We start from the raw sequence: 56746 nt of genomic DNA on the forward strand, positions 1-56746 counted from the left end.
TGGCTCCTCGACCTGGGCTCGAACCAGGGACCTACGGATTAACAGTCCGGCGCTCTACCGACTGAGCTATCGAGGAACAAGACTTAGATTATATACATAAAAAATGGGCTCCAGCCGCTTCGCGGATGTGCCCGACGATTTGCACGGTGCCCCGGCCGGGAGTGCGGGGCGCATGCCTGGCTTTCGATGCTGCCCATTCGCTCACTGCGGCTCGGGCCTGCGCCACAGCCAGGCCAGCACGCACGCCATGCAGGTGATGGCGAGCACGGCGATCCAGGTGCGCGTGCCCGTCGCAAACAGCACGATCCCACTCAGCGCCATGAGGCACGTGGCGCTCCATTTGGCGCGCCGGCTCACGCAGCCTCCCTGGGCCCAGTTGCGCAAGAGCGGGCCGAACAGGCGGTGGTTCCAGAGCCAGCGGTACAGCCGGGGCGAACTGCGGGCCGCAGCCCATGCCGCCATGAGAATGAACACCGTGGTGGGCAGCCCGGGAACGATGACGCCGATGATGCCCATCACCAGGCACGCCACGGCAAAGACCAGCAGCAGCCAGCGGGCGGGCCATGGCAAGGGGCGCAGGGGCGGGGCCGTGTCGGTGGAGGCCGGGTCTGGAGGAGAGTCCATGCCGGTATTGTGAATGGGCGCGCCGCTGCGCGGCGCGCCGACACGCGCTATGCTGCCGCAGGCTGGCGCGCGCCAGCCGCTTTCGCAGAAATTTCACACCGATGACCATCCACACCATCCTGAAGATGGGCGATCCGCGCCTGCTGCGCGTTGCCCAGCCCGTGACTGCATTCGATACAGACGATCTTCATCTTCTGGTGCGGGACATGTTCGACACCATGCGCTCCGTCAATGGGGCGGGGCTTGCCGCGCCGCAGATTGGCGTGGATCTGCAACTCGTGATCTTTGGCTCCGGCGAACGCAATCCGCGCTACCCCGAGCGTCCGGTGATTCTTCCCACCGTCCTGCTCAATCCCGTCATCACGCCGCTGGGCGATGAAGAAGAGGAGGACTGGGAAGGCTGCCTTTCCGTGCCGGGGCTGCGCGGCAAGGTCCCCCGGTGGGCGCGCATCCGCTACACGGGGTTCGATCCTTACGGCGACCGCATAGACCGCACGGTGGACGGCTTTCATGCCCGTGTGGTGCAGCACGAGTGCGACCACCTCGTTGGCAAGCTGTACCCGATGCGGGTGCGCGATTTCACGCAGTTCGGCTTCACGGAAGTGCTCTTCCCCGACATTAGCGCCGCCGAGGACGACTGACGGGCGGAACCAGCGCCCGCTTTGGGGTCAACGGTGCACGAGCACCGGGATCTTGCTGTGCGTGAGGACCTTGAGGGTCTCGCTTCCCAGCAGGATGCCCTGGAGGCCGCGGCGGCCATGCGAGGCCATCAGGATCAGGTCGCAGCCCTGCGCGTGCGCGGCGTCGATGATGGCTTCGTAAGGATGGTCGCTGATGCTGGTCAGGGTGTCGCAGGGCACGCTGTACTGTGCCGCGGTCTCCCGGATGTAGTTCAGGACCTCCTCGGCCCTCGCCCGGGCCTGGTCTTCCTGGCTCTTGCGCGTGTGTTCCAGCATGGCGGTGTGGTACGCAAGTGCATGGAATTCGGGCAAGGCATAAAAGCCGGTGACCTTGGCGTGGGCTTCGCGGGCAAAGCGCATGCCGCGCAGGATGGCCGCTTCCGACAGCGCCGTACCGTCGGAGGGCATCAGGATGTGCTTGTACATGCTGGCTCCTTGGGGGCTGCGTGGGCAGTCCCGGCAGGGCGCCGGGTCGCCTGCCCGGGTGCGGTGGCGCAACGCGGCTGGCAGGCACCGTGGGCGCCATGAACGCGCCACATGCATGTGGCTGTTATAGGCTCAAGATGGGCGCAAGGCAAGTGCCAGCCCTGGCGCACTTCAGCATTCGGCAACAGGGGAAAATGCGCCCTGGCGCTTGCTTGGCATGCGATGGATGCTATCAATGGGATAGCATCTTGGCGCGCAGCCTTCTCGTGAGGATCCACCGCCTGCCCGGAGGCCGGAGACGGGATGCGGTAGGCCGCTAGTCAGTCAGCCAGCTCGCGCAGCAGTTCGGTTTCGATCTCGATCTGGCGTGCATTGTTCTGCAGTTCGGGGCCCTGGACCAGGAAGGTGTCTTCGACACGTTCGCCCAGGGTGCTGACCTTGGCCAACTGCACGCTCAGATGGTGCTGCGCCAGGATGCGCGCCACCAGGTACAGCAGGCCCGCACGGTCGCTGGCGGAGATGGCCAGCAGCCAGCGCTGCGCCTTTTCGTCGGGGCGCAGCGTGACGCGCGGGGCGACCGGAAAGCTCTTCACGCGGCGCGACACCCGCCGGCGCGTGGGTTCGGGCAGCGGCCCGCCCGCCTCGATCACGCGCACCAGGTCGCTTTCGACCATATGGGTCAGTTCGCGGTAGTGCCCCGCCTGCGACGAGGCCACCACCTGGAAGGTGTCGAGCGCATAGCCGTTGTTCGCGGTGTGCACGCGCGCATCCAGGATGCTGAAGCCCGCGCGGTCGAAGTAGCCGCAGATGCGCGCGAACAGGTCCGCCTGGTCGGCGGCATACACCATCACCTGCAGGCCATCGCCCGCCAGCGACTGGCGCGCGCGCACCACGGGCCTGGCCGTGCCCACATGGCGCGACAGGTGGCGCGTGTGCCAGGCGATGTCCGCCGCTTCGTGGCGCATGAAGTAGCTCACATCCAGCGTGGCCCACAGGGCCTTGTGGGCCTCGAAGGGCAGGGCGCTCAGGGCCAGCAGCACCAGCGCCTCGCGCTTGCGCGCTTCGATCTCGGCGGCGGCATCCGGCGCCCGGCCACCCAGGGTGCGCAGCGTGGCGCGGTACAGGTCTTCGAGGAGCTTGCCCTTCCAGGCGTTCCACACCTTGGGGCTGGTGCCACGGATGTCTGCCACGGTGAGCAGGTACAGCGCGGTCAGGTAGCGTTCGTTGCCCACGCGCTGCGCGAATGCCGCGATCACGTCCGGGTCGGAGAGGTCTTCCTTCTGGGCGATCCGGCTCATCGACAGGTGTTCGCTGACCAGGAACTCGATGAGCCTGGCGTCTTCGCGGTCCACGCCATGCTGGCGGCAGAAGCGCCGCACCTCGACGGCGCCGATCTGCGAATGGTCGCCGCCGCGGCCCTTGCCGATGTCGTGGAACAGCGCCGCGACGTACAGGATCCACGGCTTGTCCCACCCGCCCGCGAGCTGTGAGCAGAACGGGTATTCGTGCGCGTGCTCGGCCATGAAGAAACGGCGCACGTTGCGCAGCACCATGAGGATGTGCTGGTCGACCGTGTACACATGGAACAGGTCGTGCTGCATCTGCCCCACGATGCCCCGGAAGACCCACAGGTAGCGCCCGAGCACCGAGGTCTGGTTCATGAGGCGCATGGCATGCGTGATGCCCGAGGGCTGCTGCAGGATGCGCATGAAGTTGGCGCGATTGACCGGGTCGCGGCGGAACGCGCCGTCCATCACCCCGCGTGCGTTGTACAGCGCGCGCAGGGTGCGCGCCGACAGGTCCTTGAGCCCCACGGTGGTCTGGTAGAGCAGGAAGGTTTCCAGGATGGCGTGCGGGTCGCGCTCGTACAGGTCGTCTCTGGCCACCTCGATCAGGCCGGCCTTCTCGAAGAAGCGCTCGTTGATGGGGCGCGGCTCGTGGGTCGAGGGGTTCAGGCGTTCCTCGATGTTCAGCAGCAGGATCTGGCTGAGCTGCGACACGGCCTTGGCCGCCCAGTAGTAGCGCCGCATCAGGCTTTCGCTGGCGCGCATGGGCAGGCGCGAGCCGTCGGGCGCCTGCGAGCGGTAGCCGAAGGACTCGGCCACGGCGGTCTGCAGGTCGAACACCAGGCGGTCCTCATGCCGCCCGGCGGCTGCATGCAGGCGCGCGCGGATGAGGCAGAGCACGGCCTCGTTGCGCTCGATCTGGCGCACCTCGAAGGCGGTGGCCATGCCGCTGGCGGCCAGTTCCTTCCAGTTGCGGCCCAGGCCCGCGGCCTGCGCCACCCACAGGATCATCTGCAGGTCGCGCAGCCCGCCGGGCGACTCCTTGCAGTTGGGCTCCAGCGAGTAGGGCGTGTTCTCGTACTTGTTGTGGCGCTGGCGCATCTCCAGCGTCTTGGCCACCAGGAAGGCCTGCGGGTTCATCTGCAGGCGGTACTGGCGCTGGAATTCGGCGAACAGCGCCGTGTTGCCGCACACCAGGCGCGATTCGAGCAACGAGGTCTGCACGGTGACATCGCCCGCGCTTTCGGCCAGGCATTCGGCCACGGTGCGTACGCTGGAGCCGATCTCCAGGCCCGCATCCCAGCAGCTGCCGATGAAGCCCTCCAGCCGCGTGCGCAGCTCGCTGCCGGCCTCGGGGGCGCTTCCATCGGGCATCAGCAGCAGGACGTCGACATCCGAATAGGGGAAAAGCTGGTCGCGCCCGAAGCCGCCCACGGCCACCAGCGCCATGTCCGCTGGGAGCTGCGCCCGCTGCCACAGCGTGTGCAGCAGGGCGCCGGCCAGCGTGGAGAGCTTGCGCAGCAGCACGCGGATGCCACGCGTGGAGGCGCCCGTGGCCTGCAGGGCGGCGAGCAGGGCGGCTTTGTCGCTGCGGTAGGCGTCCCGCAGGGCATGGAGTTCGGTCATGGTCGTGGTGCGCGCAGATAAGGTGCCATGAAAAAAGCCATGCAAGAGTTGTGCGAGCCAGTGTGAATGCCGGTCGCGCAGGCGTTGCCGGTGCGGCCGTCAGGTGGCCGTGGCCGTCACGAAGGCGGGCAGCGCGGGCGAGCCGGCCGACAGGGTCATCACCTCATAGCCCGTCTCGGTCACCAGCACGGTGTGTTCCCACTGCGCCGACAGGCTGTGGTCCTTGGTCACGATGGTCCAGCCGTCGTTGCCGAACTCCTTCACCTCGCGGCGGCCGGCGTTGATCATGGGCTCGATCGTGAAGACCATGCCGGGCACCAGTTCTTCCAGCGTGCCGGGGCGGCCGTAGTGCAGCACCTGGGGTTCTTCGTGGAACTTCTGGCCGATGCCGTGGCCGCAGAACTCGCGCACGATGGAGAAACCCTGGCCTTCGGCGAATTTCTGGATGGCGTGGCCCACGTCGCCCAGGTGGGCGCCAGGCTTCACCTGCAGGATGCCGTGCCACATGGCGTCGAAGGTGATCGCACACAGGCGCTTGGCGGCAATGGAGCACTCGCCGATCTGGTACATGCGGCTGTTGTCGCCGTACCAGCCGTCCTTGGTGATCACGGTCACGTCCACGTTGACGATGTCGCCCTTCTTGAGCGGCTTGTCGTTGGGGATGCCGTGGCACACCACATGGTTGACCGAGGTGCACAGCGAGGCGGGGTAGGGCGGGTAGCCGGGCGGCTGGTAGCCCACGGTGGCCGAGATGGTGCCCTGCTGGGCCATGCATTCGGCACCCAGGCGGTCGATTTCCTTGGTGGTGATGCCGGGCTTGATGTGGGGGGCGATGTAGTCCAGCACTTCGGAGGCCAGGCGGCACGCGAGGCGCATGCCGGCAATGTCTTCTGCGCTTTTGATGGTGATGCTCATGGCGTAATTATCCCATCGCCCCCCGCCGGCTGCTTGGAGGCGGGCGGCGGCCCTGGTCCGCCCGGTAAAATGCCGGGCTGTCCACCCACATGCCCAGGCCAGAGCCCGGGCCCGGGTCGGCGCCTCGACCGTACCCCTCACACCCAACAGGCCGCTACCGTGACCTTGCACATGACCACGCTGGCGGGCGGCAACGCCCTCAGCACCTTCCGCGCCCAGCAACTCCAACCCGCCCTGGAGGCCATTCACCCCAAGATCAGCGGCATTGCAGCGCGCTTCGTGCACCTTGTCGCCACCGACGCGGCCCCCACGCCCGCCGACCATGAGCGCCTGGCCGCCCTGCTGACCTATGGCGACCCCTATGCGGGCCCCGCCGAGGGCACCGCCATCATCGTCACGCCCCGCCTGGGCACGCTGTCGCCCTGGGCGTCCAAGGCGACCGACATCGCCCGCAACTGCGGCATCGCCATCCGCCGCGTGGAGCGCATCACCGAATACCGCATCAGCCTCAAGGCCGGCCTGCTGGGCAAGGCGCCCGAGCTGACGGCCGAGCAACTGGCCCAGGTGGCCGCCCTGCTGCATGACCGCATGACCGAGTCCGTGGTGGCCGACCGCGCCGCAGCAGCAGCGCTGTTCACCGAGCTGCAGCCTGCGCCCATGGAGCACGTCAACGTGCTCGGCGGCGGCCGCGCCGCGCTGGAGGCCGCCAACACCCGTTTCGGCCTGGCCCTGGCCGACGACGAGATCGACTACCTGGTCAACGCCTTCACGGGCCTGGCGCGCAACCCCACCGACGTGGAGCTGATGATGTTCGCGCAGGCCAACAGCGAGCACTGCCGCCACAAGATCTTCAACGCCCAGTTCACCATCGACGGCGTGGCGCAGGACAAATCGCTGTTCGGCATGATCCGCAACACCCACCAGCTGGCGCCCCAGCACACGGTGATCGCGTATTCGGACAACGCCTCGGTCATGGAAGGCGGCGAGGTCGAGCGGTTTGTGGCCAAAATGGCCTCTACCGCTGATTCAGCGGGCGCTACCAGCTATCAAAAAAGTAGCGCCACCCAGCACGTGCTGATGAAGGTGGAAACGCACAACCACCCCACCGCCATCTCTCCCTTCCCGGGCGCATCCACCGGCGCGGGCGGCGAGATCCGCGACGAAGGCGCCACCGGGCGGGGCTCCAAGCCCAAGGCCGGCCTCACGGGGTTCACCGTGTCCAAGCTCTGGGGCAGCACGGTCGGCAAGCCCGAGCACATCGCCAGCCCGCTGCAGATCATGGTGGAAGGGCCCCTGGGTGGCGCGGCGTTCAACAACGAATTCGGCCGTCCCAACCTGGCGGGCTACTTCCGCGAGTACGAGCAGGAAGTCGCTGGCGTGCAGCGCGGCTACCACAAGCCCATCATGATCGCCGGCGGCGTGGGCGTGATCGACGCGGGCCTGACGACAAAGATCGAGTTCCCCGCTGGCTCGCTGCTCATCCAGCTGGGCGGCCCCGGCATGCGCATCGGCATGGGCGGCAGCGCCGCCAGCTCCATGGCCAGTGGCGCCAACGCCGCCGAACTGGACTTCGACTCCGTGCAGCGCGGCAACCCCGAGATCGAGCGCCGCGCCCAGGAGGTCATCAACCACTGCTGGGCGCAGGGCGCCGCCAACCCCATCCTCGCCATCCACGACGTGGGTGCCGGCGGCCTCTCGAACGCCTTCCCCGAGCTCACGAACGACGCCGGCCGTGGCGCTCGCTTCGACCTGCGCGCCGTGCCGCTCGAAGAATCGGGCATGGCGCCCAAGGAAATCTGGAGCAACGAAAGCCAGGAGCGCTACGTGCTGGCCATCGCGCCCGAGTCGCTGCCGCTGTTCAAGGCGTTCTGCGAGCGCGAGCGCTGCCCCTTCGCCGTGATCGGCACGGCCACCGAGGAACGCCAGCTGGTGCTGCAGGACACCGCCGTGGAGGCGGGCGACCAGAAGCTGCCGGTGGACATGCCCATGAACGTGCTGCTGGGCAAGCCGCCCAAGATGCACCGCGACGTGGCCACGGTGCAGCGCCAGTTCGCGCCCATCGACCTGACCGGCGTGCCGCTGCAAAAGGCCGTGATCGACGTGCTGGCCCATCCCACGGTGGCGTCCAAGCGTTTTCTCATCACCATCGGCGACCGCACCGTGGGCGGCCTGTCGCACCGCGACCAGATGGTCGGCCCCTGGCAGGTGCCGGTGGCGGACTGCGCGGTGACGCTGGCCGACTACAAGGGCTTTGCGGGCGAGGCGATGAGCATGGGCGAGCGCACGCCGCTGGCCGCGATCAACGCACCCGCATCGGGCCGCATGGCCGTGGCCGAGGCCATCACCAACCTGCTGGCTGCGCCCATCGAGCTGCCGCGTGTGAAGCTGTCCGCCAACTGGATGGCCGCGTGTGGCGAGCCCGGCGAAGACGCTGCCTTGTACGAGACCGTGAAGGCCGTGGGCATGGAGCTGTGCCCGGCGCTGGGCGTCTCCATCCCCGTGGGCAAGGACAGCCTGTCGATGCGCACGCAGTGGAACGACGGCAGCGACAAGAAAAAGGTCACGTCCCCCGTGAGCCTGATCGTGAGCGCGTTCGCGTCGCTCTCCGACGTGCGCGGCACGCTCACACCCCAGCTCGATGCCACCGAGGATGACACCACCCTGGTGCTGATCGATCTGGGCAAGGGCCAGAACCGCATGGGCGGCAGCATCCTGGGCCAGACGCTGGAACAAAGCGGCGACGTGGTGCCCGACGTGGACGATCCGCAGGACCTGGTGAACCTGGTCAACGCCGTGAACGCGCTGCGCGCCAAGGGCCATGTCCTGGCCTACCACGACCGCAGCGACGGCGGCCTGCTGGCGGCGGCGGCCGAGATGGCCTTTGCGGGCCATGTGGGCGTGGCGCTCAATGTGGACATGCTCGTGACCGAAGGCGACGGCATCAGCGACAGCCGCATGGAGACCGGGGATGCCAAGAACTGGGCGCAGCAGGTCAGCGCGCGCCGCGAGGAGCTCACGCTCAAGGCCCTGTTCAACGAAGAACTGGGCGTGCTGCTGCAGGTGCGCACCGCAGAGCGCAACGATGTGATGCAGGTGCTGCGCGAGCACGGCCTGTCCAGATTCAGCCACTTTGTCGGCAAGACGCGTCCGCAATCGTCGGGCATCGACGCCGGCAAGGGCGAGCTGCAGGTCTGGCGCGATGCCAAGGCCGTGTTCAGCGCCAAGCTCACCGACCTGCACCAGGTGTGGGATGCCGTGAGCTGGAAAATCTGCCAGCAGCGCGACAACCCCGCGACCGCGGACTCCGAGCACGCCACCGCGGGCGCGGCCGCCGACCCCGGGATGCACGTGCACCTCACGTTCGACGCGGCCGACAACGTGGCGGCGCCGTTCCTGAACCTGGCCAAACCCCGGGTCGCGATCCTGCGCGAGCAGGGCGTCAATTCGCACATCGAGATGGCCTACACCTTCACCGAGGCCGGCTTCGAGGCCTACGACGTGCACATGACCGACCTGCAGACCGGCCGCGTCAAGCTCGAAGACTTCAAGGGCGTGGTCGCCTGCGGCGGCTTCAGCTACGGCGACACGCTGGGGGCCGGCATCGGCTGGGCGCGCAGCATCACCTTCAACCCCGTGCTGGCCGAGCAGTTCCAGGGCTTCTTCGGCCGCACCGACACCTTTGGCCTCGGGGTGTGCAACGGATGCCAGATGTTTGCCGAACTGGCGGACATCATCCCGGGTGCGCAGGACTGGCCACGCTTCACCACCAACCAGAGCGAGCGCTTCGAGGCCCGCCTGTCGATGGTGGAGGTGCTGGAGTCTCCCAGCCTGTTTTTCGCGGGCATGGCGGGCAGCCGCCTGCCGATCGCCGTGGCGCACGGCGAGGGCTATGCCAACTTCAAGTACCGCGGCAACGCCGGCGCGGCCATCGCCGCGATGCGTTTCGTGGACAACCACGGCGCGCCCACCGAGCAATACCCGTTCAACCCGAACGGCAGCACGGGTGGCATGACCGGCGTGACCACGGCGGACGGCCGTTTCACGGCCATCATGCCGCACCCCGAGCGCGTGTTCCGCAACGTGCAGATGAGCTGGACCTCGGGCGACCGCAGCGAACTCAGTCCCTGGATGCGCATCTGGCGCAATGCCCGCAAGTGGGTGGGGTGACGTAGCACATCCTGCGGAGTCGCTTCGCGCCTTCCCCCTTCTCTCAATGGCTTGCCATGCGGGAAGGGGGCAGCCGGTGCACGCCCGCAAAGTGCCGCATACGCAGCTTGGCGGCCCTTGCACGGCTGCACGGGCGTTTGGGCTGCGCGGGCCCGGCGGGCTGCTGGCGGCGCTGTCGCGCCGGGCTGCCCGGCAAGTCCTGCTCAGGCCACTGCAGGGGCGCGCTGATACACCAGCAGCCGCCCTTTGTACGCCGGAACATCGGCCAGCGCGGGGTGGTCCAGGCGCTCTTCCACCACGTCAAAACGCAGCGCGGCCATCTGCTTGCTGAAGGCGGAGCGGTTGCCGCGGTTGGGGTCCACGATCCAGATCTGCGCGCTTTCGGCCGCATGGCGGTCGAGGAAGTTGGCCAGGCTGCCTCGTGCGTCGCGCTCGTACAGGACGTCGCTGCCCATGATGAGGTCGAACCGGCCTTGCACATCGGCGCAGGTGTCGGTCAAGTCGGCTCCCCATTGCCCGGTGCGGTACTTGAGCGGCGACATGCCGTTGAGCCGCACGTTCTCCAGCAGGAAGGCCGATGCCAGGGGGTGGCAGTCGCTGGCGGTCACGTCCACGCCGCGCCGGTGGCACACCAGGCTGGCCAGGGCCAGGCCGCAGCCGATCTCCAGCACGCGCTCGCCGCTTCGCAGGGGGCGGCTGGCCATGCGGTGCGCCAGCTGGGCCCCCGATGGCCACAGCAGGCCGAACAGCGGCCAGGCGGCGGAAGAGATGCCCAGCGCTTCGGCGGCACCCTCCGGGTCGGAAAACTGCTGCTTGTCCAGGAGCGAGCGGATGATCAGGTCTGCCGCGCCGGTGATGGCGATGTCTTCTTGCTTGGTCAGGTAGCCGGGCATGGCATGGGCGTGAAGCCCGTGCAGGGGGACAAGCCCCGGGGACCCCAAAGTGGTGGGTGAGGGCGCGAGTATGCGCCTTGCGCGCCGCAGCCCCCGTGGCGGGCCGCGAGGAGGGCACGGCGACGGCCTGCGCAAAAGGCTCCCGGGGCCGGGGGGCGGGCGCAAACGAAGACCGTGCGTTGCTATAGTCCAGCCCACGCGCGGCGGCACGCATGCCGCCTTTTCCATTGCTATCTCAAGGACTTCCCATGGCCTCTGGCAGCCTGCTTGCCCTGTTGGACGACATCGCCACCATCCTCGACGACGTGGCCCTGATGACCAAGGTGGCCGCCAAGAAGAGCGCGGCCATGGCGGACGACGTCTCGGTCATGACGAAGGTGGCCGCCCAGAAGACGGCCGGCGTGCTGGGCGACGACCTGGCCCTCAATGCCCAGCAGGTCACGGGGGTGCGCGCCGAGCGCGAGATTCCGGTGGTGTGGGCCGTGGCCAAGGGGTCGTTCATCAACAAGGTGATCCTGGTGCCCGCGGCCTTGCTGATCAGCGCGTTCGCGCCCTGGGCCGTGACGCCGCTGCTCATGATTGGCGGTGCCTTCCTGTGCTTTGAAGGCTTTGAAAAAGTCGCCCACAAGCTGCTGCACGCCCCCCACGAAGACGCCGCCGAGCATGAAAGCCATGTGCTGGCCAATGCCAACCCCGCGGTGGACCTGGTGGCGTTCGAGAAGGACAAGATCAAGGGCGCGGTGCGCACCGACTTCATCCTGTCGGCAGAGATCATCGCCATCACGCTGGGGACCGTGGCGTCGGCGCCGTTTGTGCAGCAGGTCACCGTGCTGTCGGGCATCGCGGTCATCATGACCATCGGCGTATATGGCCTGGTGGCCGGCATCGTCAAGCTCGACGACCTGGGCCTGTGGCTGAACGGCAAGGCCAGCGCCGTGGCCAGGGCGGTGGGCTCGGGCATCCTGCGGGCCGCGCCGTGGCTCATGAAGGGCCTGTCCGTGGCGGGCACCGCCGCCATGTTCCTCGTGGGCGGCGGCATTCTGGTGCATGGCGTGCCCGCGCTGCACCATGCGGTGGATGCCGCTGGCGAGGCCGCCGCGCAATGGCCGGTGGGCGCCCTCTGGCATGTGCTGGTGCCCAACCTGCTCAACGCGGTGGTCGGCATCGTGGCGGGAGGCTTGGTGCTCGCAGCCGTCACGCTGGTGCAGCGCCTGCGCGGGAAATCCGCCGCGCATTGACAAGGGCAGGCCGTTTTTCTTGATGTATGTCTAAGGGTTAATACGAGGGGCTTGAGATAGGGCAAGGCCGGTCGAGGGGCATGGCGGTTCAATGGATGCACGGGGGTCGTCCCCGTCCAACCGATGTGAAATCACCATGAAAAAGAACCTGCTGGCAGTAGCCGCCCTCTGCGCCCTGGCTTCCGGCGCCGCCCTGGCGCAACAGGCTGAAGGACCCTGGATGGTCCGCGCGCGCGCCGTGCACCTGGACAGTGCCAACAAGGACAGCACGCCCCTGGGCCTGACCATCAACGACAAGACCATCCCCGAAGTCGATGTCACGTACTTCTTCAACAAAAACATCGCGGCCGAACTGATCCTGACCGTGCCGCAAAAGCACACGCTGAGCGCCTCCGGCACGGCCATCGGCTCGCTCAAGCACCTGCCGCCCACGCTGCTGCTGCAATACCACTTCGATGCACCCGGCTTCAAGCCCTATGTGGGCGCGGGCCTGAACTACACGCGCTTTTCCGGCGTGAAGCTGCCCGCCGGCGTGGACATTGACCGCAACAGCTTCGGCCCCGCGCTGCAGGTGGGCGTGGACATTCCGCTGCAGAAGAATCTGTACCTCAACTTCGACCTGAAGAAGGTCTTCATCAAGACCGACGTGACGGCAGGCGGCGCCAAGCTGGGCACCTTCAAGGCAGACCCCGTGCTGGTGGGCGTGGGCCTGGGCTGGAGGTTCTAGCCAGGCTCCCCCTGAGGCGCTTCGCGCCTTCCCCCTGAGGGGGACGCCTGCGGTGGACCGGCAAAGCCGGATCCACGGTGGCGCTTGCGTTGACGGTGCGCCAGTTTTCATCGGCTATGACGGATCTACGTCCGTCGGTAGAAGGCCAGCGATCCGGCCAGGGCCAGCAGCGCGCCGCCGCAGCAGCGGTCCAGCCACAGCACCGCGCGGCGGTGCAGCAGCTTGACGGCGCGCGCCCCGATGGCGGCGTAGGCCAGCATCACGGCGAAGTCCAGGCCCGCGAACACGGCTGCAATGGCGGCGTACTGCGGCCATTGTGGTGCGCTGGCATCGATGAATTGCGGCATCAGAGCCGAGCAGAACAGGTATCCCTTGGGGTTGGTCACCGCGACCAGGAAAGAGCGCGTGAAGATGCCGCGCGGCGTGGCCGCAGGCCCGGCGGCCGCGCCGTCCGCTGCGGCCAGGTCCAGCCCACCCTGCGAGCGCAGCAGCCGCAAACCCAGCCAGGCCAGGTAGGCCGCGCCCAGCCACTTCACCACCGAAAACCAGAACTCGGACGCCGCCAGCAGCGCGCCCAGGCCCAGCGCCACGGCACCGACCAGCACAAAATCCGACGCCACGGCGCCCAGCATGCCGGGCAGCGACCGGCGCACGCCATAGCGCGATCCGTTGGCCAGCGCCAGCAGCACCGTGGGGCCGGGCGTGGCGATGGCCACCAGGGCCACCAGCGAGAAGACCAGCAGGGTGGCGAGCGTCATGCCATCACCCCGCAGCCCTGGGGCTTGAGCACCCGCTCGGTGGATGCGGGGTATTTCGCCAGCCTGGAGGCGGGCCGGCGCGGGCGCTGCACGAGGTCGCCCCCGCAGTTGGGGCACACGTGGCCCAGCCGGGCGCCGGCGCAGTCGCTGCAGAACGTGCACTCGAAGGTGCAGATGCGCGCGTTGGTGGCATCGGGCGGCAGGTCCTTGTCGCAGCATTCGCAGTTGGGGCGCATCTGAAGCATGGCAGGGTCCTTGTGAGAAGTCCGTGGGAAGGGCGAGCGTATGCCGGGCGCGCGCCGTTCACAAGGTACAGATGGACCCGTACCGGGCAGTACACCCCGCCCGCGGCGGCTCCTGGCGGCTGCGCCGCCGGCTTCCGCACCCGAAGGCCCGCCCGCGCCATGGGGATTTGGCCTACACACGGCGCCATCGGCTCGGCTCACAATGGCGGATGCGGTGGGGCTTCGCGCCCTTGCCTGGGTACGTGGCAGCCTGGCGGGCATTGGGCTCCCGGGACGGCCCCGTCGGACAGAACCAGCGGCATTGCCGCGCAAGACGTTTCAAGACCCATGCCTTTGCCCAGCCCCAACGACGACATCACACGTGGCCTGAACCAGCGGCCCGCGAGCATTTCCCCCAAGTATTTCTACGACCAGCACGGCTCGCAGCTGTTCGAGGAAATCACCCGCCTGCCCGAGTACTACCCCACGCGCACCGAAACCGCCCTCATGCAGCAGCATGCGGCCGACATCGCGCAGGCCGTGGGCACGGGGCGCACGCTGGTGGAGCTGGGGGCTGGCAACTGCCAGAAGGCGCGCACGCTGTGCCGGCTGGTGCAGCCCGCGTGCTTCGTCGGCGTGGATATCTCGGCGGACTTCCTGCAGGCGGCGGTGCGGGGCCTGCGCGACGATTTTCCGGGGCTGGACGCGCGGGCCGTGGGCGGCGACATGACCCAGGGCGTGGCCCTGCCCGAGGACATTCCGCGCACGGGACGGCTGGTGTTCTACCCGGGCTCGTCCATCGGCAACTTCGACCCGCCGCACGCGCTGGATTTGCTGGCCCACATGCGCGAGCTGATCGACGATGACGGCGGCCTGCTCATCGGCATCGACCTGCCCAAGGACGTGGAGGTGCTGGAAGCGGCCTACGACGACGCCGCCGGCGTGACCGCCGCCTTCAACCGCAATGTGCTGCGGCATGTGAATCGATTGATCGGCAGCGATTTCGATGTGGACCAGTGGCGGCACCGGGCGTTCTTCAACCCGGGCGAGTCGCGCATCGAGATGCACCTGGAAGCGATGGCTGACTCCGAGGTGCGCTGGCCCGGTGGCGGGCGCAGGTTCGACCAGGGCGAACGCATCCACACCGAAAACAGCTACAAGTACCCGCTGCACGTGTTCACCGACATGCTGGCGCGCGCAGGCTTCTCGCAGGCCCAGGCGTGGACGGACGACCGTGGCTGGTTTGCCGTGGTGCACGCCAGACCCTGAGGGCCCGTATGACCAATATGGATTTTTGCTCCCCGCTCGCCGTGCTGCTGTCGCGCTACGGCGCTGTGCGGGATCACACCGTGGCCTTGGTGGCACCGCTGTCGGCCGAGGACTGCGGCGCGCAGTCCATGCCCGATGCCAGCCCGGCCAAATGGCACCTGGCGCACACCACCTGGTTCTTCGAGACCTTTGTGCTCGAGCCGAACGAGCCGGGCTTCGCGCCCTTCGAGCCCGCGTTCCGCGTGCTGTTCAATTCCTACTACAACGGCGTGGGCGCCAAGCACCCGCGCCCGCAGCGGGGGCTGCTGACGCGCCCGCCGCTGGACGAGGTGCTGGCCTACCGCGCCGATGTGGACCGGCGGATGGCGCGCCTGGTGCCCGCCGTGCTGCAGAACGCCGCGCTGTGTGCGCTGATCGAGCTGGGCCTGCAGCACGAGCAGCAGCACCAGGAACTGCTGGTGACGGACATCAAGCACCTGCTGTCGTGCAACCCTGTGCATCCCGCCTATGGCGCCGCCGTGGTGCCCGCCGGCGACCAGGCGCTCGTACCGGCGGCCAGGCCCCTGGGCTGGCGGCATCTGGAAGGCGGGCTGGTGGAGGTGGGCCATGGCGGAGACGGCTTCGCCTTCGACAACGAAAGCCCTCGCCACCGCGCCTACCTGGCGCCGTACGCACTGGCCTCGCGGCTGGTGACCAACGCGGAATGGATGGCTTTCGTGGAAGGTGGGGGCTACGACAACCCCGCCCACTGGCTGGCCGAAGGCTGGGACTGGCGCGTGGCCCAGGGGCTTCGGCAGCCCTTGTACTGGCACCGGCGGGACGACGGCGCCTGGCACGAGTTCACCCTGGCGGGCCTGCGGCCCGTGCAGAGCGCGATGCCGGTTGTGCACCTGTCGTACTACGAAGCGGACGCCTATGCGCGCTGGGTGGGTGCACGCCTGCCCACGGAAGCCGAATGGGAGCATGCCGCGCAGACCGCAGGGACAACTGGCGCGCATGGCCTGGAGCAGCTGTTCGGCGCGGCCTGGCAATGGACGCAGTCGAGCTACGCCGCCTACCCAGGCTTTCGCACGGCCGACGGCGCCGTGGGCGAGTACAACGGCAAGTTCATGGTCAACCAGTACGTGCTGCGCGGCAGCTCCTGCGCCACGCCGCCCGGGCATGCGCGCAGCACCTACCGCAACTTCTTCCCGGCCACGGCCCGCTGGCAGTACACGGGTGTGCGGCTGGCTCGTGACGCATGAGCGGCTTTGCGGCGGTATCTGGCGCGCTCAGGGTTCCATGCGGAAGGTGTGCTGCAGCACCAGGCGGGCGGGCTCCCCATTGCGCAGCAGCGGCGCAAATTTCCAGCGGCGCACCGCATCGATCGCCGGCTTGTGCAGCGCATCCTCCCCCGTTCCTGACAGCACGCGCGCGGTGCCGACCAGCCCGCTGGGCATGATCTCGAACGACACCGTCACATCGCCGCGCGCTTTGAGCGAGGTGTCATTCAGGAGGAAGGACGGGTAGCGCGGCAGCGGTGCCTCCAGCAGCGTCAAAGGCGCATCCAGCGGAGGCGAAACCTGCTTTTGCAGCAGTTGCTCGTCCTCCTTCTTGCGGAAGCTGGTGACGTGGGATTCGGTCACATCCACTCCGCGCGGCGGGATGGATGATGTGGAGCTGCAGCCGGCCAGAATCAGCAGGCCGAGAGTGACCGGGGCAAGAGGGGATAGGCGGGACATGGCGATCTTGAATCAGGGAGCGCCCCGCGATTCGCGGGGCAGGTCCTCCAGTATCCCGCAACTGGCGTCGGCTGTTGCCGTACGCTCAGACAGCCTCGAGTGCCTGCACCAGGTCGGCCTGCAGATCATCGACGTGCTCGATGCCCACCGACAGCCGCACCATGCTCTCGCTCACCCCCGCCTTGGCCAGCTCTTCGGGGTTGAGCTGGCGGTGCGTGGTCGATGCGGGGTGCGTGGCCAGCGATTTCGCGTCGCCGATGTTCACCAGGCGGGTGAAGAGCTGCAGCGCGTCGAGGAAGCGTGCACCGGCAGCCCGCGGGTCCGCATCGGTGCTCTTGAGCCCGAAGCTCAGGATGCCGGATGCCTTGCCGCCGGATTGCCGCTGCACCAGCGCGTGGTCCGGGTGGTCTGGCAGGCCCGCGTAGCGCACCCATTCCACCTTGGGGTGGCTTTGCAGGTACTTCGCCAGCGCCAGCGTGTTCTCGCAGATGCGGTCCATGCGCAGGGCCAGGGTCTCGATGCCTTGCAGGATCAGGAAGGCGCTTTGCGGCGACAGCGCCGCGCCCGTGTTGCGCAGCGGCACCACACGCGCGCGGCCGATGAAGGCGGCGGGGCCCAGGGCTTCGGTGTAGACCACGCCGTGGTAGCTCACATCGGGCTCGTTCAGGCGCGGGAAGCGGGCCTTGTGCTCGGCCCACGGGAACTTGCCGCTGTCCACAATCGCGCCGCCCACGCTGTTGCCGTGGCCGCCCAGGTACTTGGTGAGCGAATGCACCACGATGTCGGCGCCGTGCTCGATGGGGCGCAGCAGGTAGGGGCTGGGCACGGTGTTGTCCACGATCAGCGGCACGCCGTGGTCATGCGCCACCTTGGCGATGGCTGCGATGTCGGTCACGTTGCCCAGCGGGTTGCCGATGGACTCGATGAAGATCGCCTTGGTGCGCGCGTCGATGTGCTGCGCGAAGCTGGCCGGGTCGCGCGGGTCGGCAAAGCGGGTGGTGATGCCCTGCTGCGGCAGGGTGTGGGCAAACAGGTTGTAGGTGCCGCCATAGAGCGTGCTGGCCGACACGATGTTGTCGCCCGCCTCGGCAATGGTCTGGATGGCATAGGTGATGGCCGCCATGCCCGAGGCCACGGCCAGCGCCGCGATGCCGCCTTCAAGTGCCGCGACGCGCTTTTCGAGCACGTCGGTGGTGGGGTTCATGATGCGGGTGTAGATGTTGCCCGGCACCTTCAGGTCGAACAAATCTGCGCCATGCTGGGCGCTGTCAAATGCGTACGCCACCGTCTGGTAGATGGGCACGGCCACGGCCTTGGTGGTGGGGTCGGGGCTGTAGCCAGCGTGTACGGCCAGGGTCTCGATTCTCATGAAGGCTGTCTCTTTCGTTGAAGGGAAGGGAGTGGCACCACCGGGCTCCACGCATGGCTGGGCGTTGCCGATGTGCCGATGGCGCGGGCCATTCTGGCACTGCTGGCCCGTGGCGTCATCGAATCGTTGGCTATGTGCTTATGACGTTCTTGTGCGCCGTGGGCTCTTTCAGTCAGAAGGCTCGTCCATGGCGCTGTCCATGGGCTCTGGGGTAGTGCGCCGCGCCTGCTGGCTGCGGCGCCAGGCCTTCTCGATTTCCACCACTACCAGCACCACCAGCGCGGCGCCAATGCACAGCGCCAGCTCGCCCAGGCTCAGCGGCTCGGTGCGGAAGATGGGGTTGAGCCAGGGCACGTAGATGGTGGCCATCTGCAGCGCAAAGGTGAGCAGCACGGCGTAGAGCAGCGGGCGGTTGCTCAGCAGGCCCAGGTGCCAGATGGGTTCGGATTCGGAGCGGATGGCGATGACATGCGCCATCTGCGCGAGCGTGAGCACCGTGAACACCATGGTCTGCCAGTGCGCGTGGCCGGTGTGCAGGGCCCAGGCCTGCACCGCCAGGCACAGCCCGCCGATGAGCAGGCCCACGCCCAATATGTGCTGCCACATGCCATGGGCAAACAGGCTTTCGCGCGGCGCGCGGGGCGGGCGCTGCATGATGCCGCGCTCGGCCGGTTCGGCCGCCAGCGCCAGGCCGGGCAGGCCGTCTGTGACCAGGTTGACCCACAGGATGTGGATGGGCAGCAGCGGAATGGGCAGCAGCAACAGCGGCGCGAGGAAGATGGTCCAGATCTCGCCCGAGTTGCCCGTCATCGCGTAGCGCACGAACTTGCGGATGTTGTCGTAGATGCGGCGGCCCTCGCGCACCGCCGCAACGATGGTGGCGAAGTTGTCGTCCAGCAGCACCAGGCTCGACGCCTCGCGCGCCACATCCGTTCCGCCCTGGCCCATGGCCACGCCGATGTCGGCGCGCTTGAGCGCCGGGGCGTCGTTCACGCCATCGCCGGTCATGGCGACGAAGTGGCCCTGGGCCTGGAGTGCCTCGACGATGCGGATCTTCTGCGCCGGGTCCACGCGGGCGTACACCTGCACCTGCTCCACCTTCGCCCGCAGCGCGGCGTCGTCGAGCGTGGCCAGGTCGGCGCCGGTAAGCACCGGGGCATCGCTACGCTTCACAATGCCCAGGCGGTGCGCAATGGCGCGCGCAGTGGCGGGGTGGTCGCCCGTGATCATCACCGGCGTGATGCCCGCGCTGATGCAGTCGCGGACCGCGACCTGGGCCTCGGGGCGCGGCGGGTCGATGAGGGCGATCAGGCCCAGCAGCTCCAGCTGGTTTTCCACCGCGTCGATGTCGTTGGTGTCGGGCAGGCGGGCGTGGCTGCGGCGCGCCAGGGCCAGCACCCGCAGGCCCTGTGCGGCAAGCTGCTGGGCGGTGGCGAGGACCTTGGCGGTGTCCAGTGCAGCAGCGCCGTCGGGCGTCCAGTGGGCGGTGCACCGGGGCAAGACCGACTCAGGCGCACCCTTGGTGTAGGCCACAAAACCGTGCGCATCGCGGTGGAAGGTGGTCATACGTTTGCGGTCGGAGTCAAACGGTTGCTCCTGCACGCGGGGGCTGGTGGCGTCGAGCCGGGCCTTGTCCAGCCCACCCGCGTGGGCAGCCAGCACCAGCGCGGTCTCGGTGGGGTCGCCCTGCCAGTGGATGCCCGACGGGCCTTCTTCGTTGTGTACCTGCAGCGTGGCGTCGTTGCACAGCGCGGCGGCGCGCAGGGCCTCGGCATGGGCGGGGCCGGGCAGAGGGTCGCCGGGCACCCAGCGCACGCCGTGGGCCATCAGCAGTTCGGCGTGCATGCGGTTTTGCGTCAGGGTGCCGGTCTTGTCCGAGCAGATGGTGGTGACCGAGCCCAGGGTCTCCACCGATGGCAGGCGCCGCACCAGCGCATGCACGGCCACCATGCGGCGCGCGCCCAGAGCCAGCAGCACCGTGACCACGGCAGGCAGGGCCTCGGGGATGGCGGCCACGGCCAGACTGATGGCGGTGAGGGCCATCAGCAGCGGCGCCTCGCCGCGCAGCACACCCACCACAAAGATCACGAGGCAGATGCCCAGCACCGCCAGCGCCAGCCGTTTGCCAAAGGCTGCGAGGCGCAACTGCAGCGGCGTGCTGCGGTCGCCGGTGTCGAGCAGCGTGGCCACCTTGCCCAGCTCGGTGTGCATGCCGGTGGCCACCACCAGGCCACGCGCCCGGCCGTGGGTGGCGGTCGTGCCCTTGAAGGCCATGTTGGTGCGGTCGCCCAGCGCGCCCACGTCCCCGGCCGCCAGGGCTTCGGTCTGCTTGGCCACGGTGACGGACTCGCCCGTGAGGGCGGATTCATCCACCTGCAGCTGCGCAATCTCGATCAGCCGCAGGTCGGCCGGGATCTGGTTGCCCGCCTCCAGCAGCACGATGTCACCCGGCACCAGCGCCCTGGCGGGCACCACCTGCACGGCTCCGCTGCGCAGCACCGTGGCGTGCGCCGCCGCCAGCTGGCGCAGCGCGGCCATGGCCTGGTCGGCGCGCCAGGCCTGCACAAAGCCGATGACGGCGTTGAGCACCACGATGACGAGGATGACCAGCGTGTCGGTGACCTCGCCCACCAGGCCCGAGATGACGGCCGCACCCAGCAGCACCAGCACCATGAAGTCCTTGAACTGGTCGGCCAGCAGGCGCCACCAGGGGCGGTCTTGCCCTGCCGCCAGTTCGTTGGCTCCGTGGATGGCGCTGCGGCGCAGGGCTTCGTCGGCGTGCAGGCCTGCGTCAGGGTTGACGCCATGGGCCTGGGCCACGGCCTCGGTGGGGTGCAGGTGCGGGGCGGTGGATGGGGACATGCGGCGATCGGTGAGACGGGCCGCACGCCCGCGCAAGGACTTCTTCGGCCTTGCCTTAGTGCGCGACTTGCGGCCGGGCTTTGTAGAACTGGAGCGGGGCTTCCGGCACCTGGTTCAGCACCTGGCGCTTGATCTTGCCCACCACGTGCATTTCACAGGGCTTGCAGTCAAAGCGCAAGGTCAGCTTTTCCTTGCCGTTGATCAACATCAAGGGTTCGGCCTTGATGGTGCCCTGCACACCCGTCACGCCCTTGGCCTGCTTGGGGCAGAGGCTCATGCTGAAGCGCACGCAGTGCTTGGTGATCATGAGGCTGACTTCGCCTTCTTCCTCGTGCGCCTCGTAGGCCGCATCGATCACCTTGACGCCGTGGCGCACGTAAAAATCGTGCGCCTTGTGGTTGAACACGTTGCCCAGAAAGCTCAGCGTGTCCTCGGGGTAGGGCGCTGGCGGCTCGATGGGCGTGGCGCGCTGCAGGCGCTCGAAGTTGCGCGCGCGGTTTGCTTCCAGGTCGGCCAGCGCATCGCGGCGCAGCGCGTTGAGCACCGAGGCGGGCACGAACCAGGGCTCAGTCAGTTGCAGCGCAATGTCGTGAACCGCGAAGATGGTGGCGCCGAAGCGGCCCAGTTGCTCGCGCAGGCTGGCTTCGGCCTTGGCGGCATCGGTGGCAGGCTGGTGCGGCTGCTGCACATCAGTATAGCCCACGTTGCCATCCTCGTCGGTCAGCATCAGGCTGAAGCCGCAAGGCGTTTCGCTCAGGTGCGCCCACAGGCCGATGCGGCGGTCGCTGGACTTTTTCTCCAGCGTGCGCACCCAGTCCATGTCGCGGTTGCGGTTGACCTCGGTGCCCTTGCGCAGGTCCTTGAAGCCTTCTATCGGGTCCTTGGGGTACACGCGCCACTGGCCCACGCTGCGCGCGGACACGGGCTCGGCCACGTTGATGGCCATGCCCACCAGCTCCTTGTGCAGGTCGTAGTAGCACAGGCCGTCGCCGTTGTGCAGCACGGTGGCGGGGTCGCTCACCTCCAGTTCCACGAAGTCGGGGCCTACCTTGCTCACCCAGCCGATGGCCTGGCCCGGGTTCTTGGGGGTATCGAACGCGCCGATGTCTTCCTTGCGGCCGGTCACGAAGTAGTCGGTGAACTCGCGGTTGAAGTTCTGCAGCGGGTCGGGCGTGAAGGTGAAGGTGGTCCGCCCGCTCGATGACCGGCCCAGTGGCCGACCTTGCGCCTCGCGCTCTTCCAGGATCTCGTCGATCAGCGTGCGGTAGTGGGCGGTGATGTTCTTCACATAGCCCATGTCCTTGTAGCGCCCTTCGATCTTGAAGCTGCGCACGCCGGCGTCGATGAGCGCGCGCAGGTTGTCGCTCTGGTTGTTGTCCTTCATGGAGAGCACGTGCTTGTCGTGCGCGATGAAGCGGCCCTGCGCGTCGGTCACCTGGTAGGGCAGGCGGCAGGCCTGGCTGCAGTCGCCCCGGTTGGCGCTGCGGCCGGTCTGCGCATGGCTGATGTTGCACTGGCCGCTGTAGGCCACGCACAGCGCGCCGTGGATGAAGAACTCGATGTTGGCGCGGCCTGGGGCATCCACCGGCCCCAGCGCCTTGTGCACGGCGGCGATCTGCTGCACCGTGAGCTCGCGCGCCAGCACGATCTGCGAGAGGCCCGCGTCCTGCAGAAAGCGCGCCTTTTCGGGCGTGCGGATGTCGGTCTGGGTGCTGGCGTGCAGCTGGATGGGCGGCAGGTCGATTTCGAGCAGGCCCATGTCCTGGATGATGAGTGCATCGGCCCCGGCCTCGTACACCTGCCAGGCCATTTTGCGCGCGGCCTCCAGTTCGTCGTCGCGCAGGATGGTGTTGAGCGTGATGAAGATGCGGCTGTTGAAGCGGTGCGCGTGCTTCACCAGGCGCTCGATGTCGCGGATGTCGTTGCCCGCGCTGGCGCGTGCGCCAAAGGCCGGGCCGCCGATGTAGACGGCGTCGGCGCCGTGGTTGACGGCTTCGATGCCGATGTCGGCATCGCGCGCGGGCGAGAGCAGTTCGAGCTGGTGGGGCAGGAGGGACATGGGGCGTGATTATTTCAGTTTCGCCATGCCGTGGAGCATCCCTCGGGTATCGAGCACGGGGGCACGGACCTGCGTGACCGGGCGTTGTAGCGCTTCGGTCTGGTACAAAGGGCGCGGCGGGCTGCACTTGCGCCGCGCCTGTGTCCGCTGACCCACTTCCCTCCAATCCCGCCGGCGCAGCCGGTCAACGAGTGAAAAGGACTGTGATGAGTACCTCCCGCAAGAAGAAGCCCACCCAGCTGAAACTGTCTATCAACGACCTCGACTTCTACTACCTGCCAACGCGGATCAGCCTGCCTGGCGTGCGACACAGCGACCTGCACTGCACCATCGATTGCTCGTGGTTCTTCTCGAATGGCGGCGCCCACATGGGATTTGTACTGGACTGCGAAGGCGGGCAGGGCAGCTACAACCCCCATTGCGGCCCGATTTACCGCCATGGCGAGAACCTTTGGTCGGAAGGCAGAGGATTCATCTTTTTCTCGGACGGCACCATCATGGCCGAGCGATGGAATGGCACAGCCATGCCGGGACTGGTGACGGTGGCGAACACATCGGGCGCTACGTACAACCCGGTCACGCATCCAGTGATCACGGTCCACATTCAGGCGGGATACAGGGTCGGTGCATTTGCAGACAGGATGCGCATGGTGATCCACCAGGGCATCACGGTCGACGGCCCAGTCCTTTTTGAGGGAGAAGTGTCAGGAGCCGGATGGGGCTGGGACTGGACGGGGACACACAAGGCAGCCATCGCTGGCATCGGCCCCCACTTCGTTACCCCCAACGACACGGGCTGCGTGGAGGAGCGTGTCCCGCGCGATGCGCCCAATGCCGCTCTTCCATTCACGAACTTCAAGTTGCGACTGGCGCCCGGCTGAGCGCCCGCCCCTGGCTGGAGGCGGAGCGGGTCCAGTCTGCCAGGAGGTGGCGCTGGTCGCGGCATTAGCCGATTTAATGCCCCACCAAATTGCTATGTCTGCATAGCAATTGCCTGAAAAAGGGAGTGAGGGTGGCTAGGATGCGGTCCAGGCCGCCCCAAAATGGTGCGTCCGATCTCGCCCCTGCCACTCCTGGAGACTTTTACCGTGCTTCGTGCTTCCCGTCTGCGTCGTCCCCTCTCTTTCCCCCTGTCCCTGGTGCAGTTTGCCGCTGTGTCCGCGTGTGTCGCCGCTGCTGGCGCCGCCGCAGCGCAGGAGGTGCAAACCGTCAAGATCGCCCACGCGGGTCCGGTGTCGGGCGGCATCGCCCACATCGGCAAGGACACCGAGAACGGCGTGCGCCTGGCGGTGGACGACCTGAACGCCCAGAACCTGGTCATCGGCGGCAAGAAGATCAAGTTCGAGCTGGCGGCCGAAGACGATGCCGGCGACCCGCGCCAGGCCACGGCCGTGGCGCAAAAGCTGTGCGACCAGAAGGTGGCGGGCGTGGTCGGCCACCTGCAGTCGGGCACGTCCATTCCTGCGGCGGCCGTCTATGACAAGTGCGGCGTGCCCCACATCACCGCCGCCGCCACCAACCCGGACCTGACCAAGCCCGGCTACAAGACCACCTACCGCCTGATCGCCAACGACAACGCGTTGGGCGCGGCGCTGGCACTGTTCTCGGCCGACCACTTGAAGCTCAAGAGCGTGGCCATCATCGACGACCGCACCGCGTATGGCCAGGGCGTGGCCTCGGTGTTCAAGGCCACCGCCCTGCAAAAGGGCCTGAAGGTGGTGGGCGAGGAATTCACCAACGACAAGGCCACCGACTTCATGGCCATCCTCACGGCCATCAAGAACAAGAAGCCCGACGCGATCTTCTACGGCGGCCTGGACGCGCAGGCCGGCCCCATGCTGCGCCAGATGGAGCAGCTGGGCCTGGGCAACGTGAAGTTCTTCGGCGGCGATGCGCTGTGCACCGAGAAGCTGCCCGAGCTGTCGGGCAAGAGCCCTGCGCTCAAGAACGTGACCTGCGCCACGGGCGGCGCCTCGGTCGACAAGATGCAGGGCGGGGCGGACTGGAAGAAGCGCTACGACGCCAAGTTCCCCGGCCAGTTCCAGATCTACAGCCCGTACGCCTACGACGCGGCCATGGTGCTGGCCGATGCGATGAAGCGCGCCAACTCGGTGGACCCCAAGGTGTACATCCCCTTCATCGGCAAGACCGAGTACAAGGGCGTGACCGCCAACATCGCCTTCACGGCCAAGGGCGAGCTGACCACGCCCGCCGTGACGCTGTACACCTACAAGGACGGCAACCGCGTGGCGCTCAACTGAGCACCGCGGGCACGGCCCGCCACCGCTACGGCCGCCCCGCGCGGCCGTTTTTCATGGGGGTGCCCACGGCGGTTTGCCATTACAGTCGGGCCGGTAGCAAGCCGGGCAGGGCGGTCCCGCCGGCTGTGGTCCGGGCACCCCGCCCGCCAAGGAGTCTTTTCATGCGTGCTGTAGTAGGTCTGGCCGGGCTGGTGGTGGCGCTGGCTGTGGTGGGTGTCCTTGCCAGAAAGCAGCTGTCCGCCGTCCGCACGCCCGTGCCGTCGCTGCAGACAGCAGCGCCGGCCGGCGGTGCCCCGGCTTTGGCGGCGCAGCCGGCCACGGTGCGCGACCAGAGCCAGCAGATCCAGCAGCAGGTCAAGCAGCAGATGGAAGGCCTGATGCAGCAGGCGCGGCCCATCCCGGACGATGAGAAATAGGATGAAATGGGCTGCTGGCGCTTATCCTTCAAGCGCTGGTAGCTATTATTTGTATAGCAATGAATCCTGACCAAGACGCGCACTGGATGCGCCTGGCCCTGGCCGAGGCGCAAGTCGCCGTGCGCGCGGGCGAGGTGCCCGTGGGGGCCATCTTGGTCAAGGATGGCCAGGTGATCGCCACCGGCCGCAACGCGCCGGTCGAGGGGCACGACCCCACGGCCCACGCCGAGATCGTGGCCCTGCGCGCGGCGGCGCGGCGGCTGGGCAACTACCGGTTGGACGGCTGCAGCCTGTATGTCACGCTGGAGCCGTGTGCCATGTGCAGCGGTGCCATGCTGCATGCGCGCCTGGCGCGCGTGGTGTACGGCGCCGCAGATCCCAAGACGGGTGCGGCGGGCTCGGTGCTGAACCTGTTTGGCCATGCCGAGCTGAACCACCAGACCCAGGTGCGGGGCGGGGTGCTGGCCGACGAGTGCGGCGGCCTGCTCAGCGGCTTCTTCCGGCAGCGCCGCCATCAACAACGCACCGAGGCACTGGCCCGCCATCCGCTGCGCGACGACGCCCTGCGCACGCCCGATGCCGCCTTCGCGGATCTGCCCGGCTACCCCTGGGCGCCGCGCTACCTGAGCGACCTGCCCAGCCTGGCCGGCTTGCGTTTGCACTACCTGGACGAAGGCCCGCAGGACGCGCCGCGCACCTGGCTGTGCCTGCACGGCAACCCGGCCTGGAGCTACCTGTACCGGCGCATGCTGCCCGTGTTCCTCTCGGCCGGGGACCGCGTGGTCGCGCCCGACCTGATCGGCTTTGGCAAGAGCGACAAGCCCAAGAAAGAGTCGGCGCACCAGTTCGAATGGCACCGCCAGGTGCTGCTGGAACTCATCGGGCGGCTGGACCTGCGCAACGTGGTGCTGGTGGTGCAGGACTGGGGCGGCATCCTGGGCCTGACGCTGCCCATGGCCTGCCCCGAGCGGTTTGCGGGCCTGCTGGTGATGAACACCGTGCTGGCCACGGGTGATGCGCCGCTGCCCGCCGGATTCCTCGATTGGCGTGCGATGTGCCGCGACAAGCCGCTGTATGGCGTGGGGCGCCTGCTGGCGCGCGGCAACCCGCACCTGGCCGGGGCGGAGTGCGCCGCCTACGACGCGCCGTTCCCCGACAAGGGCTACCGCGCCGCGCTGCGCGCCTTTCCTGAACGCGTGCCGGCATCGGAGGATGCGCCGGGGGCCGCGCTGTCGCGCCAGGCGCGTGATTTCTGGCAGCAGCGGTGGCAGGGCCGGAGCCTGATGTTCATTGGCGCCAAGGACCCGGTGCTCGGGCCCGCCACCATGCACGATCTGCACCGCCACATTCGCGGCTGCCCCGCGCCCACCGTGCTGGCCGACGCCGGGCACTTCGTGCAGGAGCATGGCGAGCCGATCGCGCGGCAGGCTGTGGAATACTTCTCGTTTCCCGGCGCCGGCCGTGCCACCGGCTGACATGGCGCCAGACGGACTCTCTTTTTGACGGAGCAGGCCCCTTCACGGCCTGAGCGCTTTGCAAGACCATTCACACGATCATCCCGGTCACGACCATTCCCAGTGCAGCCACGACCACGGCCCCAAGCACATCTACATCTATTCGCCGTCGAGCGCCGTGCAGGACAAGGTCGCCTTCAAACGCGGCCTCGCCCGGCTGAAGGCCCTGGGCCATGAGGTCGAGGTGGATGCGGACGCCCTGGCCGTGCACACCCGCTTCGCGGGCGACGACGCCACCCGCCTGGCCGCCATCCACCGTGCCGCGGCCAGCGGCGCCGATGTGGCGCTGATCTCGCGCGGCGGCTACGGGCTGTCGCGCATCCTGCCGGGCATCCGCTACAAGGCGGTGGCCAAGGCGATCGCGGGCGGCACGCGCTTCGTGGGCGTGAGCGACTTCACCGCCTTCCAGACCGCGCTGCTGGCCAAGACGGGCGCCACATCGTGGGCCGGCCCTTCGCTGGGCGCCGACTTTGGCGTGGCCGGCGAGCCCGACGACATCATGGAGGCCTGCTTCGACGATTTGCTGACCGGCCATGGCGAAGGCACGGGCTGGCGCATGAACAATGAAAAGCCCGACGCCGCCACGGGCAAGCCGGCCGTCCCCAATGTCTACGTGAAAAGCGCCACGCTGTGGGGCGGCAACCTGGCGGTGCTGGCTTCGCTGGTGGGCACGCCGTACCTGCCGGCCATCAAGGGTGGCGTGCTGTTCCTGGAAGACGTGCACGAGCACCCCTACCGCATCGAGCGCATGCTCACCCAGCTGCTGCACGCCGGCGTGCTGGCCCAGCAGAAGGCCGTGGTGCTGGGGCAGTTCACCAACTTCAAGCTCGCGCCGCACGACAAGGGCTACAAGCTGCAGTCGGTGGTGGACTGGCTGCGCACGCAGATCAAGGCGCCCGTGCTCACGAACCTGCCCTTCGGCCATGTGGCGACCAAGGTGCTGCTGCCCGTGGGGAGCACGGTATCGCTGTCGGTGGAAGGGCGGGATGCGCTGATCTACTGGGGACACCAGCACTGATTCGGTGCTGCCTTCAATCGCCTGCCTCTGGATTCCTGCCCGCTGGGCCCAGGGGATGCCGGGCGGCATGGCACCTGCCAGCGGCGGGTGTCCGCCCGGGCTGGGGCTCGGGTCAGGCGTTGCCGGGAGGGGGCTGGGCCGGGCGCAGTGCACGTGGCAACTGGCCCTGGAACAGGGGGGTGACCTGGTCGATCACGCCCCGCGCGCCGGTTTCGCCGCGCAAGGGCACGAGCGTGCTGAAGAGATCGGTGCGCAGGTACCACAACGCTTCGATGTCGCCGGCGTAGCGCAGGCGCATGTTCATGCGCGCCACCTCGCAACCGCTCATGCCCGCCAGGCTTTGCAGCATGGCCCGGCGTACCTCCTCCAGCCCGTGGTCGCGCACCCAGGCCGTCGATGACGGCTTGTCACGGCCCAGAAGGTCGTGAAGGTTGTTGCGGAGATTGGGCTTGTTCCAGCGCATGGAGGGAGGCGGACGCATTTTTTGTAACAGGGTCGGCCAAATTAAGCGGGAGCGAGGCGCCACGCAAGGGGCGCGCTACTGTTTTTGCGTAAAGACAACAGACGCACCTTGTTTGTTGCGAACTTTTACGTGTTTGTTGATTTTTTTGGGATGGCCGGCAAATCGCGGGTGGCAACCGCCGCCATGTGCCGCCGGGCCCACGAAATTCACTTTGCCTGGGGCACCCCCGCAGCGCCGTCAGGTCCCGGGTGGCGCCATCGGACGCCTGGCGGCGCCAGGCAACGATTCTTGACGCTTTCATGGGTGCGCCGCCAGGGCGCTTGCACTAAACTGATTCACATGATGTTACCAATAGGCCGGTGTCCATGAGCGTGCTGTCGACGATGGTCTTTGCGGACATCTCGGGCAGCACCGCCTTGTATGAAGCGCTGGGCAACGAGCGCGCCACCGAGGCGGTGACCCAGGTCACGCAATGGATCAGCGACACCATCCAGACGCACGGGGGGCGGGTGGTCAAGAAGCTGGGCGACGGGGTGCTGGGCGTTTTTGGCGATGCCGCCAGCGCCGTATCCGCCATGGCGGCCATGCTGCGCGAGCACAAGGCCCGCCAGGAGCGCTGGCCCCAGCCCTTGCGCATGGAGGTGCGCGTTGGCGTGGCCAGCGGCGAAGTGGTGGATGTGGATGGCGACTGCTATGGCGATGCCGTCAACGTCGCCTCCCGGCTGTGCGAGCGGGCCGGCCCGGCCGAGATCTGGGCCACCGAGACCACCGTGCTGCTGGCGGGGGCCGCGCCGGATGTCTGGTACCGCAAGCTGGGCATGATGGACATTCGCGGCAAGGCCGAGCTGCTGATGCTCTACCACGTGGAGTGGCGCGAGGACGAGGCGCCCGACTCCCTCACCATGCAGGCTTCCCTTGTCAGCAACTTTGCGCCGGCAGACTCGATCCTGGGGCACATCCAGTTCTCGTGGCACGGCGTGGACCGCACCTTCACCTCGTCCGACGCCCCCGTCCTGGTGGGGCGGGCGCTGCACGCCCAGCTGTGCGTCGACGATCCGCGCGTCTCGCGCCTGCATGCGCGCATCGACTGGCGCAACAGCGGCTTCGTCCTGACGGACATGAGCAGCTTTGGAACCTGGGTGCGGTTCGAGGGCAGCGATTCGCCCGTGCGGCTGCGGCGCGATGCCTGCATCCTGCATGGCACCGGGCACATCGCGCTGGGCGTTTCCTTCACGGAGCCCAGTGCGCCGACCATGAGCTTCCACGTGGCCGGAGGCAGCGTGCGCCTGCGCTGACGGGCTGCGCGAGGGACTTCCGCCATGGGGCTGCCCGGGCGCCGGGCACCTCCTTCGGGCCGGTCGCGGCCCGGGCGATACGGACACACGACACACCCAACAACAGGAGACAACAAAGATGGCATGGATGAAGCGGACGGCCCTGGGGCTGGTGGCGGCGGCGCTGCTGGCAGGCGCGGGCGCGGCGGTGTATGTGCAGCGGAGCTTTGCGAAACTCGACGGCGAACTGGGCGTGGCGGGGCTGGGCAGCGCGGTGCAGGTGCGGCGCGATGGGGCCGACGTGGCCCACATCCAGGCGCGCACGCCACAGGACGCCTGGTTCGCGATGGGGTATGTGCACGCGCAGGAGCGCACCTGGCAACTGGAGTTCAACCGCCGGGTCATGCATGGCCAGCTGTCGGAGGTCTTCGGCCCCGCGACGCTCGAAACCGACAAGCTGATGCGCGCTCTGGACATCATGGGCGCGGCCCGGCGCCAGTACGCAGGCCTGCCGCCCTATGCCAAGGAGGCCTTGCAGGCCTACAGCAAGGGCATCCACGCGTTCCACCTGAAACGGCCCCAGGCCCTGCCCCCCGAATTCCATGTGCTCGGCGTCCAGCCCGGCGGCGCGGCGGGCGCGGTGTGGGAGCCCGAGGACAGCGTGGGCTGGGCGCTGATGATGGCACTGGACCTGGGCGGCAACTGGGGAACGGAATTCGCGCGCCTGTCGGTCGCGCGGACGCTGGACACCGACCGCCTGTGGCAATTGATGCCACCCTATCCGGGCGAGAAGCCGGCCGCATCGGCCGACCTCGCCGCGCTGTACCGGCAGCTTGGGGTGTACCGCGCGGCTGGCGCGGGCTCCACGGCGGCCGGGCCGGGCGGTGCCGGCGGGCTGGCGGCGGCCAGCGGGGCAGCCAGCCGCAAGGACGAAGGCCTGCTGTCGCGGCTGATCAGCACCGGCATGCTGGCCTGGGCCGATGAATTGACGCGCAACGCGGGCACCAATGAAGGCAAGGGTAGCAACAACTGGGTGCTGGCGGGAACCCGCACCGTCAGCGGCAAGCCGCTGCTGGCCAACGACCCGCACCTGGGGCTGTCGGCCCCGGCCATCTGGTACTTCGCCGGCATGCAGGCGCCCGCCGGCACCGCGTCGGACGGCACGCCCATCGCCGCCATCGATGCCGTGGGGGCCACCTTGCCCGGCCTGCCATTCGTGGTGCTGGGGCGCACCGACCGCGTGGCCTGGGGCTTCACCAACACGGGGCCGGACGTGCAGGACCTGTACCTGGAGCAGATCAACCCGGCCGATGCGGCGCAGTACCGCACGCCAGAAGGCTGGGCGCCCTTCACGGTGCGCAGCGAAACCATCCGCGTCAAGGGCGGGGCCGACGTGCAGCTGGCGCTGCGCAGCACCCGCCATGGGCCGGTGCTGAGCGACGTGCAGAAGTCGCACGCCGAGGTGCTGGACCTGGGCAAGTACGTGCTCGCGCTGCGCTGGAGCGCGCTGGACGCTGACAACCAGACCGTGCTGGCGGGCTTGAAGACCAACCAGGCCAAGAGCGTGGACGAACTCTTCGAGGGGCTGGCGCACTACCACTCGCCCATGCAGAGCGTGGTGGCCGCCGACGACCAGGGCCACATCCGCTTCAAGGCGGCGGGGCGCGTGCCGCTGCGCGATGCCGCCAACGACATCCGCGGCGTGGCCCCGTCCCCCGGCTGGGATGCGCGCTACGACTGGAAGGGCTGGCTGCCCTACGAACAAACCCCGCAGGACGATGGCAAAGGCAGCGCAGATGGCGCCCAAGGCGCCAGGGGCTGGATCGCCACGGCCAACCAGCGCGTGACGGCGCCGGACTACCCGCACTTCCTCACGCAGGACTGGGCCTTGCCCTACCGCTACGAGCGCATCGCGCAGCTCATCGAGGCCACCGAAAAACACGACGCGGCCAGCATGCAGGCCATCCACCGCGATGTGACCTCGCTGGCCACGCGCCGCCTGCTGCCCCACCTGCAACAGGCGCAGTCCGCACACGCGCTGGCGGCCGCCGCCCAGAAAGAGCTGCAAGGCTTTGACGGCGTGATGGACGCGGGCAAGGCCGCGCCGCTGATCTTCGTGGCCTGGACGGACGAACTCGCGCGCGGCCTCATCATTCCGCGCATCGGTGAAGACCGCTTCACCGCGACCTATGGCAAGCGCGACTACCGCGCGGCGCTCGAAGGCATCCTGGAGCGCAACGACACCTGGTGGTGCCAGCCCGCATCGTGTGCCGGGCAATCTGCCGCTGCCCTGGGCCGCGCGCTCGACCGCCTGCAGGCAGCCTATGGGGCGGACCCGGCCCGGTGGCGCTGGGGCACGGCGCACCCCGCGCTCAGCGTGCACCGGCCCTTTGGCAACGTGCCCGCGCTGGCGCGTTTCTTCGATGTGAGCGTGCCTTCGCATGGCGATGCGTACACCGTGAACGTGGGGCAGTACAACGCGGGCGAGGCCACGGGCCCGTATGTGAACCGCCATGCGGCCTCGCTGCGCGCGGTGTATGACCTGGCTGACCTGGAGCAGTCGCGCTTCATCTACCAGACGGGCCAGAGCGGCCTCGTGTTCTCGCCGCGCTACCGCGACATGAGCACCACGTGGGCCGAGACCGGCTACCGCGCGCTGCAGCGCCAGCCCGCGCGCTGGGTGCACGCGCTGACGCTGACCCCCGCAACCCCCGCGCAGTGACGCGCGCCGCGAGGAGCCACGCCATGGGTTTTGTTCCGTTGATCGAAGTCACCCGGGGCGGCCTGGCCGAGTGCCAGCACTGGGGCGCCGTGGCCGTGGCCCACCGCGAAGGCCGGGTGCTGGCGCGGGTGGGCGACCCGTACACGGTCACCTTCACGCGCTCCACCATCAAGGCATTCCAGGCGCTGCCCTTCATGCAGGCGGGTGGCGCACGGGCGCTTGGCTGGGGGCCGGGCGAACTGGCGCTGCTGTGCGCCAGCCACAACGGCGAACCCATGCATGTGGAGCAGGTGGACCGCATGCTGGGCAGCGTGGACCAGGACTACCGCGCGTTGCGCTGCGGCTGCCACCGGCCTCTGTTTGCCGAGCTGGGGCTCGGTTCGTTGCCCGAAGGTTTTGTGCCCGACGAGCGCCACAACAACTGCAGCGGCAAACACGCCGGTTTTGTCGCGCACTGCGTGCGACAGGGGTTGCCGCTGGACGGCCACCTGGACCCGGCCCATCCGCTGCAGGTGGCGATCCGGGAGCATGTCGCGAAGGCAGTGGGGCTCGCACCCCATCAGCTGGCCATGGGCATCGACGGCTGCTCCGCCCCCAACTACGCCATGCCCCTGGCACACCTGGCGCGGGGTTATGCGCGGCTGGCGGGCGGCGCGCCGGATACCGATCTGCATGAGAGCCTGACCGCGCTGGCCGATGCCATGGTCGCGCGGCCCGAGCTGGGCTCGGGCACCGGACGGCACGACCTGGACTTCATGCGCGCAGGGCAGGGCGACTGGGTGTCCAAGACCGGGGCCGACGGCGTGCAGGTGGTGGGCAGCCGCAGCCGGGGCGAAGCCTTCGCGCTCAAGGTCATGGACGGCAACATGGTGGCGCAGGTGGCGGCGGCGGTGGAGGTGATGGACCAGCTCGGCTGGCTCGACACCCGCCAGCGCGAAGCGCTGGCCCCGCGCCGGTCCGCGCGCATCGCCAACGCCAAGGGGCTGCAGGTGGGCGAGCGGAAGGCGGTGTTCAGGCTGGAGCCGGCCGGCGGCTGAAGACCGGGCACGGGGCAAAGCCGGGCCTCCGCGCGGCGCCTGTTCAACGGGTTTTGATAAAAAGTGCCTCCAGCGCACTACTGGTAAGCGCTGGCAGCTACAAAAATAGTAGCAAACGGCTCCGTATCCGGCAGCACATAGATCACGCCGCGCGACTGGCCGAAAAGCGGCGCGATGAACTGGTTGTAGAACGCCTCGGGCGCATTCACGCAGCCGTAGCTGATGCGCTTGTCCTGCGCGCCCTGGCTGGCCAGGCGCTGGTGGCGGCGCTCGGCGGCGCTCACGCTGCGCACCCGGTGCAGCGACACGGCGGCGTCGTAGTCGATCCAGACGATGTCGTCGCCCTTGAGGTTGCGCCCGGGCTCGGTGACGAAGCGGCCCGCGGGCGTGGTGCGCTCTTCGGGGCGGATCTGCGACAGCGGCCGCTGGCCGATGTCGGGGGCGGACCGGTCGCCCAGCGCCGCACCCAGCAGCACTGGCGCGCTGCCCAACCATTGCCCCCGGGCCGAGAACACATGGATGCGGGCGGCGGGCTTGTCGATCACGGCAAAAGGCAGGCCCTGGTGGTCGGCGGTGTCGGTGGCCCAGCGCACCAACCGGCGCGCCGTGGGCGAGGCATCCTTGGGCAATTCCGCAGCGCCGACGGGCAGGGTGGCCAGCACACAAGAAGCAGCCAGGGCGGTCAGCGCGAACCGGCGGTTCGCAGTCACAAAAAACATGTCTTCATCCAAAAAAGCGTGCTCATACGCACCGCCGCCGACACTGGCGCGCTGGAGGCCCGTGCACCCGTGGATCTGGCTTCGCCAGTCCACCGGGTGCGTCCCCGTCGGGGGAAGGCGCCATCGGGCGGCTCAGGGTGCTTCCGCCAGGGGGCTTCCTTCCCCCGCCAATGCCCTCAATAATGCCTGCACCCGCGACTCTTGCGAAGCTCCTGCTTCGTCCCTGCAATGTTCGACCGCCTCCGCAAAGCATTCAGCGCATCCGGCAGTTCCGCGTCCACCCCGGGCCGGCCGGTGACCAACCGCGACGTATCCCGCTGGGCGGCCGGCCAGCGGCTGGCGATCGTGGCGCATGCGACCGACGGGCATTTCGACCTGGGCGGCGATATCCACGGCCACCCCTGGCGGCTGGAATGCGGCGCGCCCACGCGCGACTATCTGCAGGGCCTGGAGCTGCGCGGCCGCGCCGACGTGGGCGCCGACCCGGATGCCGCGGTGATGGTGATCAACCGGCCCTTGCAGGAGGTGCTGGAGGGCACCGCCTACGACGCCATCACGGACACATTGCAGACCGCCGTGAGCAGCAGCCTGCCCGAGGAAATGCGCTGGCTTTCGATGTACGAGGAAATGTCCTGGCCCGGCCTGCCCGCGTCGTTCCGCGAGCATTTCACCGTGGTGTCCGAGCGCATCGAGCTGGCCCAGCGCTGGATCCATGCGCCCGTGGTCTCGCAGCTGCTCAACGCGGTGGAAGGCGAGGGCGGCGCCGAGCGGGCGAAATCGCCGCTGGTGCTGATGCTGGCGCGGGGCCGCGTCTATCTGCGCATGGAACACACGCAGCGCAGCCTGGCCGAGATCGCGCATGCCAAGCAGCTGCTGCTGGTGGCGGGGCAGGCCGCGCTGCAGAACCTGCCGCCCATGTCGGTGGCAGGGCCGGACGACGAGCCGGGCATTGCCGGGTAGTGTTGCAAGCGCCCGCCAAACGAAAACGGGGCCAGTGGCCCCGTTGTTCATGGTGCGGCATGCACCCCCCCGCAAAACTGGCGTGCTCCAGGCGAGTGCACCGTGGAGCTGGTGTCGCCAGGCCACCGGGTGTGTCCCCCTCCCGCGTGCTACGCGAGCGAGGGGCTGAGTGCCACGGCTCCCCGCATGCCTGCGTACGCTGGGACGGCAGCAAAGAGCGGTCGCCTCTGGCGAGCGCACCGAGGCCCGAAGGGCCTCGGGCGGAGCTTCATCCTCCGCGCGTGATGGGTACGCCCGCGTCGCGGCCGTAGGTGCCGTACTTGCCCAGCTCCCACTTGGCGATCGCGTTGCGGTGCACCTCGTCGGGGCCGTCGGCAAAGCGCAGCGTGCGCGCATTGGCATAGGCATAGGCCAGCGGGAAGTCATCGCACATGCCGCCACCGCCGTGCACCTGCATGGCCCAGTCGATCACCTGGCAGGCCATGCTGGGCGCCACCACCTTGATCATCGCGATCTCGGTCTTGGCGACCTTGTTGCCGGCCACGTCCATGAGCCAGGCGGCCTTGAGCGTGAGCAGGCGCGCCATGTCGATCTTGCAGCGGGCCTCGGCGATGCGCTCCTGCGTCACGGTCTGCTGGGCCACGGTCTTGCCGAAGGCCGTGCGCGACGAGGCGCGCTTGCACATCAGCTCCAGCGCACGCTCGGCCAGCCCGATGAGGCGCATGCAGTGGTGGATGCGCCCGGGGCCCAGGCGGCCCTGGGCGATCTCGAAGCCACGGCCCTCGCCCAGCAGGATGTTGGAGACGGGCACACGCACGTTCTCGAAGGTCATCTCGACGTGGCCATGGGGCGCGTCGTCGTAGCCAAACACATTGAGCGGGCGAATGACGGTGATGCCCTTGGCGTCCGCCGGCACGAGCACCATGCTCTGCTGCGAATGGCGGGGGGCATCGGGGTCGGTCTTGCCCATGGTGACGAACACCGCGCAGCGTGGATCGGCCGCGCCGGAGATCCACCACTTGCGGCCGTTGATGACGTATTCGTCGCCCTGGCGCTCGATGCGCGTTTCGATGTTGGTGGCGTCGCTGGATGCCACGGCCGGCTCGGTCATGGCAAAGGCCGAGCGGATCTTGCCCTCGAGCAGCGGCTTGAGCCAGCGGGCCTTGTTGGCGTCGTCGCCGTAGCGCGCAATGGTCTCCATGTTGCCGGTGTCGGGCGCCGAGCAGTTGAACACCTCGCTGGCCCATGGCACGCGGCCCATGATCTCGGCCAGCGGGGCGTATTCCTGGTTGGTCAGGCCCGCGCCGTCGTATCCGGAGGCCGCCGCGCTGTCCACCGGCAGGAACAGGTTCCACAGGCCTGCCGCCTGGGCCTTGGGCTTGAGGTCCTCGATGGTCTTGAGCGCGCTCCAGCGCTTGCCCGCCGCCGTGTTGGCCGCCAGCTCGGCGGAGTAGGTGGCTTCGTTCGGATAGACGTGGTCATCCATGAACTGGAGCAGCCTGGCCTGCAGTTCCTTGGTTTTGGGCGAGTAGTCAAAGTCCATGGGTTTCTTCTCCGTTGGTAATCGTGGGGCGCCTCATCCCCGCTGCGCGAACGACCAGGCCAGCTCGGCCATCGGCCGTGCCGTGTCGCCCGAGGCCTTGGCCTGCGCGCTGGAGGCGGTGCCCGCCTCCACCCGCTTGGCGATGCCCTGCAGGATGGCGGCGATGCGGAACATGTTGTAGGCGAGGTAGAAGTTCCAGTCGGCGCGCAGCGCCTCGGGCGTGGCGATGCCGGTGCGCTCGCAGTAGCGGCGGATGTAGCTGTCTTCGCCGGGAATGCCCAGGGCCGCGAGGTCCTGTCCCGCGATGCCCCGGCCCATGGCGGCGGGGATGTGCCAGCTCATGCAGTGGTAGCTGAAGTCGGCCAGCGGGTGGCCCAGCGTGGACAGCTCCCAGTCGAGCACGGCGATCACGCGGGGCTCGGTGGGGTGGAACATGAGGTTGTCCAGCCGGTAGTCGCCGTGCACGATGGACACGTGGCCTTCATCGCGCGCGCTCGCCGGCATGTGGGCGGGCAGCCACTCCATGAGCCGGTCCATCTCGGGAATGGGCTGGGTGATGGAGGCCACGTACTGCTTGCTCCAGCGGCCGATCTGGCGGTCGAAATAGTTGCCCGGCTTGCCATAGCCGGCCAGGCCCCGGTCGGCGAACTTCACGGTGTGCAGCGCAGAGATCACGCGGTTCATCTCGTCGTAGATGGCGCCGCGCTCGGCGGGCGACATGCCGGGCAGCGACTGGTCCCACAGCACGCGGCCCTGCATGCACTCCATCACGTAGAAGGCGCGGCCGATGACCGACTCGTCCTCGCACAGCACGTGCATGCGGGGCACGGGCACGTCGGTGCCATGCAGGCCGCTCATCACCGCGAATTCGCGCTCGATGGCGTGGGCCGATGGCAGCAGCCTGGCCACGGGGCCGGGCTTGGAGCGCATCACGTAGTGGGCGCCGGGGGTGATGAGCTTGTAGGTGGGGTTGGACTGCCCACCCTTGAACATCTCCACCGTCAGGGGGCCGGCAAAGCCTTCCATGTTCTGCGTGAGCCAGGCTGTCAGCGCGCCGATGTCGAACGCGTGCTGGTCGGAGACGGGACGGGTGCCAACGAAATGGTCAAAGTTGCTCATGGACGGGGCGAGGGTTCGGTCAGTCAGTTGTCGGTTTCAGCAATGCGCATGAGGGCGTCGCGATCGCGCACCACCAGGCCGCCCGGCTCGATGCGGATGGCGTCCTCGCGCTCCATGGCCTTGAGCTCCTGGTTCACCCGCTGGCGCGATGCGCCCAGCAGCTGCGCCAGTTCTTCCTGCGCCAGCTGCAGGCCGATACGCATCTCGCTGCCGTCCGACAGGCTGGGAATGCCGTAGCTGCGCACCAGGTGCACGAGCTGCTTGGCCAGCCGCGCGCGCAGCGGCAGGGTGTTGAGGTCTTCCACCAGGCCGTAGAGCTGGCGGATGCGCCGCGCATGCAGGCGCAGCATGGCTTCGTAGAACTCGGTATGCGCCGCGAGGATCTTCCTGAAGTCGGCCTTGGCCACGCACAGGATCGTGGTGTCGCCGTGCGCATAGGCATCGTGCGTGCGCCGGTCCCCGTCGAAGATCGCCACGTCGCCGAACCAGATGCCCGGCTCCACATAGGTCAGCGTGATCTGCTTGCCCGAGATGGAGGTGGAGCTCACCCGCACCGCGCCGCGCGCGCACGCAATCCACTCCTCGGGCGGGTCGCCGCGCGCGGCGATGAGGCCGCCGTCCTTGAAGCGTTTGACGTATGCACATCGCAGGATGTCGTGGCGTAGTGAAGGTGAGAGGGAAGAAAACCAGCGACCTGAGTTGATCGCTTCACGTTCTTCGATAGTAAGAATCGGGTCGTCCATGGTCTGTCTTTTGTGTGACTGGAAACAGGCCCATTGTCGCGTCAGGGACCTTCGCGCAGCGTCAGGGTTGTCACCTGCGTGTCTGCAGCAGGCCCGCCATGCAAAAGCCCCTGGGTGCTTGGCGGCATCCCAGGGGCTTCATCGTGGATGGTGGTGGCCGTCGGCGTGCGGTCACCGCCGGCAGCGTGCGGGGCTATTCGTAGCGGGGCACACGCTTTTCAAGGAACGCGGTGATGCCCACGCCGCCGTTGGCATGGTGCAGGTTGGTCACGAAATGATTGCGCTCCTGGCCCAGGTGGTGGGTGAGGCTTGCATGGGGTGCTTCATTGATCAGCTCCTTGATGCTGGCCAGCGCATTCGGCGCACGCGCATTGAGCTGCTCGGCCAGGGCGAGCGCGGCATCGAGTGCACCCCCAGTTTCGGCAAGGCGGTTGACCACGCCCAGCGCGTGCAGGCGCTCGGCGCCAATGCGGTCGCCACACATCAGGATCTCCGTGGCCACCTGGCGGGGCAGGGCATGCACCAGGCTCCAGCTCGCGCCGCCGTCCGGGGACAGGGCCACGTTGCTGTAGGCCATCACGAACACGGCATTGCGCGCGGACACGATGAAGTCGCAGGCCAGCGCCAGCGAGAAGCCGGCACCGGCGGCGGCCCCCTCCACCGCGGCGATCACGGGCTTGGGATAGGTGCGGATGGTCTCGATCCAGTTGTGCAGCCCCTCGATGCTCTGGGCCTGCACCTCCGGGTCCTGCTGGCGGTTGGCCAGCAGGCGCTGCAGGTTGCCTCCCGAACAGAACATGCCGTCCGCGCCCGTGATGACCACGCTGCGGATGTCGGGGCTGCTTTCGGCCACGCCCAGCGCCTCCACGCCCGCCGCGTACATCGCAGGGTCGATGGCATTGCGCCGTTCGGGATTGCGAAGGGTCAGGATCAGGGTCTGGCCCTGGCTGGTGCTCTGGAGTTCTGCGGGCATGTGCGTGGGTTACCTTGTGAAGGGCTGCGGACGGTTCACGTGGGGGTGTGCAGTCGGTCTGGAAGCAGGGCCCGTGCGGTGCGCGCGGCCGGCGCCAGCGGCCGCCGCGCCCCGCAAGGAGCCTTCATTCATTCATTCCTCCACATGCGTGAGGCTCAGGCCGATCGCGCCGCGCCGGCGCAGCCAGGGGCTGGGGCGGTAGCGGGTGTCGCCATAGACGGTCTGCATGTTGAACAGCACTTCCAGGATGTTGGTGGGACCCCAGCGGTCGCCCATGGCCAAAGGCCCCAGCGGATAGCCCAGGCCCAGCGTGACGGCGGTTTCCAGGTCCTTGGGGGAGCAGATGCCTTGCTGGCAGATGTCGCTGGCGATGTTCACGATGGTGGCCACCACGCGCTGCGTGACGAAGCCGCCGCTGTCGCGGATCACGCTCACCGCCTTGCCGTCGCGGGCGAACAGCGCATGCGCCGCGTTGCGGATGTCCACGCGCGTGGCCGGGTTGGTCGCCAGCACGCGGCGCCTGGTGGCGGCATCGTCGATCAGCATGTCGATGCCGATGGTGCGGGCCGGGTCCAGGCGCTCGACCACGGCGACGGTGGTCACGTCAAAGCCCAGCGGCGCGACGAGCGTGATGGCCTGGGGCGAGGGCGATGGGCCGGTTTCGATGGTGGCGCCCAGGTCCTTCAGCAGCTGGTACAGCTCGGCGCGCCGTGCCGCGCGGGGCGACACCCATACCGGGGGAAGGTCGGTCACCACCGGGGGCGGTGCCTCTGCGGGGATTTGCGCCACGCCCTCCACGTAGCGGTAAAAACCTTCTCCCACCTTCTTGCCCACCACGCCGCCGGCCAGGCGCTGCGCGGTGATCACGCTGGGGCGAAAACGCGGCTCGTCGTAGTATTGGCGGTAGATGGATTCCATCACCGGGTGCGACACGTCCAGCGCGGTGAGGTCCATGAGCTCGAACGGGCCGAGCTTGAAACCCACCTGGTCGCGCAGGATGCGGTCGATGGTGGCGAAGTCGGCCACGCCTTCGCCCACGATGCGCAGGGCCTCCGTGCCGAAGCCGCGCCCCGCGTGGTTCACGATGAAACCCGGGGTGTCCTGCGCCTGAACGGGGGTGTGGCCCATCTCTTTGGCATAGGCCGCCAGGGCGGTGCAAATCGCGGGGTCGGTCTTGAGGCCCGCGATGACCTCGACAACCTTCATCAACGGCACCGGATTGAAGAAGTGAAAACCCGCCAGCCGCTGCGGGCGCTGGAGCGCCGCCCCAATCGCGGTCACGGACAGGGACGAGGTGTTGGTGGCCAGCACGGCATCGCTGCGCACCACGGACTCCAGTTCGGCAAACAGCTTCTGCTTCACATCCAGCCGCTCGACGATGGCTTCGATCACCAGGTCACACGCGGCCAGATCGGCCACTGCCTGCACCGGGTGCAGCCGCGCAGCGAAGGCCGTGGCTTGATCGGCATCAATGCGCCCTTTGGCGACCAGCTTGCTCCATTGGTCTTGGAGCGCCGCCTGGGCGGCCTGGGCGGCGCCTGGGGTTGCGTCGAGCAGAAAAACCTGGCTGCCGGCCTGCGCGGCGATCTGTGCAATGCCCCGACCCATGGCGCCGGTGCCCACGATTGCGATGTTGGGAAACTGAATTTTCATAGCGCCATTATGGCTGTGGCGTTGCGTGGGACTTATGTGCAAGAATGGGCTGCGCCAAAAACAGAATTTATTGTGAAAATCCGTAACACCATTTTTGGGACCGGTCTGTGGGTGGTTGCTGCGGGCGCCTCGGCACTTTCGCTGGGAGGCAGCAGAGGCACGGTGGTGTTGGGTGCACCGGTGGATCTGTCGTTCGATGTGCAGCCCGATCCAGGCACGGACGTGGCCTCTTCCTGTGTGACGGCGCAGCTGAAGGCGGGGGATACGCCGGTTGGCGATGCCAGGGTGCGTGTCGTGCCCCTGCCCGACATGCGCGGGCGTTCACCGGCCGTGCGGGTGCAGGCGGCCATCGCGGTGGATGAGCCTGTGTTGCTGGTCACCTTGTCGGCGGGATGCACGGGCAAGGTCACGCGCACCTACACTTTTCTTGCGGAACTTCCCGTCACGATGGCCCGGTCGGCGGCGCCGATCGATGTCGCGCGGCTGCCTTCTTTCCCCGAAGGTGGCGCGGAGGCCCCCGGTGCGTCCCCGGGCGCGGCGGGCCAGCGAGCGGCCAGGTCGGCAGCACCCGCGGCGGCACTTTCTGCACCATCGCCTTCCGCGATCCGGCCCGCCACGGCACCGCCTCCTGCCGGCGCGGCGGAGCCCGTTTCCCGCAGTGCGCCCGCACGGCAGCCAGCGCGCGGCACGGCACGGCCCCCGGCCAGCGCCGCGTTGCCCCCGGCCAAGGGCACGGCGCAGGTGGCAAGGCCTGCGGACCAGGCCCGGCTCGTGGTCGAGCCGCTCGATATCTGGGTGGACCGGCCGGTGGCATTGCGTTCATCGCCCGGGCTGCTGGCCCTTCCTTCGGAGCAAGCCTCCGCGCAGCGCACCGAGGCCGCCGCCGTGTGGAAGGCGCTGAATGCCCAGCCGGATGATGCCCGCCAGGACAGCGGCCGGCTCAAGGCGCTGGAGAACGATGTGGCCACGCTGCGTGCGCAGGCGGCCCGCGACCGGGCCGGGGCGGCGCAGTTGCAGCAGCAGCTGGAACTGGCCGAGAACGACAGATTCCCGGCCACGGTGGTGTATGTGCTGGGCGGCTTGCTGTTGCTGGCATTGCTGCTCGCGGCGTGGACATGGACGCGCTTGCGCAGCGCCTCCGACAAGGCGGTGCGCGCGTGGCGCGATTCCGTGGCGGCGCTGGGCGGGCGCGATGCGATGGCCGCGCACGAAGCCGCCCTGGGCCTTGCGCCCCATCCGGGCGATGCCTGGCTGTCGTCCGGCGAGTCCCCGGCTTCCGAAGCGGCAGCAGTGGCTTCCACCGCAACCGCGGCGCCCGGGCCCGCCTTCGTGGCCACCGCCCCCGTGCCGAGTGCGCCCGCGCCGCTGCCGGCCAGCCCGCCCCCCGCTGCAGCACCGCCCCAGCCCGTGCTGCACATCGTCAGCCCCGAAGAGCTCTTCGACATTCAGCAGCAGGCCGAGTTCTTCATTTCGGTGGGGGAGCACCAGCAGGCCATCGAGGTGCTCAAGAAGCACATCGCCGAGCGGGGCGATACCTCGCCCCTGGCGTATCTGGAGCTTCTGCGGCTTTATCACACGCTGAGCCGGGTGGAGGAGTTCTCGCAACTGCGCGCCCAGTTCATGCGCTCGTTCAATGCGCAGGTGCCCGAATTTACCGGCTTCCACCGCACCGGCCGCATGCTCTATCACTACACCGATGCGCTGGCGGAGATCGAGGCCGAATGGACCTCTCCGTCCGTGCTCGGGCTGCTGGAGAAATTGCTGTTCCGGCAGGACGGCGCGGTGTCGGTGGAGCCGTTTGATCTGGCGGCCTACGACGACCTGCTGCTGCTGCTGGCCATCGCGCAGACCACCCCGGCAAGCGCCCGGGGCGCGCCTGCGCCCCGCAAGCGCACCACGCCACTGGCCGAGCCGCGTGTCGACGCGCAGGTGCTGGCAGCGCCGCCCGTGGCGCCGGCAAGCACAGCGGGGGGCGGCCTGCCGCTGGATTCGCTGTCCGCGAGCCTGGAGTTCGATCTGGGCGAAATGCCTTCGGCCACAGGATGGCCGCCGCAGGAACTGGCGGCCATCGCGCCTTCCATGCCCGACGCTGACACCCGGGGTGCGCCGCTGGACCTCGATCTCTCGGAGCCGCCCCACCTGACGCTCAGCGATTTGCCGCCCGTGCCCGCGACCGCGCCACCGTCCTCGGGCCAGGCGGTGGGCTTCGGCATGGACAACGACCTGGTGGAGCTGCGGCTGGAGCTGGAGCAGAAGAAGGCCGACCGCAGCTAGGCCGCGGCGGCGCGCCCTCCGGCCCCCGCGGGCCTGGCCTTACTCCACCATCCCGCGCATGAGCTGCGCGGCCGCGGCTTCGGGGTCGGAGGCATTGACGATGGCCCGCACGACGGCGATGGACCCCACGCCCGTGGCGCGCACCTGGGCAAACTGCTCCGCCCCGATGCCGCCAATGGCCACCTGGGGGTAGTGGCGCAGCAGGCGCGCATAGGCACCCAGCCGGCCCACGCCCTGTGGCGCGGTGGCCATCTTCTTGAGGGTGGTGGGAAACACGGCACCCATGGCAATGTAGCTGGGCCCCACGGCATCTGCGCGCACCATTTCCGCGTAGCCATGGGTGCTGACCCCCAGGCGCAGGCCCGAAGCGCGCAGCGCCCGAAGCTCGTCGGGGGCCAGTGCATCCAGGTCTTCCTGGCCCAGGTGGATGCCGTAGGCGCCCGCCTGGATGGCCACGCGCCAATGGTCATTGATGAACAGCAGGGCGCCCGTGCCCTCGACCGCCTGCACGGCGGCGTGGACCTCCTGCGCAATCGCGTGCTCGTCAGCGGATTTGAAGCGCAGCTGCACCGTGGGCACGCCCGCGCGGGCCATGCGGCCCACCCAGCTGGCATCCGGCAGCACGGCGTACAGGCCCAGCCTTTCCGGGCAGGGGGCGAACGCATCGGCGCGCGGCCGGGGCACCAGGCCAAAGTCCTGTGGCTCGTCGGGCCACTGGGCTGGCTGGAAGGCGCCCGTGCGCAGGCTCTGCGCCAGCCAGGCCTGGGCCAGGCATTCCGCGTCGTGGGCAATGAAGCCCAGCGTGCTGCAGGCCTGCAGGGCTGCCAGGTAGGCGGGTTCCGGCCGCGTGGGCTCCGGGGCAGGCTCGGCGCCAAAGCCCGCGAAGGTGGTGGCGTGGTGCGCAAGAAGGGCCTGCACCATGGCGCTGGTGTCGTCACGCATGTTGTTCATGGTGCCAGAAGGGCGTGCCGAGCACGGGCGTGCTGGGCTGGGCGGCCTCCTGCGCCGCCATGGCACCGGCCTTGCTCGCGGCACGCCCGGCATTCACGGCGTCGGCGAACGCGCCCGCCATGGCCACCGGGTCCTGCGCCAGGGCCACGGCGGTGTTCAGCAGCACGCCGTCATAGCCCCATTCCATCACCTGGCAGGCATGCGACGGCAGGCCCAGGCCCGCATCCACGAGCATGGGCACATCGAGGCGCTCGCGCAGCGTCTGCAGTGCATAGGGGTTCACGGGGCCACGCCCGGTGCCGATGGGCGCTGCCCAGGGCATGACGGCCTGGCAGCCCACATCGACGAGCCGCTGGCACAGCACCAGGTCTTCCGTGCAGTACGGCAGCACCTGAAAACCTTCCTTGATGAGGTGTTCCGCCACGCCCACCAGGTTCAGCGTGTCGGGCTGCAGCGTGTAGTCGTCGCCGATCAGCTCCAGCTTGATCCACGGTGTGTTGAACACCTCTCGCGCCATCTGCGCGGTGGTGATGGCCTCTTGCGCGCTGTGGCAGCCGGCGGTGTTGGGCAGCACGGGCACGTTGAGCTTGCGCAGCAGCTCCCAGAAGCTGCTGCCGCTTTCGGCCGGGTTGCTGCCCTGGCGGCGCAATGACGCGGTGACCATGGCGGGCTGCGCGCGCAGCACGGCGGCTTCGAGCACCGCAGGGGATGGGTAGCGCGAGGTGCCCAGCAGCAGGCGGCCGGCGAACTGTTGGCCGTACAGCACCAGGGGGTCTTGGGGCGTCGAGGTGGTCATGAATTTACTATCTTTTTAATAGCTGCTAGCGCTTTGTGGATAAGCGCCAAGGGCCAATTTGTCTCAAGAAAGAAGGCCGGGGGTCAGCCCCCCGTCACGGGCGAGATGATTTCCACGCGGTCGCCGGGCTGCAGGGCCTGCGCGGCGTAGCGGGTGTTGGGCACAAAGTGGGTGTTCACGGCCACCGCAAACGGAGGGCGTGCCGCGATGGCGGCCACGGCATCGGCCACGGTGGCCCCTTCGGGCAGTTCATGCGGGATCTGGTTGATGGAGATGTTCATGCGAAGGCAGCGGCCGCGCTGGACTGGGAGGCGGGTTTCAGGTCCAGCGCGAGGTCAAAACGTTGCGAAAGCTGCGATTGTCCCGCGTTCAGCACTTCCAGCGTCACATCCAGCATCGCCGGCGCGATCATGAAGCCGTGGCGGTACAGGCCATTGATCTCCAGCACGCCCCGGCGCGGCTGGCGGATGGCGGGCAGGTTGTCGGGCAGCGTGGGGCGGCACTGCGTGGCCAGCTCCAGGATGCGGCCTTCCGCGAAGCCGGGGTGCACGGCGTAGGCGGCGGAGAGCAGCTCCAGCGTCGATCGCACGCTGGCGGGCGAGAGGTCGTCCGATTCGATCTCGGTCGCGCCGATCACGAACAGATGGTCTTGTTTGGGCGCGATGTAGATCGGGTAGCGCGGGTGCACCAGCCGCGTGGGGCGCTGCAGCGTGACATCCGGTGCGTGGATGCGCACCACCTCGCCCCGCACACCCCGCAACGCGGGCCATTGGGCCCTGGCACCGAGGCCGCGGCAGTCCAGCACCCAGTCGGGCTGGCCGGGGGCGCCGGGCGCAAAGGCCTCGGGCGACCGGGGCGCGTGCCAGTGCGCGCGCACGGACAGCCGCTGCATTTCCACCACCAGGGCTGCCAGCAGCTGCCGGTTGTCGAGCTGGCCTTCACCGGGCAGGTACAGCCCCTGCGCAAAGCGCTGCGCCAGCGTGGGCTCCGCCTGGGCCAGCGCGGCGCCGTCGAGCTTTTGCAGCGCGGGCAGCTCGGGCACCGTGTGCTGGTTGGCCTCCAGCAGGCGCGTGAGCCGCTGGGCTTCGGCCGCGTCCTGCCGGTGCCACACGATGAGCGTGCCGGCCTGCTGGAAGAACACGGGCTCGGCCAGCGCCGCCAGCAGCTGCGGCCAGCGGGTGAGGGCATGGTGGCCCATGCGCACCACGCCGGGCTCGGTGATGGCCGATTCGGCCAGCGGCGCCAGCATGGCGGCGGCCACGGTCGCGGCCGAATGCTCGGCGGCCGGGCTGCCCGCGTCATAGATGTCCACACGGTGCCCCTGGCGGGCCAGCTCCACCGCCAGCAATCGGCCCATGAGGCCCGCGCCCAGAATGGCAAAAGAAGAGGGTTGAAGTGGCATAAGTCCGTCTGTCTGTCTGTGTGTTGGCTGGCAACCATGGACAAAACGGGGGCAGAGCCGCTCTTGGAAACTCCCCACGCCAGCATGACCTGGATCGGGTAGCGGGGCCAGTACGCGCCGCGCGGTGCGCAGTGTTCTGTGGTGCCCCAGGGTATTTCTCAGTCGCGCACCCAAGAACCTGTTCAGTTCTCGACCGCGGGACACCCCTGTTTCGTCCGGAAAAATCAATTACAGCACAACCCGTGGCAGCTCTTTTTGCGCTAACGCATAGGCCATAATTTTTGCCATGACTTCATTGATTCCCCCGACCTCCGCAGCACGCCGCTATGTACGCGTGCTTTCCATCGCCGGTTCCGACAGCGGCGGCGGGGCGGGCATCCAGGCCGACCTCAAGACCTTCAGCGCCCTGGGCTGCTACGGCATGACGGCCATCACCGCCATCACGGCCCAGAACACCTGCGGCGTCACGGGCATCCACGGCATTCCGCCCGAGATGCTCAAGGCCCAGATCGATGCCGTGGTGCAGGACATCGGCGTGGACGCGGTCAAGATCGGCATGCTGCATTCGCCCGAAGTGGTGCGCGTGGTGGCCGATGCCATCCGCACCTACCAGCTGCCGCACGTGGTGCTCGACCCGGTGATGGTGGCCACCAGCGGCGACCGGCTCATCGCCGCGGAAACCGTGAACGTGCTGGTGCAGGAGCTGTTTCCGCTGGCCGAGGTGATCACCCCCAACCTGGACGAGGCCGGCTGGCTGCTGGGGCGCACGATCGAGGGCGTGGATGCGCTGGCAGCTGCGGTGGACGGGCTGCTGGCCCTGGGCGCCCCGGCGGCGCTGCTCAAGGGCGGCCACCTGCCCGGAGACTGGGTGGTGGATGTCCTGGCCACACGCGGCGGCGTGCGGCAGCGGCTGGAGTCCGCACGCATTGCCACGCACAACGGGCATGGCACGGGCTGCACCCTGTCATCGGCCATCGCGGCACACCTGGCGCGGGGCCTGCCCTTGCAGCAGGCGGTGGAGCGCGCGCGTGCCTACATTCTGGGCGCCATCGCGGCAGGGGCCGATGTGACCACCGGCCGTGGCCATGGCCCGCTCAACCACGGCCATGCGCCCGTGGCGCAGCTGGTGCTTTAAAGGTTTGATTGTTTTTGGCCTCGGGCGCTTATCCAGCAAGCGCTAGATGCTCACAATTCAATAGCGATTCAACGCACCCGTGGCCGTGTGGCCCAGGCCAGCACAAAACTGAACGCCAACGCCGGCAGCGCCGAGCCCGCGCCCGGCACCACCTGCGGGGCCAGGTGGTAGACGGCAATCCCCACCAGCCAGATCGTCACCGGGGCCGCGTTCACCCGGCGTGCCGCAGCGAGCAGCGCGGGTGCGTTGGCGCCAAAGGCCAGCCGCCCCAGGATCACGCCGAACAGCGGCACGAACACCGAGCTGAGCAGCAGCAAAAATGGCTCCAGGCTGTGCATGGGCAGCACCAGCGCGAGGGCGGTACACACCGCAGCCATGGCCAGGCCCCACTTGCGTACGCCCCAGCGCGGCAGCAGGCTGTGTGCCGACACCGCGCCCGAATACGTGTCGCCATAGGCGTTGTCCACCTCGTCGATCAGGATCAGCGACAGCGCGATCAGCCCGCCCTGGGCCAGCAACAGGGCCTGCACCAGATCCTTGCTGGGCAGCGTCAGCGCCACCAGCACACCGAGCGTGTAGCACCACATGTTGGCCAGCGCGTAGCCCAGCCACGTGCCGCGCAATGCGGAGCCGCCGTTCTTGCCGTGGCGCGCATAGTCGGCCACCAGCGGCAGCCACGAGATGGGCATGGCGATCACCAGGTCCAGCGCGGGCAGCACGCCCATGCCGCCTTCGCCCTTGCGCGTCCACAGCGCTTCAAAACCCTGGGCCTGCGCCAGCGACAGGAACTGCCACGACAGCCACAGCAGCGACAGCACCACCAGCGGCAGCGCCACGCGCGCGATCACCTTGCGCACCAGCTGCACCATCGATCCGCTGATGAGCAGCATCACCACGCCGCCCCACAGCAGCGTGGCCAGCACGGGCCAATGCGCGCCGGCCATGGTGCCGGACTGCTGGCCGATGGCCACCGTGGCGTCGCGCATCACCACCAGCTCGAACGTGCCCCAGCCGACCAGCTGCACGATGTTCAAAATGATCGGCAGGCTGGCGAACGTGCGGCCATAGACGGCATGCATCAGCCCGGCGCTGGCCAGGCCGCTGTCGCAGCCCAGCTTGGCCACCCAGCCCAGCAGGCCCGCGCCCACGATGGAGCCGCAGACGATGGCGATCAGCGCCTCTTGCGTGCCCAGCGCGGGCATCAGGTAGGCGCCCACCTGCATGACCAGCAGGCCCACGCCCAGGCTGAACCAGAGCGAGGCGTGGTCATGCCATTGGAAGACGCGGCGGTCGGGGGAGACGGGGGCCAGCGCTTCGTTGGTGGCGGGCGCGGCGGGGGATGAGGACATGGCAAGCTCCGTGGCAATACAGAGCAGGGGCGGCCCGCCAGCGCGCCCCAAAGTCATTTCATTCTGGGCTGTGCCGAGGCGGACGTGCTTCCCTGCGCGAGGATGATCTCAATCAGGTTCAAAGGGACTCTCTCAGTCGGTTCCGGTGGCCCGGTCCCGACACCCCTAGCGTGGGCGTTCCAGAAGGAACGCGGGGCCATTGTAGTGGGGCGCTCAGGGCGCGGGGCGGGCGATGGGGATCGCGTAGTGCATCACCGAGTCGCCGGACGTCGGGTGGTACTGGGCACCGTAGATTTCCAGATCCGGCCCCAGGGTGTGCGATGGGCCCGCCGACAGCAGCCAGCTCGAGTAGATGTAGTTCACCGTCGCATCGACATTCTGCGCAGGGCCCCGGTGGGTGAAGCGCGCATAGGTCGATGCGGGGATTTCCATGGCCACCATGCCCGGTGGCAAGGCGCCGGGGCCCCGCACTTCGATGCAGGCCAGGTAGCGCAGCGCTTCCGTGTGGGGCCCCGCCGGTGCCACGACGCCATAGCAGACCCCGGGCACGGTGTTCGCAATCTCGCCCAGCCGGGGCAGGAATTTCGCCCACAGGGGCGGCAGCTTCTGGCCCAGGTTGTTCTTTTCGGAGTCGATGCCGTAGTAGTCCGTGGGCAGCCCGACCAGCTGCATGGCGGGCTGCTCCTTTATGTCGGGTTCCAGGGAAATGTTGTGGTGAATGTGCGCGAGGTAGCTTGCGTCAAACCGGATCTTGCGCACGAACAGCGAGCGGTTGCCCATCTTGCGGTACTGCGACGGCGTGATCCGAAAGCAATCGCGGAACGCGCGCGTAAAACTCTCCTGCGTCTCGTACCCGGACGCCAGCGCAATGTCGAGCACGCTCAGCCGCGTGCTGGTCAACTGCTCCAGCGCCCGCGAGAACCGGCGCGACCGGATATAGGTCTTGAGGGTTTCGTTGGTCAGCGCCTTGAAGATCCGCTGGAAGTGCCACTGGCTCATCCCTGCAGCCCGTGCCACCTCGGAAAGCTGGATATCGGATTCGAGATGGGCCTCGATGAAATCGATGCCCTCCTGGATTTGCCGGAGATAAAGCACAGTGGCGTCCGTTCAAGGGGTTTCAAAGAAACCGGTCATCGCAACCAGGCGATTCTGGTCGTTGTACCGGCCGTAGCTCACGCCTTCCCCGATCACCTGCCCGCTGCCATCCACCATGTTCCACTTGGCGATGCTCTGCTGGTTGTGGCTGGCGAAATAGTGGGTCACAAAATGCCCACCGGGCACTTGGCTGTGAAAGTTGTCCATGTAGGCCGTCAATTGGTCCCAGCCCTGGGCGGTGGCCAGCGGGTCGTTGTAGGTGCAGGCGGGGTCGAGGGACTGGGTAAAAAGGGCGTCGCGGTCTGCGGCCGAGTCGGTCTTCCACGACGCGGTGTAGGTGTCCCAGATGGATTGAAGGGGTTGTTGGCTCATGGTGTGCTCCTGATGGGTGAATGGAGACGCCATCGTGCCGGGCGCTTGTGCGCCTTTTGGACATTTTGTGCTTATTTGTGGGCGCGTCGTTTGGGCACGAAGTGACGAACCCTGGCCCGCCGGGACTACGCGCTGACGGACGGCGCCGATACCGGTGCCACACCCAGCAACTGGTGCAGCCGTGGGCTGGTGGTGGTGTACTGCAACGCCACCTTGTCGCCCTTGAGCGCCTCGGCGGCGCCAAAGGCGGCGAGAGTGGCCTCGTGGAAGCCGCACAGGATGAGCTTGCGTTTGCCGGGGTAGGTGTTGATGTCGCCCACGGCGTAGATGCCGGGCACACTGGTGCGGAAGGCTTCGGTGTCCACCACCAGCTGTTTGCGGTCCATGGCCAAACCCCAGTCCGCAATGGGCCCGAGGCGGGGCGAGATGCCCAGCACAGCCACCAGCAGGTCCAGCGCCAGGGCGCGGGTGCTGCCATCGGCGTCCACCACCTGCAAGGCGGTCAGCTGGTCGCCAGCGGTTTCAATGCCGGTGATCTGCACGGCCTCGACGTGGATGCGGCCCGCATCGCGCAGTTGCTGCAGGCGCTGCAACAGGGCATCCGGGGCCTGGAACACATCGCGGCGGTGCAGCAGGCTGACGCGGGCGGCCTGGCCTTGTTCGGCCAGTTCCACGGCGCGGGCCACCGCGGGCTCGTCGCCGCCGTGCACCACCACATGGCGCCCGGCCACGTTGGTCGTGGAGGGCAGGTTCTGGTAGTGGACCTGTTTGCCCACAAAGTGCTCGATGCCGTCCACCTTGAGCGTGCGCGGCACAAAGGCACCCACGCCGGCGGCAATGAACACGCTGCGGGCCAGCAGCTGCGCACCTTGCGAGGTTTCGACCAGCAGGCGCCCATCGGTGTGCACGGTGAGTGCGGACACCAGCGTGTTCAGGTGCCACTGCGTCTTGAACGGCGCAATCTGCTGAAGCAGCAGGCCAGCCAGCTCGCTCCCGGTGCACACCGGGATGCCCGGGATGTCGTAGATGGGTTTGTCGCCGTACAGCTCGACGCACTGGCCGCCTGCATGGGGCAGGGCGTCGATCAGGTGGGCGGTGATGCCTTGCAGGCCCAGCTGGAAGGCCTGGAACAGGCCCACGGGACCCGCGCCGATGACGACGGCGTCGGTTTCTTGAATCATGCTCAAGCCACGCGCGCAGCGCCCGAAACTGGCACTGCCAAAGACCTGTGCCACCGTGGAACTGGCTTTGCCAGGCCACTGGTGGCGTCCCCCTTGGGGGATGGCGCGAAGCGACTCAGGGGGGTCACTTGACCAGTTCGTTGACCTTGCCCGGCTTGCCGTTCCACTCGTCGGCGTCGGGCAGCGCGGGCTTGCGCTTGGTGATGCTCTTCCAGCCGTCGGCGAAGGCCAGGTCGGCATTGAGCTTGATGAAGGCGATCTGGTCGGCCGGCAGGTCTTCTTCGGCAAAGATGGCGTTGGCCGGGCACTCAGGGATGCAGACGGCGCAGTCGATGCACTCGTCGGGATCGATGACGAGCATGTTCGGGCCTTCGCGGAAGCAGTCCACGGGGCACACGTCCACACAATCGGTGTACTTGCACTTGATGCAGTTTTCGGAGACGACGTGGGTCATGACAAAGGTTGTGTGGGTCGGTGAAAACCCTCAATTTTAGAAGCTTTCACCGACCTTTGGTTACAGGGCCCCTTCCCCGGATGGGGTGACTTGGGGGGTGGCGCTGATCTGGATCAGTTGACCAGCACGGCGCCAGCGGTTTTGTGGCTCGCGGTGTCCACCAGGATCAGCGATCCGAGCACCCGGGCCTTGCCGAAGGCTGCGGCGGGGATCGGCTCCTGCAGCAGCAGGTCCACATGGCCGATGGCGTTGGGGTCGAGCTGCGTGGCGGCTTCCTCGGCCAGCGTGTGGATGTTGAGCTTGTGCACCACGGCCTTCACCTTGGCCTTGACCCAGCGGTGGCCGTGCAGCGCCCAGTACACGCGGCCGGCGACCAGGGGTTCGTCATCCATCCAGGCCACGGTGGTGCGCAGCTCGCGGCTGGCGGGCCATGCGGGCACGCTGGCCGGCGTGTCGAAGTCGTCCTCGGCGGGGGTGGCCGCGGGCGCGGCCAGAATCCAGTCGCCGCGCGAGACGTCCACCTCGCGGTCGAGGATGAAACCGGCGCTGGTGCCAGCGGGCACGTCGGTGGGGCGGCGGGCATGGTCCAGCACCTGGGCCACGGTGGCCAGCTGGCCGCTGGGGAAGATCTGCACCGGCGTGCCGGGGGTGACATTGCCCGAGGCCACACGGCCCCAGAACACGCGGCGGCCTTGGGATGTGTCGGACGAGGACGAGAACTTCTCGACCCACTGCACCGGGAAGGCCAGGGGCAGCGCCGTGTCGGGGGGCGTGTTGGGCAGGGCTTCGAGCACCTGCAGCAGCGTGGGGCCCTCGTAGCCGCACCAGCCCGCGTGGGCGTCCACCACGTTCCAGCCCTTGAGCGCCGACACGGGCACCGTCGCACGCACGGCGATGCCGGCGGCCTGGGCAAACGTCGCCAGCGCGCCCTGGATGTGCTTCCAGGCGAGGGCGGGGTCTTCCACCGCGTCGAGCTTGTTCACGGCGAACACCAGCGAATGCACGCGCAGCAGGTGGGCCAGCAGGCTGTGGCGGCGGGTTTGCGGCAGCAGGGCGAGGTCGGCGTTCTTCCAGTTGAGCTTAGTGGCATCGACCAGCACCACGGCCGCGTCGGCGCTGCTGGCGGCCGTGACCATGTTGCGGGTGTACTGCTCGTGGCCGGGCGCGTCGCCGATGATGAACTTGCGCTCTTCGGTGGCGAAGTAGCGGTAGGCCACGTCGATGGTGATGCCTTGCTCGCGCTCCGCGCTGAGGCCGTCGGTCAGCAGGGCCAGGTCGGTTTCGCCCTGGCGCTGTACGCCGGCAAGGTGGTCCTGCAGCACGGCCTTGCTGTCCACCAGCAGGCGGCCGATCAATGTGCTCTTGCCATCGTCCACCGAGCCGCAGGTGATGAACTTCAGGGCGGAAATGTGGTCATTTTGGCCGCCAGCGCTTGATGCATAAGCGCTAGTAGCTATCGAATTCATAGTGGTCATCAGAAGTACCCGTCTTTCTTGCGCTTTTCCATCGAGGCGTCGCTGGTCTTGTCATCCATGCGCGTCGCGCCGCGCTCGCTCACGTCGGCGGCCAGGGTCTCGATCACGATGTCGGCGGCCGTGGCCGCCGTGCTCTCCACCGGTGCGGTGCAGGTGATGTCGCCCACCGTGCGAAAACGCACGTCGCGCGTCTGCACCGTCTCGCCCTCGCGCGGCGGGGTCAGCTCGGTCACCGGCATCAGGAGGCCCTTGCGGTCCACCACCTGTCGCTTGTGCGTGTAGTAGATGCTGGGCAGCGCGATGCTCTCGCGGTCGATGTACTGCCACACGTCGAGTTCGGTCCAGTTGCTGATGGGGAACACGCGGAAGTGTTCGCCGGGCTGCAGGCGGGTGTTGAACAGGGTCCACAGCTCGGGGCGCTGGGCCTTGGGCTGCCACTGGCCGAAGCTGTCGCGGTGCGAGAAGATGCGCTCCTTGGCGCGGGCCTTTTCCTCGTCGCGGCGGGCGCCGCCGATGAGCGCGTCGAAGCGGAATTCCTCGATCGCTTCGAGCAGCGTGACCGACTGGTGCACGTTGCGCGATTCGCCGGGGTGGGCCAGGCGCACGGTGCCGCGCGCCATCGAGTCCTCGACGCTGCGCACGATGAGTTCGGCGCCCAGCTCCTTGGCGCGGAAGTCGCGGAAGTCCGTCACCTCGGGGAAGTTGTGGCCCGTGTCGATCATGAGCAGCGGGTAGGGAATGCCGCCGCCGCTGGCCTTGGTGCCAAACGCTTTTTCGGCGCACTTGAGCATGACCAGCGAATCCTTGCCGCCCGAGAACAGCAGGGTGGGGCGCTCGAAGGCGGCGGCGACCTCGCGCAGGATGAAGATGGTTTCCTCTTCCAGGGCGTCGAGGTGCGAATTGTTCAGGTGGTGGCTCATGTTGTTGGTCTTTTTCTCAAGCAGCGCTGAGTCGGTGCGTGCGTTCATGGTCGGGTGCTCTCGGTCATCAGTTCAAAGGCTGCGGCGCATGCCACTGGCGCACTCGAGACCAGTGCACCCGTGGAACCGGCTTTGCCGGGCCACCGGGCGTGTCCCCCTCCCGCGCAGCGAGAGAGGGGGAAGACGCGAAGCGGCTCAGGGGGAGTCATTTTCGAGGTCAATGCGCGATGTGCAGGCCGCACTCGCGGTTCTCTTCGCCCTTGGTCGGGTCCACATAGTCGAAGTTGTTGGGCAGGCCGTGCTGGACGCAGTATTCGTGCAGATCCTTGGACGACCAGTGCAGCAGCGGCGCCACCTTGATCAGGCCATCAGGGTTGATGCTGACCGGGTCCATCTGCGCGCGCACGGCGGTGTCGGTGGCACGCAGTGCGGTGAACCACACCTTGGGGGCTGTCTCGCGCAAGGCGCGGGCGAAGGGCTCGAGCTTCACTTCTTCGGTGAACGCGGCGTGGCGGGGGTCGTCCAGGGCAGGCGTTGCGCCCTCCACGGCCTCGCGGTGCGCGCGCGAGCGGCGCGGCAGGTAGATCTTGAGGTTCAGGCCCAGCTGCTGGGTCACCTCGTCGGCAAAGCGGTAGGTGGCTTCGGTGTTGTAGCCGTTGTCCATCCAGACCACCGGCACATCGGGGTTCACTGCGGACACCATGTGCAGGATCACCGCCTCGAACGGGCGGAAGTTGGTGGTGACGATGGGGCTCTGGCCCAGGCCCAGTGCCCAGGCGACGAGGCCTTCGGCGTTGCGGCCCAGGTCGGCATTGACGCGTGCGAGATCGAATTGGCTCATGGTGGGGTGCTCGTGGGTGTGCGTACCAGCGCTGCGGGTCTGGCTCAGGCGGCAGCCTTGTCGGCAAAGAGAGGCTGCGGGTGCACCGCGTCGCCCTGGTAGAAGCCGGGGAACATCTCGAACTGGCGCTGCGCATCGGCCGGGTCCACGCCATCGCGCAGCACGGCCGACGAAAAGCCCGTGCGCTGCATCTGCACCAGCTGGTCGATCAGCACGTCGCCCGTGGCGCGGATGTCGCCCGCAAAGCCGCGGCGGCGGCGCAGCAAGAAGGCCTGGCTGAACGCGCGGCCATCGGTGAAGCTGGGGAAATGCAGGTCCACGCGCTCGACGCCGTCGAGCGGCAGGGCCAGTGCATCGGCATCGTTGGCCAGCGCCACGGCGCGGGCATCGCCCTCTGCGGGCGGCTGGTGGTCTTGGGAGGCAAGAATTTTCATGGGTCTTATCAGGGCGTGGCGGCTGGCGATCAGGCCGTGGCCAGCTCTTCCTTGGCGGGGTGGCGGGCAGTCTTGGCGGCTTCCTTGAAGGGGTCCAGGCCGGTGCGGCGCACGGTATTCTGAAAGCTCTCGCCGCTTTCGCGCAGGCTGCGGTAGGTGGTGAGCACGGCTTCGATCACGTCGGGCACTTCGGCGGCCGAGAACGAAGGGCCGATCACCTTGCCGGCCACGGCGGCGCCCGACAGGTCGGAGCCGTCGGAGCCGCCGAGCGTGACCTGGTACCACTCCTTGCCGTCCTTGTCGACGCCCAGGATGCCGATGTGGCCGCTGTGGTGGTGGCCGCAGCTGTTGATGCAGCCGCTGATGTGCAGGTCGATCTCGCCGATGTCGTCGAGCTCGTCCAGGTCCTGGTAGCGCTGGGTGATGGCCTCGGCGATCGGCAGCGAGCGGGCGTTGGCCAGCGCGCAGAAGTCGCCGCCGGGGCAGGCGATCATGTCGGTGAGCAGCTGCACGTTGGCGCTGGCCAGGCCCAGGGCCTTGGCCTCTTGCCACAGCTCGAACAGGCGGCTGGCATGCACCCAGGGCAGCACCACGTTCTGGTCGTGCGTCACGCGGGCTTCGCCGGCGGAATATTTGTCCACCAGGTCGGCCACGGCGATCAGCTGCTCGCTGGTCGCGTCGCCCGGCGACTGGCCGGGGCGCTTGAACGACAGCGTCACGGCGCGCAGCTGCGGGTTCTGGTGCGCGTGCACGTTGCGCTTGAGCCAGCGGCCAAACATCACATGCTCTGCCGCCTGTGCGTCCAGCG

General features: G+C 68.2%; 49 protein-coding genes, 1 tRNA gene and 1 riboswitch (1 of these 51 only partly in view). Of the genes, 17 read left to right on the forward strand and 33 right to left on the reverse strand.

Features of this window, described 5'->3' with window-relative positions; all coding sequences use genetic code 11:
- A tRNA-Asn gene (locus tag AC07PV_RS00115) sits at positions 1-76 on the reverse strand.
- A 125-nt stretch (positions 77-201) separates the two neighbouring features.
- Positions 202-624, reverse strand: a complete 423-nt coding sequence (locus AC07PV_RS00120; RefSeq protein WP_494598509.1) for a YbaN family protein — start codon at positions 622-624, stop codon at positions 202-204.
- Between the two features lie 101 nt (positions 625-725).
- Between AC07PV_RS00120 and def the strand changes: the two genes are divergently transcribed.
- Positions 726-1265, forward strand: coding sequence for a peptide deformylase (def, locus tag AC07PV_RS00125; protein ID WP_494598510.1), 540 nt, complete (start codon positions 726-728; stop codon positions 1263-1265).
- A gap of 27 nt (positions 1266-1292) precedes the next feature.
- Here def and AC07PV_RS00130 read toward each other — a convergent pair whose 3' ends face one another.
- From AC07PV_RS00130 to map, 3 genes are all read right to left on the reverse strand, one after another.
- On the reverse strand, positions 1293-1730 hold the full coding sequence (locus tag AC07PV_RS00130) for a universal stress protein (protein ID WP_218294565.1): 438 nt from the start codon (positions 1728-1730) through the stop codon (positions 1293-1295).
- A gap of 320 nt (positions 1731-2050) precedes the next feature.
- Positions 2051-4642, reverse strand: a complete 2592-nt coding sequence (locus tag AC07PV_RS00135) for a [protein-PII] uridylyltransferase (protein WP_494629014.1) — start codon at positions 4640-4642, stop codon at positions 2051-2053.
- 99 nt (positions 4643-4741) lie between these two features.
- Positions 4742-5557, reverse strand: a complete 816-nt coding sequence (gene map / locus AC07PV_RS00140) for a type I methionyl aminopeptidase (RefSeq protein WP_218294567.1) — start codon at positions 5555-5557, stop codon at positions 4742-4744.
- Between the two features lie 159 nt (positions 5558-5716).
- Between map and purL the strand changes: the two genes are divergently transcribed.
- Entirely contained in the window at positions 5717-9724 is a 4008-nt protein-coding gene (purL, locus tag AC07PV_RS00145; protein WP_494629015.1) for a phosphoribosylformylglycinamidine synthase, read from the forward strand.
- 203 nt (positions 9725-9927) lie between these two features.
- Here purL and AC07PV_RS00150 read toward each other — a convergent pair whose 3' ends face one another.
- Entirely contained in the window at positions 9928-10617 is a 690-nt protein-coding gene (locus AC07PV_RS00150) for a class I SAM-dependent methyltransferase (RefSeq protein WP_218294569.1), read from the reverse strand.
- 248 nt (positions 10618-10865) lie between these two features.
- On the opposite strand from AC07PV_RS00150, the gene AC07PV_RS00155 reads away from it, so the two are divergent.
- Positions 10866-11855, forward strand: coding sequence for a DUF808 domain-containing protein (locus tag AC07PV_RS00155; protein ID WP_218340969.1), 990 nt, complete (start codon positions 10866-10868; stop codon positions 11853-11855).
- A gap of 136 nt (positions 11856-11991) precedes the next feature.
- Positions 11992-12582, forward strand: coding sequence for an OmpW/AlkL family protein (locus tag AC07PV_RS00160; protein WP_218294571.1), 591 nt, complete (start codon positions 11992-11994; stop codon positions 12580-12582).
- 125 nt (positions 12583-12707) lie between these two features.
- Here AC07PV_RS00160 and AC07PV_RS00165 read toward each other — a convergent pair whose 3' ends face one another.
- Entirely contained in the window at positions 12708-13340 is a 633-nt protein-coding gene (locus AC07PV_RS00165; protein WP_494629016.1) for a LysE family translocator, read from the reverse strand.
- Positions 13337-13585 (reverse strand): DUF1272 domain-containing protein, encoded by a 249-nt coding sequence (locus tag AC07PV_RS00170; RefSeq protein ID WP_218340971.1) that lies wholly within the window; start codon positions 13583-13585, stop codon positions 13337-13339. Before AC07PV_RS00170 ends, AC07PV_RS00165 begins: the two co-directional genes overlap by 4 nt.
- Before the next feature lie 327 nt (positions 13586-13912).
- Between AC07PV_RS00170 and egtD the strand changes: the two genes are divergently transcribed.
- Both egtD and egtB read left to right on the forward strand, forming a co-directional pair.
- Entirely contained in the window at positions 13913-14833 is a 921-nt protein-coding gene (egtD, locus tag AC07PV_RS00175; protein WP_218340972.1) for an L-histidine N(alpha)-methyltransferase, read from the forward strand.
- 8 nt (positions 14834-14841) lie between these two features.
- Positions 14842-16077, forward strand: a complete 1236-nt coding sequence (gene egtB / locus AC07PV_RS00180; protein WP_494629017.1) for an ergothioneine biosynthesis protein EgtB — start codon at positions 14842-14844, stop codon at positions 16075-16077.
- A 27-nt stretch (positions 16078-16104) separates the two neighbouring features.
- Here egtB and AC07PV_RS00185 read toward each other — a convergent pair whose 3' ends face one another.
- The 4 genes from AC07PV_RS00185 to AC07PV_RS00200 form a co-directional block, all read right to left on the reverse strand.
- Positions 16105-16554, reverse strand: coding sequence for an energy transducer TonB (locus tag AC07PV_RS00185; protein ID WP_494629018.1), 450 nt, complete (start codon positions 16552-16554; stop codon positions 16105-16107).
- An 85-nt stretch (positions 16555-16639) separates the two neighbouring features.
- Entirely contained in the window at positions 16640-17923 is a 1284-nt protein-coding gene (locus AC07PV_RS00190; protein WP_494629020.1) for an O-acetylhomoserine aminocarboxypropyltransferase/cysteine synthase family protein, read from the reverse strand.
- 168 nt (positions 17924-18091) lie between these two features.
- Positions 18092-20785, reverse strand: coding sequence for a cation-translocating P-type ATPase (locus AC07PV_RS00195; RefSeq protein ID WP_494629022.1), 2694 nt, complete (start codon positions 20783-20785; stop codon positions 18092-18094).
- 55 nt (positions 20786-20840) lie between these two features.
- A complete protein-coding gene (locus AC07PV_RS00200; protein WP_218340976.1) occupies positions 20841-22844 on the reverse strand; it encodes a peptidase U32 family protein in 2004 nt (667 codons plus the stop codon).
- A 206-nt stretch (positions 22845-23050) separates the two neighbouring features.
- Between AC07PV_RS00200 and AC07PV_RS00205 the strand changes: the two genes are divergently transcribed.
- From AC07PV_RS00205 to AC07PV_RS00225, 5 genes are all read left to right on the forward strand, one after another.
- Positions 23051-23725, forward strand: a complete 675-nt coding sequence (locus AC07PV_RS00205; protein ID WP_218294580.1) for a hypothetical protein — start codon at positions 23051-23053, stop codon at positions 23723-23725.
- Between the two features lie 207 nt (positions 23726-23932).
- Entirely contained in the window at positions 23933-25105 is a 1173-nt protein-coding gene (locus AC07PV_RS00210; RefSeq protein WP_370627839.1) for a branched-chain amino acid ABC transporter substrate-binding protein, read from the forward strand.
- A 161-nt stretch (positions 25106-25266) separates the two neighbouring features.
- On the forward strand, positions 25267-25521 hold the full coding sequence (locus AC07PV_RS00215; protein ID WP_218340977.1) for a hypothetical protein: 255 nt from the start codon (positions 25267-25269) through the stop codon (positions 25519-25521).
- A 59-nt stretch (positions 25522-25580) separates the two neighbouring features.
- Positions 25581-26996, forward strand: coding sequence for a tRNA adenosine(34) deaminase TadA (gene tadA / locus AC07PV_RS00220; protein WP_494629024.1), 1416 nt, complete (start codon positions 25581-25583; stop codon positions 26994-26996).
- Between the two features lie 58 nt (positions 26997-27054).
- A complete protein-coding gene (locus tag AC07PV_RS00225; protein ID WP_494629026.1) occupies positions 27055-28053 on the forward strand; it encodes an LD-carboxypeptidase in 999 nt (332 codons plus the stop codon).
- A gap of 112 nt (positions 28054-28165) precedes the next feature.
- Here AC07PV_RS00225 and AC07PV_RS00230 read toward each other — a convergent pair whose 3' ends face one another.
- Complete coding sequence (locus tag AC07PV_RS00230; protein ID WP_369642735.1) at positions 28166-28534, reverse strand: hypothetical protein; 369 nt, start codon at positions 28532-28534, stop codon at positions 28166-28168.
- Between the two features lie 347 nt (positions 28535-28881).
- Between AC07PV_RS00230 and AC07PV_RS00235 the strand changes: the two genes are divergently transcribed.
- From AC07PV_RS00235 to AC07PV_RS00245, 3 genes are all read left to right on the forward strand, one after another.
- Positions 28882-29811, forward strand: a complete 930-nt coding sequence (locus AC07PV_RS00235; protein WP_218294584.1) for an adenylate/guanylate cyclase domain-containing protein — start codon at positions 28882-28884, stop codon at positions 29809-29811.
- Between the two features lie 118 nt (positions 29812-29929).
- A complete protein-coding gene (locus AC07PV_RS00240; RefSeq protein WP_494629027.1) occupies positions 29930-32512 on the forward strand; it encodes a penicillin acylase family protein in 2583 nt (860 codons plus the stop codon).
- Between the two features lie 23 nt (positions 32513-32535).
- Positions 32536-33549 (forward strand): asparaginase, encoded by a 1014-nt coding sequence (locus AC07PV_RS00245; protein WP_218340980.1) that lies wholly within the window; start codon positions 32536-32538, stop codon positions 33547-33549.
- Positions 33550-33626: 77 nt separating this feature from the next.
- Here the strand turns inward: AC07PV_RS00245 and AC07PV_RS00250 are convergent, their stop codons facing one another.
- On the reverse strand, positions 33627-34268 hold the full coding sequence (locus AC07PV_RS00250; protein ID WP_218340981.1) for a hypothetical protein: 642 nt from the start codon (positions 34266-34268) through the stop codon (positions 33627-33629).
- 228 nt (positions 34269-34496) lie between these two features.
- Between AC07PV_RS00250 and AC07PV_RS00255 the strand changes: the two genes are divergently transcribed.
- Positions 34497-35228, forward strand: coding sequence for a hypothetical protein (locus AC07PV_RS00255; protein ID WP_492245495.1), 732 nt, complete (start codon positions 34497-34499; stop codon positions 35226-35228).
- 268 nt (positions 35229-35496) lie between these two features.
- Here AC07PV_RS00255 and AC07PV_RS00260 read toward each other — a convergent pair whose 3' ends face one another.
- The 5 genes from AC07PV_RS00260 to AC07PV_RS00280 form a co-directional block, all read right to left on the reverse strand.
- On the reverse strand, positions 35497-36771 hold the full coding sequence (locus AC07PV_RS00260) for an acyl-CoA dehydrogenase family protein (protein WP_218294589.1): 1275 nt from the start codon (positions 36769-36771) through the stop codon (positions 35497-35499).
- Positions 36772-36804: 33 nt separating this feature from the next.
- Positions 36805-37890, reverse strand: coding sequence for a phosphotransferase (locus tag AC07PV_RS00265; RefSeq protein WP_218340983.1), 1086 nt, complete (start codon positions 37888-37890; stop codon positions 36805-36807).
- A 23-nt stretch (positions 37891-37913) separates the two neighbouring features.
- Positions 37914-38633, reverse strand: a complete 720-nt coding sequence (locus tag AC07PV_RS00270) for a Crp/Fnr family transcriptional regulator (protein WP_218294591.1) — start codon at positions 38631-38633, stop codon at positions 37914-37916.
- Between the two features lie 193 nt (positions 38634-38826).
- A complete protein-coding gene (locus tag AC07PV_RS00275; RefSeq protein ID WP_218340984.1) occupies positions 38827-39606 on the reverse strand; it encodes an oxepin-CoA hydrolase, alternative type in 780 nt (259 codons plus the stop codon).
- A gap of 132 nt (positions 39607-39738) precedes the next feature.
- Positions 39739-41259, reverse strand: coding sequence for a 3-hydroxyacyl-CoA dehydrogenase (locus AC07PV_RS00280; RefSeq protein ID WP_494629029.1), 1521 nt, complete (start codon positions 41257-41259; stop codon positions 39739-39741).
- A 162-nt stretch (positions 41260-41421) separates the two neighbouring features.
- Here AC07PV_RS00280 and AC07PV_RS00285 point away from each other — a divergent pair, with 162 nt between their 5' ends.
- A complete protein-coding gene (locus tag AC07PV_RS00285) occupies positions 41422-43533 on the forward strand; it encodes a hypothetical protein (RefSeq protein ID WP_494629030.1) in 2112 nt (703 codons plus the stop codon).
- A 39-nt stretch (positions 43534-43572) separates the two neighbouring features.
- Here the strand turns inward: AC07PV_RS00285 and thiE are convergent, their stop codons facing one another.
- From thiE to AC07PV_RS00305, 4 genes are all read right to left on the reverse strand, one after another.
- Positions 43573-44475: a thiamine phosphate synthase gene (gene thiE / locus AC07PV_RS00290; RefSeq protein WP_494629463.1), complete on the reverse strand. Its 903-nt coding sequence runs from the start codon at positions 44473-44475 to the stop codon at positions 43573-43575.
- Positions 44468-45280 (reverse strand): thiazole synthase, encoded by an 813-nt coding sequence (locus AC07PV_RS00295; protein WP_494598524.1) that lies wholly within the window; start codon positions 45278-45280, stop codon positions 44468-44470. The genes thiE and AC07PV_RS00295 overlap by 8 nt, the downstream gene beginning before the upstream one ends.
- Before the next feature lie 83 nt (positions 45281-45363).
- Entirely contained in the window at positions 45364-45561 is a 198-nt protein-coding gene (gene thiS, locus AC07PV_RS00300) for a sulfur carrier protein ThiS (protein ID WP_057272784.1), read from the reverse strand.
- Complete coding sequence (locus AC07PV_RS00305) at positions 45558-46682, reverse strand: FAD-dependent oxidoreductase (protein ID WP_492253432.1); 1125 nt, start codon at positions 46680-46682, stop codon at positions 45558-45560. The genes thiS and AC07PV_RS00305 overlap by 4 nt, the downstream gene beginning before the upstream one ends.
- A gap of 286 nt (positions 46683-46968) precedes the next feature.
- Between AC07PV_RS00305 and thiD the strand changes: the two genes are divergently transcribed.
- On the forward strand, positions 46969-47817 hold the full coding sequence (gene thiD / locus AC07PV_RS00310) for a bifunctional hydroxymethylpyrimidine kinase/phosphomethylpyrimidine kinase (RefSeq protein ID WP_218340986.1): 849 nt from the start codon (positions 46969-46971) through the stop codon (positions 47815-47817).
- A gap of 68 nt (positions 47818-47885) precedes the next feature.
- On the opposite strand, the gene AC07PV_RS00315 is transcribed toward thiD, so the two are convergent.
- The 10 genes from AC07PV_RS00315 to AC07PV_RS00360 form a co-directional block, all read right to left on the reverse strand.
- Entirely contained in the window at positions 47886-49166 is a 1281-nt protein-coding gene (locus AC07PV_RS00315) for a purine-cytosine permease family protein (RefSeq protein ID WP_494598526.1), read from the reverse strand.
- Positions 49167-49238: 72 nt separating this feature from the next.
- A riboswitch (TPP riboswitch) is annotated at positions 49239-49343 on the reverse strand.
- A 36-nt stretch (positions 49344-49379) separates the two neighbouring features.
- Positions 49380-50261, reverse strand: a complete 882-nt coding sequence (locus AC07PV_RS00320) for a GyrI-like domain-containing protein (RefSeq protein WP_494629032.1) — start codon at positions 50259-50261, stop codon at positions 49380-49382.
- A 12-nt stretch (positions 50262-50273) separates the two neighbouring features.
- Positions 50274-50633: a nuclear transport factor 2 family protein gene (locus AC07PV_RS00325; RefSeq protein ID WP_494629034.1), complete on the reverse strand. Its 360-nt coding sequence runs from the start codon at positions 50631-50633 to the stop codon at positions 50274-50276.
- A gap of 125 nt (positions 50634-50758) precedes the next feature.
- Positions 50759-51814 (reverse strand): NAD(P)/FAD-dependent oxidoreductase, encoded by a 1056-nt coding sequence (locus tag AC07PV_RS00330; protein ID WP_494629036.1) that lies wholly within the window; start codon positions 51812-51814, stop codon positions 50759-50761.
- Between the two features lie 124 nt (positions 51815-51938).
- Positions 51939-52268 (reverse strand): ferredoxin FdxA, encoded by a 330-nt coding sequence (gene fdxA, locus AC07PV_RS00335; protein ID WP_055393870.1) that lies wholly within the window; start codon positions 52266-52268, stop codon positions 51939-51941.
- A 113-nt stretch (positions 52269-52381) separates the two neighbouring features.
- On the reverse strand, positions 52382-53743 hold the full coding sequence (locus AC07PV_RS00340; RefSeq protein WP_494629037.1) for a sulfate adenylyltransferase subunit 1: 1362 nt from the start codon (positions 53741-53743) through the stop codon (positions 52382-52384).
- Positions 53743-54711, reverse strand: a complete 969-nt coding sequence (gene cysD, locus AC07PV_RS00345) for a sulfate adenylyltransferase subunit CysD (protein ID WP_218294603.1) — start codon at positions 54709-54711, stop codon at positions 53743-53745. The genes AC07PV_RS00340 and cysD overlap by 1 nt, the downstream gene beginning before the upstream one ends.
- Before the next feature lie 169 nt (positions 54712-54880).
- Positions 54881-55504 (reverse strand): phosphoadenosine phosphosulfate reductase domain-containing protein, encoded by a 624-nt coding sequence (locus AC07PV_RS00350; RefSeq protein WP_218340993.1) that lies wholly within the window; start codon positions 55502-55504, stop codon positions 54881-54883.
- A 44-nt stretch (positions 55505-55548) separates the two neighbouring features.
- Entirely contained in the window at positions 55549-55938 is a 390-nt protein-coding gene (locus AC07PV_RS00355; protein ID WP_218294605.1) for a DUF934 domain-containing protein, read from the reverse strand.
- A 29-nt stretch (positions 55939-55967) separates the two neighbouring features.
- Positions 55968-56746: the final stretch of a nitrite/sulfite reductase gene (locus tag AC07PV_RS00360; RefSeq protein WP_218340994.1), read on the reverse strand. The gene runs 1009 nt beyond the window's last position; only the last 779 of its 1788 coding nucleotides appear in the window; its start codon lies off the right edge, out of view; the stop codon is at positions 55968-55970.

This window comes from Acidovorax sp. GW821-FHT09A11 (assembly GCF_059418365.1).

What these genes read in the sequence shown, in the direction of transcription:
- AC07PV_RS00120 (WP_494598509.1), bottom strand. Translation starts at nt 624, where the DNA reads ATGGACTCTCCTCCAGACCCGGCCTCCACCGACACGGCCCCGCCCCTG.
- def (WP_494598510.1), top strand. Translation starts at nt 726, where the DNA reads ATGACCATCCACACCATCCTGAAGATGGGCGATCCGCGCCTGCTGCGC.
- AC07PV_RS00130 (WP_218294565.1), bottom strand. Translation starts at nt 1,730, where the DNA reads ATGTACAAGCACATCCTGATGCCCTCCGACGGTACGGCGCTGTCGGAA.
- AC07PV_RS00135 (WP_494629014.1), bottom strand. Translation starts at nt 4,642, where the DNA reads ATGACCGAACTCCATGCCCTGCGGGACGCCTACCGCAGCGACAAAGCC.
- map (WP_218294567.1), bottom strand. Translation starts at nt 5,557, where the DNA reads ATGAGCATCACCATCAAAAGCGCAGAAGACATTGCCGGCATGCGCCTC.
- AC07PV_RS00150 (WP_218294569.1), bottom strand. Translation starts at nt 10,617, where the DNA reads ATGCCCGGCTACCTGACCAAGCAAGAAGACATCGCCATCACCGGCGCG.
- AC07PV_RS00155 (WP_218340969.1), top strand. Translation starts at nt 10,866, where the DNA reads ATGGCCTCTGGCAGCCTGCTTGCCCTGTTGGACGACATCGCCACCATC.
- AC07PV_RS00160 (WP_218294571.1), top strand. Translation starts at nt 11,992, where the DNA reads ATGAAAAAGAACCTGCTGGCAGTAGCCGCCCTCTGCGCCCTGGCTTCC.
- AC07PV_RS00165 (WP_494629016.1), bottom strand. Translation starts at nt 13,340, where the DNA reads ATGACGCTCGCCACCCTGCTGGTCTTCTCGCTGGTGGCCCTGGTGGCC.
- AC07PV_RS00170 (WP_218340971.1), bottom strand. Translation starts at nt 13,585, where the DNA reads ATGCTTCAGATGCGCCCCAACTGCGAATGCTGCGACAAGGACCTGCCG.
- egtD (WP_218340972.1), top strand. Translation starts at nt 13,913, where the DNA reads ATGCCTTTGCCCAGCCCCAACGACGACATCACACGTGGCCTGAACCAG.
- egtB (WP_494629017.1), top strand. Translation starts at nt 14,842, where the DNA reads ATGACCAATATGGATTTTTGCTCCCCGCTCGCCGTGCTGCTGTCGCGC.
- AC07PV_RS00185 (WP_494629018.1), bottom strand. Translation starts at nt 16,554, where the DNA reads ATGTCCCGCCTATCCCCTCTTGCCCCGGTCACTCTCGGCCTGCTGATT.
- AC07PV_RS00190 (WP_494629020.1), bottom strand. Translation starts at nt 17,923, where the DNA reads ATGAGAATCGAGACCCTGGCCGTACACGCTGGCTACAGCCCCGACCCC.
- AC07PV_RS00195 (WP_494629022.1), bottom strand. Translation starts at nt 20,785, where the DNA reads ATGTCCCCATCCACCGCCCCGCACCTGCACCCCACCGAGGCCGTGGCC.
- AC07PV_RS00200 (WP_218340976.1), bottom strand. Translation starts at nt 22,844, where the DNA reads ATGTCCCTCCTGCCCCACCAGCTCGAACTGCTCTCGCCCGCGCGCGAT.
- AC07PV_RS00205 (WP_218294580.1), top strand. Translation starts at nt 23,051, where the DNA reads ATGAGTACCTCCCGCAAGAAGAAGCCCACCCAGCTGAAACTGTCTATC.
- AC07PV_RS00215 (WP_218340977.1), top strand. Translation starts at nt 25,267, where the DNA reads ATGCGTGCTGTAGTAGGTCTGGCCGGGCTGGTGGTGGCGCTGGCTGTG.
- tadA (WP_494629024.1), top strand. Translation starts at nt 25,581, where the DNA reads ATGAATCCTGACCAAGACGCGCACTGGATGCGCCTGGCCCTGGCCGAG.
- AC07PV_RS00230 (WP_369642735.1), bottom strand. Translation starts at nt 28,534, where the DNA reads ATGCGTCCGCCTCCCTCCATGCGCTGGAACAAGCCCAATCTCCGCAAC.
- AC07PV_RS00235 (WP_218294584.1), top strand. Translation starts at nt 28,882, where the DNA reads ATGAGCGTGCTGTCGACGATGGTCTTTGCGGACATCTCGGGCAGCACC.
- AC07PV_RS00240 (WP_494629027.1), top strand. Translation starts at nt 29,930, where the DNA reads ATGGCATGGATGAAGCGGACGGCCCTGGGGCTGGTGGCGGCGGCGCTG.
- AC07PV_RS00245 (WP_218340980.1), top strand. Translation starts at nt 32,536, where the DNA reads ATGGGTTTTGTTCCGTTGATCGAAGTCACCCGGGGCGGCCTGGCCGAG.
- AC07PV_RS00250 (WP_218340981.1), bottom strand. Translation starts at nt 34,268, where the DNA reads ATGTTTTTTGTGACTGCGAACCGCCGGTTCGCGCTGACCGCCCTGGCT.
- AC07PV_RS00255 (WP_492245495.1), top strand. Translation starts at nt 34,497, where the DNA reads ATGTTCGACCGCCTCCGCAAAGCATTCAGCGCATCCGGCAGTTCCGCG.
- AC07PV_RS00260 (WP_218294589.1), bottom strand. Translation starts at nt 36,771, where the DNA reads ATGGACTTTGACTACTCGCCCAAAACCAAGGAACTGCAGGCCAGGCTG.
- AC07PV_RS00265 (WP_218340983.1), bottom strand. Translation starts at nt 37,890, where the DNA reads ATGAGCAACTTTGACCATTTCGTTGGCACCCGTCCCGTCTCCGACCAG.
- AC07PV_RS00270 (WP_218294591.1), bottom strand. Translation starts at nt 38,633, where the DNA reads ATGGACGACCCGATTCTTACTATCGAAGAACGTGAAGCGATCAACTCA.
- AC07PV_RS00275 (WP_218340984.1), bottom strand. Translation starts at nt 39,606, where the DNA reads ATGCCCGCAGAACTCCAGAGCACCAGCCAGGGCCAGACCCTGATCCTG.
- AC07PV_RS00280 (WP_494629029.1), bottom strand. Translation starts at nt 41,259, where the DNA reads ATGAAAATTCAGTTTCCCAACATCGCAATCGTGGGCACCGGCGCCATG.
- thiE (WP_494629463.1), bottom strand. Translation starts at nt 44,475, where the DNA reads ATGCGTGACGACACCAGCGCCATGGTGCAGGCCCTTCTTGCGCACCAC.
- AC07PV_RS00295 (WP_494598524.1), bottom strand. Translation starts at nt 45,280, where the DNA reads ATGACCACCTCGACGCCCCAAGACCCCCTGGTGCTGTACGGCCAACAG.
- thiS (WP_057272784.1), bottom strand. Translation starts at nt 45,561, where the DNA reads ATGAACATCTCCATCAACCAGATCCCGCATGAACTGCCCGAAGGGGCC.
- AC07PV_RS00305 (WP_492253432.1), bottom strand. Translation starts at nt 46,682, where the DNA reads ATGCCACTTCAACCCTCTTCTTTTGCCATTCTGGGCGCGGGCCTCATG.
- thiD (WP_218340986.1), top strand. Translation starts at nt 46,969, where the DNA reads ATGACTTCATTGATTCCCCCGACCTCCGCAGCACGCCGCTATGTACGC.
- AC07PV_RS00315 (WP_494598526.1), bottom strand. Translation starts at nt 49,166, where the DNA reads ATGTCCTCATCCCCCGCCGCGCCCGCCACCAACGAAGCGCTGGCCCCC.
- AC07PV_RS00325 (WP_494629034.1), bottom strand. Translation starts at nt 50,633, where the DNA reads ATGAGCCAACAACCCCTTCAATCCATCTGGGACACCTACACCGCGTCG.
- AC07PV_RS00330 (WP_494629036.1), bottom strand. Translation starts at nt 51,814, where the DNA reads ATGATTCAAGAAACCGACGCCGTCGTCATCGGCGCGGGTCCCGTGGGC.
- fdxA (WP_055393870.1), bottom strand. Translation starts at nt 52,268, where the DNA reads ATGACCCACGTCGTCTCCGAAAACTGCATCAAGTGCAAGTACACCGAT.
- AC07PV_RS00340 (WP_494629037.1), bottom strand. Translation starts at nt 53,743, where the DNA reads ATGACCACTATGAATTCGATAGCTACTAGCGCTTATGCATCAAGCGCT.
- cysD (WP_218294603.1), bottom strand. Translation starts at nt 54,711, where the DNA reads ATGAACGCACGCACCGACTCAGCGCTGCTTGAGAAAAAGACCAACAAC.
- AC07PV_RS00350 (WP_218340993.1), bottom strand. Translation starts at nt 55,504, where the DNA reads ATGAGCCAATTCGATCTCGCACGCGTCAATGCCGACCTGGGCCGCAAC.
- AC07PV_RS00355 (WP_218294605.1), bottom strand. Translation starts at nt 55,938, where the DNA reads ATGAAAATTCTTGCCTCCCAAGACCACCAGCCGCCCGCAGAGGGCGAT.